At 68.9% G+C, this 56504-nt stretch carries 58 protein-coding genes (2 of these 58 only partly in view); 21 read left to right on the forward strand and 37 right to left on the reverse strand.

Features of this window, described 5'->3' with window-relative positions; all coding sequences use genetic code 11:
* Positions 1–690: the start of an acyl-CoA dehydrogenase family protein gene (locus tag ACZYVJ_RS12175; protein WP_463832967.1), read on the reverse strand. Its footprint begins 1446 nt before the window's first position; the window shows 690 of its 2136 coding nt (coding positions 1–690); the start codon lies at positions 688–690; the stop codon falls past the left edge of the window.
* Positions 691–1032: 342 nt separating this feature from the next.
* Between ACZYVJ_RS12175 and kstR the strand changes: the two genes are divergently transcribed.
* Complete coding sequence (gene kstR / locus ACZYVJ_RS12180; protein WP_221045813.1) at positions 1033–1632, forward strand: cholesterol catabolism transcriptional regulator KstR; 600 nt, start codon at positions 1033–1035, stop codon at positions 1630–1632.
* A 12-nt stretch (positions 1633–1644) separates the two neighbouring features.
* On the opposite strand, the gene ACZYVJ_RS12185 is transcribed toward kstR, so the two are convergent.
* Complete coding sequence (locus ACZYVJ_RS12185; protein ID WP_463831218.1) at positions 1645–2724, reverse strand: LacI family DNA-binding transcriptional regulator; 1080 nt, start codon at positions 2722–2724, stop codon at positions 1645–1647.
* Between the two features lie 127 nt (positions 2725–2851).
* Here ACZYVJ_RS12185 and ACZYVJ_RS12190 point away from each other — a divergent pair, with 127 nt between their 5' ends.
* From ACZYVJ_RS12190 to ACZYVJ_RS12220, 7 genes are read left to right on the forward strand one after another with little or no spacing between them, the layout of a single operon-like run.
* On the forward strand, positions 2852–3787 hold the full coding sequence (locus ACZYVJ_RS12190) for a metal ABC transporter solute-binding protein, Zn/Mn family (protein WP_463831219.1): 936 nt from the start codon (positions 2852–2854) through the stop codon (positions 3785–3787).
* Complete coding sequence (locus ACZYVJ_RS12195) at positions 3784–4599, forward strand: metal ABC transporter ATP-binding protein (RefSeq protein WP_463831220.1); 816 nt, start codon at positions 3784–3786, stop codon at positions 4597–4599. The genes ACZYVJ_RS12190 and ACZYVJ_RS12195 overlap by 4 nt, the downstream gene beginning before the upstream one ends.
* Positions 4599–5459, forward strand: coding sequence for a metal ABC transporter permease (locus ACZYVJ_RS12200; RefSeq protein ID WP_463831221.1), 861 nt, complete (start codon positions 4599–4601; stop codon positions 5457–5459). The genes ACZYVJ_RS12195 and ACZYVJ_RS12200 overlap by 1 nt, the downstream gene beginning before the upstream one ends.
* 36 nt (positions 5460–5495) lie before the next feature.
* On the forward strand, positions 5496–6206 hold the full coding sequence (locus ACZYVJ_RS12205) for a sensor domain-containing protein (RefSeq protein WP_463831222.1): 711 nt from the start codon (positions 5496–5498) through the stop codon (positions 6204–6206).
* 59 nt (positions 6207–6265) lie between these two features.
* Complete coding sequence (locus ACZYVJ_RS12210) at positions 6266–7024, forward strand: LamB/YcsF family protein (protein ID WP_463831223.1); 759 nt, start codon at positions 6266–6268, stop codon at positions 7022–7024.
* Positions 7024–7941 (forward strand): MBL fold metallo-hydrolase, encoded by a 918-nt coding sequence (locus ACZYVJ_RS12215; protein ID WP_463831224.1) that lies wholly within the window; start codon positions 7024–7026, stop codon positions 7939–7941. The genes ACZYVJ_RS12210 and ACZYVJ_RS12215 overlap by 1 nt, the downstream gene beginning before the upstream one ends.
* A gap of 13 nt (positions 7942–7954) precedes the next feature.
* Entirely contained in the window at positions 7955–9196 is a 1242-nt protein-coding gene (locus tag ACZYVJ_RS12220) for an SLC13 family permease (RefSeq protein WP_463831225.1), read from the forward strand.
* Here ACZYVJ_RS12220 and ACZYVJ_RS12225 read toward each other — a convergent pair.
* On the reverse strand, positions 9193–11835 hold the full coding sequence (locus tag ACZYVJ_RS12225; protein ID WP_463831226.1) for a LuxR C-terminal-related transcriptional regulator: 2643 nt from the start codon (positions 11833–11835) through the stop codon (positions 9193–9195). The two genes, ACZYVJ_RS12220 and ACZYVJ_RS12225, sit on opposite strands and share 4 nt — an antisense overlap.
* A 170-nt stretch (positions 11836–12005) precedes the next feature.
* Between ACZYVJ_RS12225 and ACZYVJ_RS12230 the strand changes: the two genes are divergently transcribed.
* Entirely contained in the window at positions 12006–13415 is a 1410-nt protein-coding gene (locus ACZYVJ_RS12230; protein WP_463831227.1) for an FAD-dependent oxidoreductase, read from the forward strand.
* Here ACZYVJ_RS12230 and ACZYVJ_RS12235 read toward each other — a convergent pair.
* From ACZYVJ_RS12235 to carD, 6 genes are read right to left on the reverse strand one after another with little or no spacing between them, the layout of a single operon-like run.
* Positions 13412–14413: a glycerophosphodiester phosphodiesterase gene (locus tag ACZYVJ_RS12235; protein WP_463831228.1), complete on the reverse strand. Its 1002-nt coding sequence runs from the start codon at positions 14411–14413 to the stop codon at positions 13412–13414. The two genes, ACZYVJ_RS12230 and ACZYVJ_RS12235, sit on opposite strands and share 4 nt — an antisense overlap.
* Positions 14410–15345, reverse strand: coding sequence for a 23S rRNA (guanosine(2251)-2'-O)-methyltransferase RlmB (gene rlmB / locus ACZYVJ_RS12240; protein ID WP_463831229.1), 936 nt, complete (start codon positions 15343–15345; stop codon positions 14410–14412). Before rlmB ends, ACZYVJ_RS12235 begins: the two co-directional genes overlap by 4 nt.
* Positions 15346–16764: a cysteine--tRNA ligase gene (gene cysS, locus ACZYVJ_RS12245; protein ID WP_463831230.1), complete on the reverse strand. Its 1419-nt coding sequence runs from the start codon at positions 16762–16764 to the stop codon at positions 15346–15348.
* A 49-nt stretch (positions 16765–16813) separates the two neighbouring features.
* Positions 16814–17302: a 2-C-methyl-D-erythritol 2,4-cyclodiphosphate synthase gene (ispF, locus tag ACZYVJ_RS12250; protein ID WP_463831231.1), complete on the reverse strand. Its 489-nt coding sequence runs from the start codon at positions 17300–17302 to the stop codon at positions 16814–16816.
* Entirely contained in the window at positions 17299–18015 is a 717-nt protein-coding gene (gene ispD, locus ACZYVJ_RS12255) for a 2-C-methyl-D-erythritol 4-phosphate cytidylyltransferase (RefSeq protein WP_463831232.1), read from the reverse strand. Before ispD ends, ispF begins: the two co-directional genes overlap by 4 nt.
* A gap of 16 nt (positions 18016–18031) precedes the next feature.
* Positions 18032–18520: an RNA polymerase-binding transcription factor CarD gene (gene carD, locus ACZYVJ_RS12260; RefSeq protein ID WP_003419482.1), complete on the reverse strand. Its 489-nt coding sequence runs from the start codon at positions 18518–18520 to the stop codon at positions 18032–18034.
* 278 nt (positions 18521–18798) lie between these two features.
* Between carD and ACZYVJ_RS12265 the strand changes: the two genes are divergently transcribed.
* Genes ACZYVJ_RS12265 through disA form a run of 3 tightly spaced genes read left to right on the forward strand, consistent with a single transcriptional unit; the run spans position 18799 to position 21925 of the window.
* Positions 18799–19359, forward strand: coding sequence for a copper chaperone PCu(A)C domain-containing protein (locus tag ACZYVJ_RS12265; protein WP_463831233.1), 561 nt, complete (start codon positions 18799–18801; stop codon positions 19357–19359).
* 49 nt (positions 19360–19408) lie between these two features.
* Positions 19409–20824: a DNA repair protein RadA gene (radA, locus tag ACZYVJ_RS12270; RefSeq protein ID WP_463831234.1), complete on the forward strand. Its 1416-nt coding sequence runs from the start codon at positions 19409–19411 to the stop codon at positions 20822–20824.
* Positions 20825–20851: 27 nt separating this feature from the next.
* On the forward strand, positions 20852–21925 hold the full coding sequence (gene disA, locus ACZYVJ_RS12275) for a DNA integrity scanning diadenylate cyclase DisA (RefSeq protein WP_463831235.1): 1074 nt from the start codon (positions 20852–20854) through the stop codon (positions 21923–21925).
* Between the two features lie 15 nt (positions 21926–21940).
* Here the strand turns inward: disA and ACZYVJ_RS12280 are convergent, their stop codons facing one another.
* Both ACZYVJ_RS12280 and ACZYVJ_RS12285 read right to left on the reverse strand, forming a co-directional pair.
* Positions 21941–22750: a hypothetical protein gene (locus ACZYVJ_RS12280; protein ID WP_463831236.1), complete on the reverse strand. Its 810-nt coding sequence runs from the start codon at positions 22748–22750 to the stop codon at positions 21941–21943.
* 123 nt (positions 22751–22873) lie between these two features.
* Positions 22874–23491, reverse strand: a complete 618-nt coding sequence (locus ACZYVJ_RS12285) for a carbonic anhydrase (RefSeq protein ID WP_065027970.1) — start codon at positions 23489–23491, stop codon at positions 22874–22876.
* On the opposite strand from ACZYVJ_RS12285, the gene ACZYVJ_RS12290 reads away from it, so the two are divergent.
* Positions 23490–24401 carry an HhH-GPD family protein gene (locus ACZYVJ_RS12290; protein WP_463831237.1) on the forward strand — a complete coding sequence of 304 codons (912 nt, stop codon included), beginning with the start codon at positions 23490–23492 and terminating at the stop codon, positions 24399–24401. The two genes, ACZYVJ_RS12285 and ACZYVJ_RS12290, sit on opposite strands and share 2 nt — an antisense overlap.
* Here ACZYVJ_RS12290 and ACZYVJ_RS12295 read toward each other — a convergent pair.
* Entirely contained in the window at positions 24384–25139 is a 756-nt protein-coding gene (locus ACZYVJ_RS12295) for an alpha/beta fold hydrolase (RefSeq protein ID WP_463831238.1), read from the reverse strand. The genes ACZYVJ_RS12290 and ACZYVJ_RS12295 overlap by 18 nt on opposite strands.
* A gap of 63 nt (positions 25140–25202) precedes the next feature.
* Between ACZYVJ_RS12295 and mhuD the strand changes: the two genes are divergently transcribed.
* Entirely contained in the window at positions 25203–25523 is a 321-nt protein-coding gene (mhuD, locus tag ACZYVJ_RS12300; protein ID WP_007772332.1) for a mycobilin-forming heme oxygenase MhuD, read from the forward strand.
* Complete coding sequence (locus ACZYVJ_RS12305) at positions 25498–26862, forward strand: serine hydrolase (RefSeq protein ID WP_463831239.1); 1365 nt, start codon at positions 25498–25500, stop codon at positions 26860–26862. Before mhuD ends, ACZYVJ_RS12305 begins: the two co-directional genes overlap by 26 nt.
* A gap of 3 nt (positions 26863–26865) precedes the next feature.
* Here ACZYVJ_RS12305 and ACZYVJ_RS12310 read toward each other — a convergent pair whose 3' ends face one another.
* The 18 genes from ACZYVJ_RS12310 to ACZYVJ_RS12395 form a co-directional block, all read right to left on the reverse strand.
* The gene (locus tag ACZYVJ_RS12310) at positions 26866–27414 is read right to left on the reverse strand and encodes a histidine phosphatase family protein (RefSeq protein WP_463831240.1); all 549 of its coding nucleotides are present in this window, start codon (positions 27412–27414) and stop codon (positions 26866–26868) included.
* Positions 27411–28202 (reverse strand): CbtA family protein, encoded by a 792-nt coding sequence (locus ACZYVJ_RS12315; RefSeq protein WP_463831241.1) that lies wholly within the window; start codon positions 28200–28202, stop codon positions 27411–27413. The genes ACZYVJ_RS12310 and ACZYVJ_RS12315 overlap by 4 nt, the downstream gene beginning before the upstream one ends.
* Positions 28203–28211: 9 nt before the next feature.
* Positions 28212–28427, reverse strand: coding sequence for a CbtB domain-containing protein (locus ACZYVJ_RS12320; protein ID WP_463831242.1), 216 nt, complete (start codon positions 28425–28427; stop codon positions 28212–28214).
* Between the two features lie 191 nt (positions 28428–28618).
* Positions 28619–31165 carry an ATP-dependent protease ATP-binding subunit ClpC gene (gene clpC1, locus ACZYVJ_RS12325; RefSeq protein WP_463831243.1) on the reverse strand — a complete coding sequence of 849 codons (2547 nt, stop codon included), beginning with the start codon at positions 31163–31165 and terminating at the stop codon, positions 28619–28621.
* A 324-nt stretch (positions 31166–31489) separates the two neighbouring features.
* Complete coding sequence (gene lsr2, locus ACZYVJ_RS12330) at positions 31490–31828, reverse strand: histone-like nucleoid-structuring protein Lsr2 (protein WP_007772320.1); 339 nt, start codon at positions 31826–31828, stop codon at positions 31490–31492.
* Positions 31829–31957: 129 nt separating this feature from the next.
* On the reverse strand, positions 31958–33454 hold the full coding sequence (gene lysS / locus ACZYVJ_RS12335) for a lysine--tRNA ligase (protein WP_463831244.1): 1497 nt from the start codon (positions 33452–33454) through the stop codon (positions 31958–31960).
* A 78-nt stretch (positions 33455–33532) separates the two neighbouring features.
* Positions 33533–34348, reverse strand: a complete 816-nt coding sequence (locus tag ACZYVJ_RS12340; protein WP_463831245.1) for a type III pantothenate kinase — start codon at positions 34346–34348, stop codon at positions 33533–33535.
* A gap of 2 nt (positions 34349–34350) precedes the next feature.
* Positions 34351–34770 (reverse strand): aspartate 1-decarboxylase, encoded by a 420-nt coding sequence (gene panD, locus ACZYVJ_RS12345; protein WP_463831246.1) that lies wholly within the window; start codon positions 34768–34770, stop codon positions 34351–34353.
* Positions 34770–35708 (reverse strand): pantoate--beta-alanine ligase, encoded by a 939-nt coding sequence (gene panC, locus ACZYVJ_RS12350; protein ID WP_463831247.1) that lies wholly within the window; start codon positions 35706–35708, stop codon positions 34770–34772. The genes panD and panC overlap by 1 nt, the downstream gene beginning before the upstream one ends.
* Complete coding sequence (locus tag ACZYVJ_RS12355) at positions 35705–36616, reverse strand: Rossmann-like and DUF2520 domain-containing protein (protein WP_463831248.1); 912 nt, start codon at positions 36614–36616, stop codon at positions 35705–35707. The genes panC and ACZYVJ_RS12355 overlap by 4 nt, the downstream gene beginning before the upstream one ends.
* A 115-nt stretch (positions 36617–36731) precedes the next feature.
* The gene (locus ACZYVJ_RS12360) at positions 36732–38186 is read right to left on the reverse strand and encodes a DUF6779 domain-containing protein (RefSeq protein ID WP_463831249.1); all 1455 of its coding nucleotides are present in this window, start codon (positions 38184–38186) and stop codon (positions 36732–36734) included.
* Positions 38187–38309: 123 nt separating this feature from the next.
* Positions 38310–38786: a DUF3180 domain-containing protein gene (locus ACZYVJ_RS12365; protein WP_463831250.1), complete on the reverse strand. Its 477-nt coding sequence runs from the start codon at positions 38784–38786 to the stop codon at positions 38310–38312.
* The gene (gene folK, locus ACZYVJ_RS12370; RefSeq protein ID WP_463831251.1) at positions 38786–39334 is read right to left on the reverse strand and encodes a 2-amino-4-hydroxy-6-hydroxymethyldihydropteridine diphosphokinase; all 549 of its coding nucleotides are present in this window, start codon (positions 39332–39334) and stop codon (positions 38786–38788) included. The genes ACZYVJ_RS12365 and folK overlap by 1 nt, the downstream gene beginning before the upstream one ends.
* Before the next feature lie 76 nt (positions 39335–39410).
* Complete coding sequence (folB, locus tag ACZYVJ_RS12375; RefSeq protein ID WP_463831252.1) at positions 39411–39812, reverse strand: dihydroneopterin aldolase; 402 nt, start codon at positions 39810–39812, stop codon at positions 39411–39413.
* Positions 39805–40656: a dihydropteroate synthase gene (gene folP, locus ACZYVJ_RS12380; RefSeq protein WP_463831253.1), complete on the reverse strand. Its 852-nt coding sequence runs from the start codon at positions 40654–40656 to the stop codon at positions 39805–39807. The genes folB and folP overlap by 8 nt, the downstream gene beginning before the upstream one ends.
* Positions 40653–41267: a GTP cyclohydrolase I FolE gene (folE, locus tag ACZYVJ_RS12385; RefSeq protein WP_463831254.1), complete on the reverse strand. Its 615-nt coding sequence runs from the start codon at positions 41265–41267 to the stop codon at positions 40653–40655. The genes folP and folE overlap by 4 nt, the downstream gene beginning before the upstream one ends.
* Positions 41268–41283: 16 nt before the next feature.
* A complete protein-coding gene (gene ftsH / locus ACZYVJ_RS12390) occupies positions 41284–43710 on the reverse strand; it encodes an ATP-dependent zinc metalloprotease FtsH (protein ID WP_463831255.1) in 2427 nt (808 codons plus the stop codon).
* Positions 43711–43859: 149 nt separating this feature from the next.
* Entirely contained in the window at positions 43860–44273 is a 414-nt protein-coding gene (locus ACZYVJ_RS12395; protein WP_463831256.1) for a VOC family protein, read from the reverse strand.
* Positions 44274–44375: 102 nt separating this feature from the next.
* Here ACZYVJ_RS12395 and ACZYVJ_RS12400 point away from each other — a divergent pair, with 102 nt between their 5' ends.
* Genes ACZYVJ_RS12400 through ACZYVJ_RS12410 form a run of 3 tightly spaced genes read left to right on the forward strand, consistent with a single transcriptional unit; the run spans position 44376 to position 47538 of the window.
* A complete protein-coding gene (locus tag ACZYVJ_RS12400) occupies positions 44376–45341 on the forward strand; it encodes an alpha/beta fold hydrolase (protein WP_463831257.1) in 966 nt (321 codons plus the stop codon).
* The gene (locus tag ACZYVJ_RS12405) at positions 45338–46525 is read left to right on the forward strand and encodes an LLM class flavin-dependent oxidoreductase (protein ID WP_463831258.1); all 1188 of its coding nucleotides are present in this window, start codon (positions 45338–45340) and stop codon (positions 46523–46525) included. Before ACZYVJ_RS12400 ends, ACZYVJ_RS12405 begins: the two co-directional genes overlap by 4 nt.
* Entirely contained in the window at positions 46525–47538 is a 1014-nt protein-coding gene (locus ACZYVJ_RS12410) for a zinc-binding dehydrogenase (RefSeq protein WP_463831259.1), read from the forward strand. The genes ACZYVJ_RS12405 and ACZYVJ_RS12410 overlap by 1 nt, the downstream gene beginning before the upstream one ends.
* A 28-nt stretch (positions 47539–47566) precedes the next feature.
* Here the strand turns inward: ACZYVJ_RS12410 and ACZYVJ_RS12415 are convergent, their stop codons facing one another.
* On the reverse strand, positions 47567–48811 hold the full coding sequence (locus ACZYVJ_RS12415) for a PPE family protein, SVP subgroup (protein WP_463831260.1): 1245 nt from the start codon (positions 48809–48811) through the stop codon (positions 47567–47569).
* An 11-nt stretch (positions 48812–48822) separates the two neighbouring features.
* Positions 48823–49122, reverse strand: coding sequence for a PE family protein (locus tag ACZYVJ_RS12420; RefSeq protein ID WP_463831261.1), 300 nt, complete (start codon positions 49120–49122; stop codon positions 48823–48825).
* Between the two features lie 414 nt (positions 49123–49536).
* Between ACZYVJ_RS12420 and ACZYVJ_RS12425 the strand changes: the two genes are divergently transcribed.
* Positions 49537–50277 carry an SIMPL domain-containing protein gene (locus ACZYVJ_RS12425; RefSeq protein WP_463831262.1) on the forward strand — a complete coding sequence of 247 codons (741 nt, stop codon included), beginning with the start codon at positions 49537–49539 and terminating at the stop codon, positions 50275–50277.
* A gap of 131 nt (positions 50278–50408) precedes the next feature.
* Here ACZYVJ_RS12425 and hpt read toward each other — a convergent pair whose 3' ends face one another.
* Genes hpt through dacB form a run of 4 tightly spaced genes read right to left on the reverse strand, consistent with a single transcriptional unit; the run spans position 50409 to position 54462 of the window.
* On the reverse strand, positions 50409–51020 hold the full coding sequence (gene hpt, locus ACZYVJ_RS12430; protein ID WP_463831263.1) for a hypoxanthine phosphoribosyltransferase: 612 nt from the start codon (positions 51018–51020) through the stop codon (positions 50409–50411).
* A gap of 45 nt (positions 51021–51065) precedes the next feature.
* Entirely contained in the window at positions 51066–52040 is a 975-nt protein-coding gene (gene tilS / locus ACZYVJ_RS12435; protein ID WP_463831264.1) for a tRNA lysidine(34) synthetase TilS, read from the reverse strand.
* Entirely contained in the window at positions 52019–53080 is a 1062-nt protein-coding gene (locus ACZYVJ_RS12440) for a zinc-dependent metalloprotease (RefSeq protein WP_463831265.1), read from the reverse strand. Before ACZYVJ_RS12440 ends, tilS begins: the two co-directional genes overlap by 22 nt.
* Complete coding sequence (gene dacB / locus ACZYVJ_RS12445; protein ID WP_463831266.1) at positions 53077–54462, reverse strand: D-alanyl-D-alanine carboxypeptidase/D-alanyl-D-alanine endopeptidase; 1386 nt, start codon at positions 54460–54462, stop codon at positions 53077–53079. Before dacB ends, ACZYVJ_RS12440 begins: the two co-directional genes overlap by 4 nt.
* Positions 54463–54567: 105 nt before the next feature.
* Here dacB and ACZYVJ_RS12450 point away from each other — a divergent pair, with 105 nt between their 5' ends.
* The gene (locus ACZYVJ_RS12450; protein ID WP_463831267.1) at positions 54568–55056 is read left to right on the forward strand and encodes an inorganic diphosphatase; all 489 of its coding nucleotides are present in this window, start codon (positions 54568–54570) and stop codon (positions 55054–55056) included.
* Positions 55057–55132: 76 nt separating this feature from the next.
* Positions 55133–55825 carry a hypothetical protein gene (locus ACZYVJ_RS12455; protein WP_463831268.1) on the forward strand — a complete coding sequence of 231 codons (693 nt, stop codon included), beginning with the start codon at positions 55133–55135 and terminating at the stop codon, positions 55823–55825.
* Here the strand turns inward: ACZYVJ_RS12455 and ACZYVJ_RS12460 are convergent.
* A protein-coding gene (locus tag ACZYVJ_RS12460; protein ID WP_463831269.1) for a DUF475 domain-containing protein crosses the window boundary here: on the reverse strand, positions 55822–56504 show its 3' portion. Its footprint extends 400 nt past the window's final position; only the last 683 of its 1083 coding nucleotides appear in the window; its start codon lies beyond the right edge, outside the window; the stop codon is at positions 55822–55824. The two genes, ACZYVJ_RS12455 and ACZYVJ_RS12460, sit on opposite strands and share 4 nt — an antisense overlap.

Genomic DNA, 56504 nt, shown 5'->3' on the forward strand with positions numbered 1-56504 from the left:
GACGGCGGTCTCCAGCGACCAGCGGGTGATGCCGGCCGCCTCGGCCGCCAGCACCGTCGCTGCCAGCTCCTCGACGCGCACGCGGGTGTCCGATACAACGGTGGCCGGGGCCGCATTCAGCACCACCCGGGCCAACGGCCGGGAGAAGTCGCTGGCTTGTAGGGGCTCGACCTGCACGCCCTCACCGCCGGTGTCGATCAGCAGCCACTTCCCGCCGGCCGGCGCCAACAGCACGGCGCCCTCGGCCACACCCAGCGCGAACGGCAGGTCGCCCGACGCCTTCGACGTCGCGCCGTCGAACTCGAGGTCGCCTTCCAGCGCCAGCCCGGCAAAGCGTTCCCCGGAGGCGAGGGCGCCCAACAACTCCGTATCCGAGCCCGCCTCGGAGAGAAGCACAGTGGCCAGCGCCGTGGTGGCCACCGGCCCGGGAACCAGCGCTTTCGCCGCTTCCTCGACCATCGCGCACAGGTCTTCGATGCTGCCGCCCGCGCCGCCCAACTCCTCGGGGATCGCGACGCCGAAGATCCCCAGCTCGGCCAGCCGGGAGAACACCGGCCGCCAGGCGTCGGACTTACCCTGCTCCACGTCGCGGATCGCCGCGGTGCCACCCGGCCCCGACGTCGAATTGCGGGCCCAGTCGCGCACCAGGGCGCGCGCGGCAAACTGCTCGTCGGTGACGGTCGCTACCACCCTGCGGACCTCCGCGTCCTTGACTCGACGTGACAAGGGGATTGAACCCCTGTCCTGATTGTGCGATCTGCCCGCCAAGCGGGTACCTCTCCATCACGTGTTGGCACGCAACCCGCTCTTCGGAGACTAGAACGTGTTCTAATAGTGCCAGCGATCGACCGTCAAGTCGAACGCCATTACAGCAGCACAGCGCTTGTCCGCGGCGGTATGGAGGTGGGAAATTCACACGCAGAATGCGTATCGTTTGCAATCGAACCGCCGGGAACAGGAGCAAACCGTCACATGCCAGCCAACGCAAACCCGAGCCGCGTGTCTGACGCGCAGCCGCGTGAGGTCATAAACGTGGCGGTACTGGCGGAATCCGAACTGGGGTCTGAGGCGCAGCGGGAACGCCGCAAGCGCATCCTGGACGCCACCATGGCCATCGCCTCCAAGGGCGGCTACGAGGCAGTTCAGATGCGTGCGGTGGCCGATCGCGCCGATGTCGCGGTGGGGACGCTGTACCGGTATTTCCCGTCCAAGGTGCACCTGCTGGTGTCGGCGCTGGGCCGCGAGTTCAGCCGCATCGACGCCAAGACGGACCGCACGGCGATGACCGGTGGCACGCCCTTCCAGCGGCTCAACTTCATGGTGGGCAAGCTCAACCGCGCGATGCAGCGCAATCCCTTGCTGACCGAGGCGATGACGCGCGCCTACGTGTTCGCCGACGCGTCGGCGGCCAGCGAGGTCGACCAGGTCGAGAAGCTCATCGATTCGATGTTCGCGCGCGCGATGGCCGACGGCGAACCGACCGAGGACCAGTACCACATCGCCCGGGTGATCTCGGACGTGTGGCTGTCGAACCTGCTGGCGTGGCTGACCCGGCGGGCGTCGGCCACCGACGTCAGCAAGCGGCTGGACCTGGCCGTGCGGCTGCTGATCGGCGACACCGAACAGGCCTAGTCTCCAACCGGCTCACGCCGGCGGACCGGCGGTGCGGCCCCGGACGAGCTCGGTGTCCAGCAGTTCCACGGCCGGCAGACCCGACCGTGGCGGCTTCAACAACAGCTCCCCGGCCCGGCGGCCCTTCTGCAGGCTGGATTGCGACACCGTGGTCAGGCCGCGGTTGATGGCCTCGGGCACTCCGTCGAATCCGGTGACGGTCATCTGGCCGGGCACGTAAATGCCGTGCGCGCGCAGGTAATCCATGGCGGACAGGGCCAGGATGTCCGCGGTGCACATGAGCGCGGTGATCCGCGGATTGGCCTCCAGGGCCACCTTGGCGGCGGCGCCGCCGGATTCGGGCAGGTGCTCGTAGCTTTCCACCACGGTCAGGGAATCGGGGTCGACCCCGGCGGCCGTCATCGCCTCCCACACGCCGGTGATGCGCTCGCGCTGCACGTCGAACGCGGGTGAGCGCAGCCGGTCGGCGTCCACCAGGCCCTGGCGCCGGTCCCTGCCCAGCCGCATGGTCAACAGCCCGATCTCACGGTGTCCCAGGCCCAGCACATAGTCGGCGAGCTCGCGCATCGCGGCGCGGTCATCGATGCCCACCCGTGAGACGCCGGCGAGCCCCTTCGGTTGGTCGACCACCACGACCGGCAGCCGACGCTGCAGCACCACCTGCAGGTAGGGATCGTCGTCGCACACCGAATAGACCACGAAGCCGTCCACGCCGGCCGAAAGCACCGCGGCCGTCCCGTCTTTGAGGCTGCGGCTGGGCCCGACGGCCACCAGCAGCAGCCCCTGCCCCAGCGCCTCGCACGACTGCGCCACCCCGGTGACGAAGTCCCGCGCGGCGGGGTCACTGAAGAAGTACGTCAGGGGTTCGGCCATCACCAGGGCGACCGCGCCGGCCTTGCGGGTGCGCAATGATCGCGCCACCGGGTCGGGGCCGGCGTACCCGAGCCGCTTGGCCGTCGCGAGCACGCGCTCACGCAGGTCCCGCGAGAGCTGATCGGGCCGGTTGAAGGCATTCGAGATCGTCGTGCGCGAAACGTTGAGCTCGTCCGCCAATGACGCCAGAGTCGCACGCCGGCGCGGTGTGGGACTCACGTTCGGTGAGGCTACAGCGGATCGGGGCCCGCGCCTACGAGCTTCAGCTTGCGGCTTTGTAATGGAAACGGTTTTCATTAGTATTGTGGATCGGCTGACTGGCCGGCGGGAGGAATCGGACGTGCGCATGGCACTGACGCGGCAGCGAACGGCGACGGCCAGAACCGCCGACGCGACGCGATGGCTGGCGGCCGCCCTGGTATTGGCCGGCGGCACGGTGCTCACCGGCTGCGGCGGCACCGCGCACTCGCGGACCATCTCCGTCGTCGCCTCCACCGACGTGTGGGGCAGCGTCGCGCGCGCCGTCGCGGGTTCGCATGTCGCCGTCAAATCCATTCTCAGCGGCGCGGACGTCGACCCGCACTCCTACGAGGTCAGCCCCGCCGACGCCGCCGCGATCGCCGACGCCCCGTTGGTGGTCTTCAACGGCGGCGGTTACGACGGCTGGGTCGACGATGTGCTGGCCCGCCACCCCGGCGCCAAGCCGGTCGATGCCTACTCGTTCCTGGACGGCGACCAACCCCGCAACGAGCACGTCTTCTACGACCTGACCGTCGCGAAGTCGGTTGCGGCCACCATTGCCGACCGCCTCGCGACGATCGACCCGGGCAACGCCGCCGACTACCGGGCCAACGCCGCCGCGTTCGGGCGCGACGCCGACTCCATCGCCGGCGTCGAACACGCGATCGCGACCACCCACCCCAACACCTCGGTGATCGCGACCGAACCGGTCGCGTTCTACCTGCTGAAGGCTTCGGGATTGGTGAACCGGACGCCGCCCACGTTCGAGGCTGCCATCGAGAACGAGACCGATCCCGCACCGGCCGACATGGCGGCGGTCCTCGAACTGGTCAACCGGCATCAGGTGTCGGCGGTGCTGATCAACCCGCAGACCTCCACGACCGCGATCAACGGCCTACGGGATGCCGCGCGGCACGCGGGTGTCCCGGTCACCGACGTGTCCGAAACGCTGACCGACGGCACGGATTACCTGACCTGGCAACGCAATACGGTCAACCAGCTGCAGTCCGCGCTGCAGTCGAGCCGGCCCACGCCGTCATGAGCCTGGAACCGGCCATCGAAAACCCCGCCGAGACCGTTTCGCTGCGCGGCGCTCGGCTGTCCTTCGGCGACCGCGTGCTGTGGGATCACCTGGACCTGTCGGTGTCGCGGGGCGAATTCATCGCGGTGCTGGGTCCGAACGGCAGCGGCAAGACGTCGCTGCTCAAGGTCCTGCTCGGGCAGCTGGCACTGAGCGCCGGCGCCGGGCTGGTGGACGGCAAGCCGATTACCAGGGGCAGCGGACGCATCGGCTATGTGCCCCAACACCGCCCGATGGACGCCGACGTGATGCTGCGCGGTCGCGACCTGGTTCAGCTGGGCATCGACGGGCCGCGCTGGGGCGCTCTCCCGCTGCGGTCCGCCGATCGGGAGCGGCGGCGCGCGGCCGTGCGCCAAGCGCTGCGCCAGGTCAACGGCGAACACCTGGCCGACGTCCGGGTCGGGACGATGTCGGGCGGCGAGCTGCAGCGGGTGCGCATCGCCCAGGCGCTGGTCAGCGACCCGCTGCTGTTGCTGTGCGACGAGCCGCTGCTGACGCTGGACCCCGCCAACGCCAGGCTGGTGTCGGCGCTGATCGAGCGGCGCCGCCAGGACGCCGCGACCACGGTCATCGTCGTCACCCACGAGATCAATCCGATCCTGCCGTACGTGGACCGGCTGCTGTACCTGGTCGACGGCCGGTTCGAGATCGGCACTGTCGAGCAGGTGATGACCAGCCAGACGCTCTCGGCGCTGTACCAAGCCGACATTCAGGTGCTGAAGGTCAAGGACGGCTACGTGGTGGCCGGCGCGCGGGACGGCGGGTACTGCTGATGGAGCATCGGCTCGCCGGCCTGCTGGACCATCTGTTCTCCTTCGACATCACCGCCCACCTGCTCGGCCACGACTTCGTGCAGCAGGCGCTGGTGGCCGCCGCCCTGCTGGGACTGGTAGCCGGGCTGATCGGGCCGTTCATCGTGATGCGGCAGATGTCGTTCGCCGTGCACGGGTCCAGCGAATTGTCGCTGACCGGAGCCGCTTTCGCGCTGCTGGTCGGCTTCGGCGTGGGGGTGGGCGCGCTGATCGGCAGCGCCCTGGCCGCGGCGCTGTTCGGCGTGCTCGGGCGGCGCGACCGGGAGCGTGACTCGGTGATCGGCGTGGTGCTGGCGTTCGGGTTGGGCCTGGCGGTGTTGTTCATCCATCTCTACCCGGGCCGCACCTCGACCAGCTTCGCTCTGCTGACCGGCCAGATCGTCGGGGTCGGCTACACGGGCCTGACCATGCTGGCGCTGGTCTGCCTGCTCGTGATCGCCGTGCTGGCGACGTGTTACCGGCCGCTGCTGTTCGCCACCGTCGATCCCGATGTCGCCGCGGCGCGCGGTGTGCCGGTCCACGCGTTGGGCATCGTGTTCGCGGCCCTGGTCGGTGTGGTGGCGGCCCAGGCGGTGCAGATCGTCGGCGCGCTGCTGGTGATGTCGTTGCTCATCACGCCGGCGGCCGCGGCGGCCCGGGTGGTCGCCTCGCCGGCGGTGGCAATGGTGACCTCCGTGGTGTTCGCCGAGGTGTCCGCCGTCGGCGGCCTGGTGCTGTCGCTGGCGCCCGGCGTGCCGGTGTCGGTCTTCGTCGCGAGCATCTCGTTCCTGATCTATCTGATCTGCTGGATGATCGGGCGCCGGCGAGAGTCCGCCGCATAAGCTGGTCGCACACATTGGCCCCACGTCGGAAGGGCAGTGGTGCGCGGGCGGATCGCGTTCCTGGTGCTGGCGGCGGTGTGCGTGCTGACGGCCGGCTGCACCACCGTGGTAGGCGGCAGCGCGTCACCCGCGGACAACTCCGGCCCACTGTCCCAGACCCCGCAGCCCGCCGAGGCCCTCGACGGGCTGCTGCTGGACAAGGACCAGATCAACTCCTTGCTCAGCGCGGGGATGCGGCTGCGCTACGGCGTGCAGGAGATGTGGGACTGGAGCTCGACTTTCAGCGACAAGAGCTGCCTGGCAATGGACGGCCCGGCCCAGGCAGCCGTCTACGCGGACACCGGCTGGACCGCGATGCGCGGCCAGCGGCTCGACGACAACTTCGATGATCCGGCGGTCCGCAACGACTCCGCCATCCAGGCCGTGATCGCCTACCCATCCGCGCGGAAGGCCAACACGTTCTACGACGCCTCGGTGCGGCGGTGGTTCGCCTGCGCCAATCGCAGGTTCTCCGAACATCCCACGGGCAAGCCCGAAATCGTGTGGGCGGTGGGCGAGGCCCACAAGGTCGGCGGGACGCTCAGCACGTCCGAGGTTGAGGACAGCAGCGACGGCTGGACGTGCCAGCGGGCACTGACCGTGCGCAACAACGTCGTCATCGACGTCGCCACCTGCGGCTCCTTCCTGCCCGGCGGGTCCGCGGTCGACCTCGCCGAGCAGATCGCGGCCAAGGTCCCCAGGCAGTAGCAGCGGCTGCGGAACCTCCTCGCCTAGGCCGGCGCGCGGGCCCCCCATAAGCTGGGCGGGTGGCCGGTATCGACCTGAACGCCGACCTGGGCGAGGGCTTCGGCGTCTGGCGCCTGGGTGACGACGACGCCATGCTCGGCATCGTCACCAGCGCCAACGTCGCCTGCGGTTTTCATGCCGGCGATCCCGCGGGCCTGGCGCGGGTGTGCCGGTCGGCGGCCGGGCGCGGGGTCCGCGTCGGGGCGCAGGTGAGCTATCGCGACCTGGCCGGGTTCGGCAGGCGCTTCATCGACGTCGCCACCGAGGACCTGATCGCCGACGTGGTGTATCAGATCGGCGCGCTGCAGGCGATAGCGCACGCGGCCGGCTCGTCGGTGGCCTACGTCAAACCGCATGGGGCGCTGTACAACACGATCGTGACCCACACGGAGCAGGCCGCCGCCGTGGCCGAGGCGGTGCGCCTGGTGGACGCCGGGCTGCCGGTGTTGGGCATGGCGGGCTCGGCGTTTTTCGACGAAGCCGCCAGCCGCGGATTACGCACGGTCGCAGAGGCTTTCGCCGATCGGGCGTATCGTCCCGACGGACGGCTGGTGTCCCGCCGTGAGCAGGGAGCGGTGCTGCACGACCCGGCGGAGATCGGCGACCGGGTGGCCACCATGGTCAGCTCGGGGTGGGTCACCGCGACCGACGGGACGCAGATCGCTTTGCAGGCGGAATCCGTTTGCGTGCATAGTGATTCGCCGGGCGCCGTGCAGATCGCCTCCGCGGTTCGCGACCGCCTCGGGGCGTCCGGCATCGAGATCAGGGCCTTCTGCTGATGCGGCTGAAACTCGGGCGACCCGATATCGCGCGGTACGCGGACCGGTTCGACGCGCCCGCCGCCGAACCCGGCGCGCCGTCGGTGACCTGGATGGGGGTGGCGACCCTGCTGATCGACGACGGCTCGTCGGCGTTGATGACCGACGGCTATTTCTCCCGGCCGAGCCTGGCCAGGATCGCGGCCGGCAAGGTGTCGCCCTCGCCGGCGCGCGTCGACGGATGCCTTGCCCGGGCCAAGGTGTCGCGCCTGGCGGCGGTCATTCCGGTGCACACCCACATCGACCACGTGCTGGATTCCGCCCTGGTCGCCGATCGCACCGGCGCGCAGCTGGTCGGCGGGCGGTCCGCGGCCAATGTCGGGCGCGGGTACGGGCTGCCCGAGGACCGGATCGTCGTCGCGGTCGACGGCGTACCCATTCGGTTGGGTGCCTACGACGTCACCCTGATCGAATCGCACCACTGCCCGCCCGACCGGTTTCCCGGCGTCATCGACGAACCGGTGATCCCGCCGGTGAAGGCGTCGGCGTACCGCTGCGGGGAATCCTGGTCGACGCTGGTGCACCACCGGCCCACGGACCGGCGGCTGCTGATCCAGGGCAGCGCCGGCTTCGTCAAGGGCGCCCTGGCCGGCCACCGAGCCGATGCCGTGTACCTGTCCGTCGGGCAGCTGGGGTTGCAGCCGCGGTCATACCTGGTCGACTACTGGACCGAGACCGTGCGCGCGGTGGGGGCGCGCCGGGTGATCCTCATTCACTGGGACGACTTCTTCCGCCCCCTGACAAAACCGTTGCGCGCCTTGCCCTATGCGGGCGACGACTTAGACTTTTCCGTCAACATCCTCGATCAGCTCGCCGCCGACGACGGCGTCGCGCTGCACCTGCCACGGGTGTGGCAACGCGAAAACCCCTGGCAGTGAAGCGGTTCTGACGTTGGCCCTGACGCTTGCGCTGTTGCTGCTTGCTGTTGTCCTGGCGTTCGCCGTCGCGCGCCCTGGCGGCTGGCCCGAGGCTTTGGCGGCGGTCCCGGCGGCCCTGATCCTGATCGCGGTCGGCGCGATCTCGGTTCACCAGGCGGCCAAACAGATCGCCGACCTGTCCGGGGTGGTGGCGTTCCTGGGTGCGGTGCTGGTGCTGGCCAAGCTGTGCGACGACGAGGGTCTGTTCGAGGCCGCCGGCGCGGCGATCACGCGGGGACGGGTCGGGTCGGGCGGCCTGCTGCGGCGGGTGTTCGTCATCGCCTCGGTGATCACCGCGGTGCTGAGCCTGGACGCCGCCGTGGTGTTGCTGACGCCGGTGGTGCTGGCCGCCGTGCGGCGACAGCGCACCCGGGTGCGGCCGTACGCCTATGCCACAGCGCATCTGGCCAACGGAGCCTCGCTGTTGCTGCCGGTGTCGAACCTGACCAACCTGCTGGCCTTCCACACCGCCAACATCTCGTTCACCAAATTCACGCTGGTGATGGCGGCGCCGTGGGTGGGCGCGGTGGTCGTCCTCTACCTGATCTTCCGGTGGTTCTTCGCCAAGGATCTGCGGGTGCAGCCGGACCCGGAGCACCTGGGCGCGCCGCCGCACCCGCCGGTGTTCGTGTTGGTGGTCGTCGCGCTGACGTTGGCAGGGTTCGCGGTCGCTCAGTCCGTGGGGATAGCCCCCGCCTGGGTGGCGCTGTGCGGCGCCGTGGTCCTGGCGGTGCGCAGCCTGCTCCACCGGCACACCTCGGTGTCCGACATCGTGCGCTCGGTGAATGTGTCGTTTTTGGTGTTCGTGCTGGCGCTGGGCGTCGTGGTGCAGGCGGTCATGCTCAACGGGATGGACCGGGCGATGTCGGCGGTGCTGCCGTCGGGTTCGGGCCTGCCGGCGTTGCTCGCCATCGCCGCGATAGCCGCCGTGCTGGCCAACGTCGTCAACAACCTGCCCGCCACGCTGGTGCTGCTGCCGCTGGTTGCGACGAGCGGGCCGGTGGCGGTTTTGGCCGTGCTGATCGGGGTGAACATCGGCCCCAACCTGACCTACGTCGGTTCGCTGTCGAACCTGTTGTGGCGGCGCGTGTTACGGCAGCACGACGTCGACGCCGGCGTCGGCGAGTACACCCGCCTCGGCGTGTGCACGGTGCCCGCATCGCTGGCGGTGGCGGTGCTGGCGCTGTGGGCCTCGGCGCGGCTGCTTGGTCTCTAGAGCGCGGGCGAGCCGCAGGGGCCCGATCGGATGATCGACGCCAGTTCCTCGCGCGACTGGGCCCCCACCCGCTGGCAGGCCCGGTACACATGGCCCTCCACGGTGCGCACCGACATCACCAGCTTGTCCGCGATCTCGCGATTGGACAGACCGGCCACCACGAGTTCGACGACGGCGCGCTGCCGGCCGGACAACTTCAGGCCCGTCGGAGTGTGCAATGCCGGCGTGTGCAAGCCACCGCACTCATCGGCCAGTTCCCTGGCCAACGCCGCGGCGTACATTCCGCGGCGATGGTGTTGGTGTTCGTCGAACACCACCGAAGCCTGCGCCGCCGCATCGGCGGCTGCGACCCGATCGCCGATACGGCGGTACGCCGCCGATGCGGCCAGCAGACCCTCGCCATCGCGGGCCGACAGCGCCTCCGCATGCGCTGCCACGGCGTCGGCCAGCGGCAGCGACAACACGCCGGCCAGCTCCCGCGCCCGCGCCGCCTGCGCGGCGTCGCCCCATTGCGCAGCCGCCTGGATGCAGGCCAGCTCGTGAGTGGGCTGGCCGCGGTCGCGGGCCAGGCGCGCCGCCTCCGTTGCGCTTGCCACGGCCTCCTCCAGCCGGCCGCTCGCCGCCATCGCCCATCCGTCGGCCAGGGACAGGCCGGTGTGCATGAACAGAAAATCGGCGGGCACGCATGACCGCGCCGCGGTGACCGCGTCGTTCGCATCGCCTGCCTGACCGAGCTTGGCGTGCGCCTCGGCCAGCGCGAAGTAGCTCGCTGGTCGCAAACCGGTTGTCACATAGTGTGTTTGTACCCCGGCCACCGCCTCGTGCACCAGCCGGGCCGCCTCGGCGACGGCGCCGCGAGCCAGCTCGGCGGTGCCGGACAGTAGGGCCAAGTTGGCGTACGCCAGGCCGGGGATGTCGCGGGACGATTCGGCCAGTTGTCTTGCCGTGCTGATAAATTCGTCGATGCGACCGGTCAGGCGGCAGGCGCGTCCGTAGACGGCGCCGAACCAGAACCGCATATGCGATGCCTGAAACGACGTCGTCGCACGCCGCAGTGTCTGCTCGGCCACGTCGGCGAGCTCATCGACCTGGCCCAGCGCCCCCATCGCCATGATCAACGCGAGCGAGGCCATCATCGTATGGAAGCCGGGCAGGTCAGGGAAACCCAAGGCGGCCCGGGCATTTGCGGCCGCGGTTTGGCAGCGCGCCGCCACCGCATCCAGGCACGCCTGCACCGCCAACCGCTCCGCTCGCTGGGCGGGGGTCTCGGAATCGAGCGCGGCAAGCCCGTCGAGGATCTCCCCCGCTCCAGTGGGGTCGAAGAGATTCCACATCAGGTTGGCCGCCCGCACGGTCGCCCAGTGATGGGCGTCGGGCAGGTCGCCGTCGGCCATCGCGCGCAACGCCGACTCGGCCGGCTCGCCGCGTCCCAGCAGCGCGAGGTTCATGGCCCGCACCCCCGCCGCCCCGGGCGCGCCGGCTTCCGTTGCGGCGGTGGCGAACCGGTCGGCCAGATCCAGATCCAGCAGCGTCATCGCATGCCGTGCCGATTCCAGGTACAGCCCGGGGTCTGGATCGAGATCCGACTCGAGGCGCAGCAACGCGCGGCGCACCGTGGCCTGCATATCGGCGTCGCCGTCGTCACCCAGCCGCGCCGCCAGCCTGCCGCGGATCTCCGACAGATACAGCTGGCCGGCGCTCGCGCGGCGCAGCTCACCGAACAGCGGGTGGGCGAGTCTGGCCGTCAAACCGGCGCCGGTGCGTTCGATGCTGACCAGGCCCATCCCCTCGGCTGCCGCCAGGTCGCTTCGCCGCACCAAATCGCACAGCACCTCGACGCCCAGCGGCTCACATTGCGACAACGTGTCGATCACCACCGCCACTTCCGGGCTGAGCCGCCCCATCTGACGGCCCACCGTGTCGGACAGGCTCGCCGAGACCGCAACGTCGCCGTCCCAGATCCATACCCCGGCCGTCTTACGCATCCGCCCGGCGGCCACCTGATCCGCCAGCAGCTGCCGCAGGAATAACGCGTTGCCGCCGGTCAGCTTCTGGAACCGCGCCGCGCTGCGCGCATCGACCGGACCGTCCAGGTTGCTCTCGATGACCTCGCGTGTCGCCGCGGCCGAAAATGGGTTGAGATCAAGCCTTTCCAACAGCCCGTCTTTCCACAGCGCCGTCACCGCATCCGGTTCGTCGCTGCCGACACGTACGGTGACCACCAGCCGGACCCCACCCGACTGCGCCAATTGGTGGACGACCAGCGCGGACAATCCGTCCAACAGGTGCGCGTCGTCGACCCCGATCAGCACGCGGCGTTGACGCTGTTGTGCGACAAACGAATTGATCACCCGTCGCACATCGGTCAACGGGTCCGACTGCACCTGATTCATAGCCTCGGTCATCGACCCGATGAACGCGCCCAGCGGCAGCGCCTGCGCCGAGTCGGTGCCGACGATCCACCTGGTCCGCTCCCCCGACGCCTCGGCGCGCCGCAGCACTTCGTGGGCGAGCCGGGTCTTACCCACTCCGGGGGGTCCGGCGATCACCACGCCCCTGTGGTTGCCGCCCGCGCTCAGGGCGCGGCGGATGATTCCCAATTCGCTGGCGCGCCCGGCCAGCGACTCGGTGCCGATCATTCGGCGACTATAACGGCGCGCGAGCACCACCCGGGCCGATTTGCCCGGCGTTCGCTGGCCTCGCGAGTCGCCGCCCCGCGGCAATGGCGTAGTCGGCTACGCTGTCGGCCCCCGTTTCGGGCCATGAACATGGTTTTTGTCGGATACGCACTCAGCACAGGCGGTGGGCTATGGCAAGGATCGGCAATCACGCGGTGGTATTGGGAGCGAGCATGGCCGGTCTGCTGGCCGCGCGATCGCTCAGCGAGTTCTTCGGCACGGTCACGGTGGTGGAGCGCGATCCGCTGCCCGACATCCCCCCCGACACGGCCTCCGCTCGCCGCGGTGTGCCGCAGGGCCGCCACCTGCACGGCCTGCTGCCCCGCGGCGCCCTGGTCCTCGAGGAACTGTTCCCCGGCGTCCTGGATGCGATGGTCATCGACGGCGCGCACCACCTGGATGGCCGTGATCTCTCGCAGCTGTACTACCGCTTGGGCGACCACCTGATGGTGCGTTCGGGGGCCGCCCCTTCGTTCGCCGCCTATCTGGCCACCCGGCCGTTCCTCGAGGAGCATGTCCGAGCGCGACTGCGCCGGATCCCCACCATCACGCTGCTCGACGAGCACGACATCGTGGACCTGACCACGACATCAGACCGCCGCCGTGTGACCGGCGCGCGGGTGGTCGACCGGCGCACCCGCGAAGACGTCACGCTGAGCGCGGACTTGGTGCTCGATGCCACCGGGCGCGGCGCGCGCACCCCTGCGTGGTTGACCGCCCTGGGCTACCAGCGCCCGGCAGAGGTCCATGTGCCGGTGCAGCTGACCTACGTGAGCCAACGCCTGCGGATGGCGCCGGACGCGCTGCACGAGTTCGGTTTCATCGTCGGAGCGGTGCCGGGCCGCCCGCGCGGGCTGGGGATGTTGCGCTCGGAGAATGACACCTGGATGTTCACCGTGTACGGCATAGCGGGCCACGGGCCGCAGCCGGACCTGGCGTCGATGTGCGAGTTCGTCGAGGACTGCGCACCGGCCCAGCTGCTGGCCGCGGTCCGATCCGCCGAACCCATCGACGAGCCCACCCGGCACGGTCAGCCGTCCAGCCAGTGGCGCCGCTACGACAAGATGCAACGCTTCCCGGAAGGCCTGCTGGTAATGGGCGACGCGATCTGCAGCTTCAACCCGATCTACGGTCAGGGCATGACGGTCGCCGCGCTGGAGGCGGTGGCGCTGCGCGACTGCCTGGCTGAGGGCACACAGGATTTGGCGCGGCGATTCTTCCGGGCCGCCGCGGTGCCGATCCGCCAGGCGTGGGAGCTGTCGGCCAACCCGGACCTGTGCCTGCCCGAGATCGAGGGCACGCCACCGCTGCTCACCCGGCTGCTCAACGGGTACATCGATCGCATACTCACCGCGAGCGAATACGACACCGTCGTGGTCGATCGGTTCGTCAAGGTCACCGCGCTTATCGATCCCGCTTCCCGACTGCTGCGCCCGGGCATGATGTGGCGGGCCGCGTGCGCCAACCTTCGCCGACCACGACGCGGCGACGAGCAGCCGGCTCGCGACAACGGCGACCTGGCCGGCAGCGTCGCCCGCTAGCCCCGCCGGTAGGCCGGCGGCAACGGCATCGCCAGTTCGGCGAGCACGCCGCGCAGCAGGGTCGGATAGTCCGTGATGATGCCGTCGACCCCGTATCCGATCTGCTGACGCATGGCGGCGGCGTCGTCCACCGTCCATGGAATCACCTTGAGCCCCAACGCATGTGCGCGGTCGACGTACTCCCGGCCGGTGACCAGTTGATAATCCGGTGAGACGATGCCGGCGCCCACCAGCCGCGCGCCGATCAGCGGATCGCCGATGAGCGTGGGGTTTGCGCCGGCCAGCCAGGGCGAGTCCGGCGCCCAGGTGTGCCCGTCGTACAGGGCCACCAAGGGAATGGACGGATCGGCGCGCCGCACCAGTGGCAGGGTGCGCCAGTCGAAGCTCTGAATCTCCACCCGGTCGACCTTGCCCGCGGACCTGACCGCGGCCAGGATCACGTCGACGAACTCCTGCGGCTCGGCCGATGTGCCGGGGAGGTCGGCCTCCACCTTGGTTTCGATGTTGTAGCGGATCCGATCGGCGCGGTAGGAGTCGGCGAGCGCAAAAACCTGCGGCAGCGTCGCTATCTTGTTGCCCCGCACCACCTCGGCCCTGGGATACGCCTCGAGCGGGCGGCCGCAGTCCAGGGTGCCGACCTGCGCCAGGGTGAGCTCGTGCACCAGCTTCCCGACGTACGGGTACTGCGGGTCGCCGGCGAACGCGGGCGCGCTGTCGGCACACTTCTCGGCCTGGATCGTCGGGTCGTGCCACACCAGCGGTTGGCCGTCCCTGGTCAGGACGACGTCGAGTTCCAAAGTGCTGACGCCCAATTCGAGCGCCTTGGCGAACCCGCGCAGCGACTCCTCGGTGGTCTCGCCCCGCCCCCCGCGGTGGGCCTGCAGGTCGAAGTCGGTCGCTTGGGCCCAGGCGACGTCAGCCGGCCACAGCGCGACGGTCAGCAGCAGCACCGCCAGCGCCGCACGAAGGCGCGCGGGCCGGCCGGGCACCGGGGTCAATTCCTACGCTGGCGCGTGATTTCGGCGAGTACCACCCCGGCGGCCACCGACGCGTTCAGCGATTCGGTGTTTCCGGCCATCGGGATGGACACGACTTCGTCGCAGTTCTGCCGCACCAACCGCGACAGTCCCTTGCCTTCCGAGCCCACAACGACCACCAGCGGATCGGTGCCGTCGATGTCGTCGAGCATGGTGTCGCCGCCGGCGTCCAGTCCGATCACCCGCAGGCCGCGGCCGGCCCAATCCGTCAGTGTCCTGTTCAGATTGGTGGCGCGTGCCACCGGGATGCGTGCCGCGGCCCCGGCGCTGGTGCGCCAGGCCACCGCCGTCACCGAGGCGGACCGGCGCTGCGGGATCAACACCCCGTGGCCGCCGAATGCCGCCACCGAACGGACGATGGCGCCCAGGTTGCGGGGGTCGGAGATGTTGTCCAGCGCGACCAACAGCGCCGGCGGCGAGGCGAGTGCGGCGGCAACCAGATCATCGGGGTGGGCGTAGTTGTAGGGCGGCACCTGCAACGCGATCCCCTGATGCAGGTGGTTGCTGGTCATCCGGTCCAGATCGGTACGCGGTACCTCGAGGATGGAGATGCCCAAATCGGCTGCGCGGGTGACGGACTCGGTGAGCCGTTCGTCGGCTTCGGTGCCCAGCGCCACGTAGAGCGCCGTGGCGGGCACCCCGGCCCGCAGGCATTCGACCACCGGGTTACGGCCCAGCACCGTCTCGGCTGCTTCGTCGGTTCGGCCCCGCGCCGGCCGACGACTCTGGGCCTTGGCGCGCTTGGCGGCCGGATGGTTCGGGCGCATATGCGCGGGCGGGGTGGGGCCACGCCCTTCCAGGCCGCGGCGGCGCTGGCCTCCCGAACCTACGGTCGGGCCCTTCTTGGTGCCCTCTTTGCGGATCGCCCCACGGCGACGCGAGTTGCCGGCCATCTACTTGTCGCGCTTTTCTTCGTGAGCCGAAAGCTCCCACTGCGGCCCGTCGGCGGTATCGGTGACCTCGATGCCGGCGTACTTCAGCCGGTCGCGGATCTCGTCGGCGAGCGCCCAGTTGCGTTGCTCGCGCGCCTTCTGCCGGTTCTCCAGCTCCGCCTGGACCAGCACGTCGACGGCGGCCAGCGCCGCCGACGTTTCGTCGCGGGTTTCCCAGCGTTCGTCCAGCGGGTCGCAACCCAGGATGCCCATCATCGCGCGGATCGCGCCGGCATGTTGCAGCGCGCCCTGGTGATCGCCGGAGTCCAGCGCCCGGTTGCCTTCGGCGCGGGCCTGGTGCACCTCGGCCAGCGCGGCGGGCACCGCAAGGTCGTCGTTGAGCGCGTCGGCGAATTTCTGCGTCCACTGCCCGGGCTCGACGCCACCGACCCGCACCCGCACGCGGTGCAGGAATTCCTCAACGCCGACATAGGCTTTCACCGCGTCCTGCAGTGCGGTGTCGGAGAATTCCAGCATCGAACGGTAGTGCGCGCTGCCCAGGTAGTAGCGCAGCTCCGCCGGTCGCACCCGCTGCAACATCGCCGGAATGGCCAACACGTTGCCCAGCGACTTGCTCATCTTCTCGCCGCCCATGGTGACCCAGCCGTTGTGCAGCCAGTAGCGGGCGAAGCCGTCGCCGGCGGCGCGGCTCTGCGCAATCTCGTTCTCGTGGTGCGGGAAGACCAAGTCCATTCCGCCGCAATGGATGTCGAATTCCGATCCCAGATACGTGCGGGCCATGGCGGAGCATTCCAGGTGCCAGCCCGGGCGTCCACGGCCCCATGGCGTGGGCCAGGACGGCTCGCCGGGCTTGGCGGCCTTCCACATAGTGAAGTCCCGCTGATCGCGTTTGCAGGTGGCCACGCCCTCGCCCTGGTGGACGTCGTCGATCCTGTGCCCGGACAGCTGCCCGTACTCCGGGTAACTGAGCACGTTGAAGTACACGTCACCGCCGGCGGCGTAGGCGTGATCGGTTTCGATCAGCTTTCCCATTAATTCGACCATCTGGGTGATGTGCCCGGTGGCCCGCGGCTCGGCCGACGGCGGCAGCACGTCCAGTGCGTCGTAGGCGGCGCTGAAGGCACGCTCGTAGGTGGCCGCCCATTCCCACCACGGCCTGCCCGCCGCGGCGGCCTTGTTGAGGATCTTGTCGTCGATGTCGGTGACGTTGCGGATGAACGCGACGTCACTGCCGCGCGCAATCAACCATCGGCGCAGGATGTCGAAGGCCACGCCGCTGCGGACATGGCCGATGTGCGGCAGGCCCTGGACGGTGGCGCCACACAGGTAGATGGAGACGTGACCTTCGCGCAGCGGAACGAAATCACGCACGGCACCAGCCGCCGTGTCGTGTAGCCGCAAGCGGGCGTGATCGGTCACGACGTGCCAGCTTACCGGGTAGTTCCCCGGCGCCCGGCGCTGCGCGGGCTTACCCGGTGGGGACCACCAGCGCGGTGGCGACGGCAGCGAGGCCCTCACCGCGTCCGGTCAGCCCCAACCCGTCGGTCGTCGTCGCCGACACCGAGACCGGCGCGCCCAGCGATTCAGACAGCACCCGCTGCGCCTCGTCGCGACGCGGACCGACTTTCGGGCGGTTGCCGATGACCTGCACGGCGGCGTTGCCGATCCGGAAGCCTTGGTGCAACACCAGATCCGCGACATGGCGCAGCATGTCGGCGCCACTGACGCCCTTCCAGCGCGGATCGTCGACCCCGAATACCGCCCCCACGTCGCCCAGCCCGGCCGCCGAGAGCACCGCGTCGCACAGCGCGTGCGCCCCGACGTCGCCGTCGGAATGACCCGCGCAGCCGTCGGCGTCGTCGAAAAGCAGACCCAGCAACCGGCATGGCCGCCCGGGTTCGATCGGGTGCACGTCGACACCCAGTCCGACCCTGGGCAGCGGAGGCACCGCGTTCATCGGCGTACCACGGTCTCGGCCAGCAACAGATCGAGCTGAGTGGTGATCTTGAATGCCAGCGGGTCGCCGTCGACCACCTGGACCCGGCCGCCGACGTTCTCGACCAGCGATGCGTCGTCGGTGAAACCGGGCCCGCCGGCCCCGGCCCGGTACGCGCGTAACAACAGGTCGGTGGCGAAGCCCTGCGGCGTCTGCACGGCGCGCAGCCCGGCGCGCTCGGGCGTCCCGAGGACCACCCCGTTGGCGTCCACGGCCTTGATGGTGTCATGCAGGCGCAGCGCGGGCACCACGGCGTCGTGACCGGCCCGCAGCGCCTCCACCACGCGGGTGATCAGCGCCGGGGGGGTCAGCGCCCGTGCGGCGTCGTGTACCAACACGAACTGCGGCAACGCCGCCGACAAGGAAGGCAGGGCCGCCAGGGCCAGGTTTACGGATTCGGTGCGGTCGGGCCCGCCGGCGACGACGGTGGCGTGCCCGCTGCCGACGTAACCGCCGAGCACCTGGCTGGCCTCTCCGATCCGGTCGGCGGGAACGGCGACCACGACGTGATCGACGACCCCCGGATCGAGCAAACCGGCGACGGCGCGCTGCAGCAGCGTGCGGCCGTCGACCAAACAGAATGCCTTGGGAATTCCTGCGGCCAGCCGTTCGCCCGATCCTGCGGCGGGGACGACTGCGACTACTTTGCCTGAGGTGCCCGTCTCCGGGGCCACCGAGGTGTCAGGCCCTTCAGGAAGCGGCGGCCAGAACCTCGTCGAGGATGGTCTCCGCCTTGGCGTCGTCGGTGCTCTCGGCCAACGCCAATTCACCGACCAGAATTTGACGGGCCTTGGCCAGCATCCGCTTCTCGCCGGCCGACAGACCGCGCTCCTGATCGCGACGCCACAGGTCGCGGACTACCTCGGCGACCTTGTTGACATCGCCCGAAGCAAGCTTTTCGAGGTTGGCCTTGTAGCGGCGCGACCAGTTCGTCGGCTCTTCGGTGTGCGGCGCGCGCAGCACCTGGAAAACCTTGTCCAAACCTTCTTGCCCGACGACGTCGCGGACACCCACGTACTCAGCGTTCTCGGCGGGAACTCGAACTGTCAGGTCTCCCTGCGCCACCTTCAGGACGAGATATTCTTTTTGTTCCCCTTTGATCGTCCGGGTTTCGATCGCCTCGACTAACGCAGCACCGTGATGCGGGTAAACAACGGTGTCGCCGACCTTGAAGATCATCTGATTCGAGCCCCTTTCGTTACTTCATCCTAACACGGCCGCCTAGCTACGCGCGAAGCAACGATGCAGGTCAGGGGCACAACACGCGCAGACTAGGGGTTGACATGGGGACCAAGTCGTGCAGTGCAGCACATTACCAACGCAACGAAAGCCGCCCTGCGGCGGCCCATTCGGGCGCTCCTGCGCTGGTCTGGCGCCCCGCGCTATCGCGCGCGGGACGTTCCTACTACTGTGCATAGTTGCATCAGTCGGACCGGCTCAGCAGGAGGCCTGAGAGAGTGAACCGCTTCAAGATCCGCCTCGGCCTTCCCGCGCTCGCCATCGCCGGAGTGATGGCCGTGCTGGCCGCCCTGCTGAGCGGTTGCGGAGCCGGTCAGGTGTCGCAGATGGCGGTCCAGGAGCCCGCGATCAACGGCAACAAGGTCACGTTCAACCACGTGGCGTTACGCGACATCCGGATCCAGGCCAACCAAACCGGCGACTACCTGCAGCCGGGCCGCACCGTGGACCTGGTGCTGGTGGCCGTGAACCTGTCGCCGAATACCGCCGATCGGCTGGTCGGCATCACCACCGACATCGGCACGGTGACGGTCACCGGCGACCCGCGGCTGCCCGCCGGCGGTTCCCTGTTCGTCGGAACGCCGGAAGGCGAGAAGGTGGCTCCCGGCCCGGTCGGTTCCAACACCGCGGCGGCCAAGGCGACCATTAATTTGGTCAAGCCGATCTCCAACGGCCTCACCTACAACTTCACCTTCACCTTCGAGAAGGGCGGGCAGGCCACCGTCGCCGTGCCGATTTCGGCCGGGTTGACACCGCCGCAGCAAAACCAAGCGGGGTAACCGCCTGTCGTGACGCGGGCTTGTCGTAGCGGCTCGATACCGTCATGGCGTGGCAACTGCGCGCTCCCAATACCGGTGTTCGGAATGCCGGCATATCACCGCTAAGTGGGTCGGCCGCTGCATGGAGTGCGGCACCTGGGGCACCGTTGACGAGGTTCCGGTTCTCAGTGCGGTCGCCGGCCGGCGCAGCGGCCTGGCCACGGCGTCACCGGCCGTGCCCATCACTTCCATCGAGCCCAACGCCAGCCGGCACCGCACGACGGGGGTAGACGAACTCGACCGCGTACTCGGCGGCGGTGTGGTGCCCGGCTCGGTCACACTGCTGGCCGGCGATCCGGGGGTGGGCAAGTCGACGCTGTTGCTCGAGGTCGCGCATCGCTGGGCGCAAGCCGGCCGCCGCGCGCTGTACATCTCCGGTGAGGAATCCGCGGGCCAGATCCGGCTGCGCGCCGACCGCATCGGCTGCGGCAGCGACGAGCTCTATCTGGCCGCCGAATCCGACCTGCACACCGTGCTCGAGCACATCGCCACGGTCCGGCCCGCGCTGGTGATCGTGGACTCGGTGCAGACCATGTCCACCACCGAGGCCGACGGCGTGGCCGGTGGCGTCACGCAGGTGCGCGCGGTGACCTCGGCGCTGACCGCCGCGGCCAAGACCAACGCGGTCGCGCTGATCCTGGTCGGCCACGTCACCAAGGACGGCGCCATCGCCGGGCCGCGTTCCCTCGAGCATCTGGTGGACGTGGTGCTGCACTTCGAGGGCGACCGCAACGGCTCGCTGCGCATGGTCCGGGGGATCAAGAACCGGTTCGGGGCCGCCGACGAGGTCGGGTGTTTCCTGTTGCACGACAACGGGATCGAGGGTGTCGCCGACCCGTCGAACCTGTTCCTGGATCAGCGTCCGGCCCCGGTCCCCGGCACCGCGATCACCGTGACGCTGGACGGGAAGCGGCCGCTGATCGGCGAGGTGCAAGCGCTGCTGGCCACGCCGGTCGGCGGCTCGCCGCGGCGCGCCGTCAGCGGCATCGACCACTCCCGGGCCGCGATGATCACCGCGGTGCTGGAGAAGCACGCCAAGTTGCCCGTCGGCGCGAACGACATCTACCTGTCCACGGTCGGCGGCATGCGGCTGACGGATCCGTCGTCGGACCTGGCGGTCGCGGTCGCGCTGGCGTCGGCGCTGGCCGACCTCCCGCTGCCCACCACGGCGGTGATGATCGGCGAGGTGGGACTGGCCGGGGACCTCCGGCGGGTCAGCGGCATGGAGCGGCGCCTGTCCGAGGCCGCGCGCCAGGGTTTCAGCATCGCGCTCATCCCGGACGGGGACGATCCCCGGCGCGAGATCGTGCCGAACGGGATGCGGGCGCTGCGTGCACCCACCATCGTCAGGGCGCTGGAACACATGATCGACATCGCCGACCACCGCGGCGGCGCGCCCGCAAACCCGCGACGGCTGGACGCATGACGCGTTGGGCCTGAAGAATGACACCCTGTGACCCGTCCGACCCTGCGTGAAACCGTGGCCCGCCTGGCTCCGGGCACCGGGCTGCGTGACGGCCTGGAACGCATCCTGCGTGGCCGCACCGGCGCGCTGATCGTGCTCGGCAACGACGAGGCCGTCGAGGCCATCTGCGACGGCGGCTTCGCTCTGGACGTGCGCTACGCGCCGACCCGGCTGCGCGAGCTGGCGAAGATGGACGGCGCCGTCGTGCTGTCCACCGACGGCAGCCGCATCGTGCGGGCCAACGTGCAGCTGGTCCCGGACCCGTCGATAGCCACCGACGAGTCGGGAACCCGGCACCGCTCCGCGGAGCGGGCCGCGATCCAGACCGGCTACCCGGTGATCTCGGTCAGCCACTCGATGAACATCGTGACCGTCTACGTGGGCGGCGAGCGCCACGTGGTCGCCGACTCGGCGACCATCCTGTCGCGGGCCAATCAAGGAATCGCCACCCTGGAGCGGTACAAGATCCGGCTCGACGAGGTCAGCAGGCAGCTGTCGCGCGCGGAGATCGAGGACTTCGTGACGCTGCGCGACGTCATGACCGTGGTGCAGCGGCTGGAGCTGGTGCGGCGGATCGGCCAGGTGATCGACAACGACGTCGTCGAACTCGGCACCGACGGGCGCCAACTGCGGCTGCAGCTCGACGAGCTGCTGGGCGGCAACGACAACGCACGCGAACTGATCGTGCGTGACTATCACGCCAGCCCGGAGCCGTTGTCGGAGGTGCAGATGACGGCCACGCTGGACGAGCTGGACGCGCTCTCGGATACCGAGCTGCTCGACTTCACCATTCTGGCAAAGGTTTTCGGGTATCCGACGACCACCGAGGCGCAGGATTCGGCGGTCAGCCCGCGCGGCTACCGGGCGCTGGCCGGCATTCCGCGGCTGCAGTTCGCCCACGCCGACCTGCTGGTGCGCTCGTTCGGGACGCTGCAGAACGTGCTCGCGGCCAGCGCCAGCGACCTGCAATCGGTCGACGGCATCGGCGCGATGTGGGCCCGCCATGTGCGGGAGGGACTGTCGCAGCTGGCGGAGTCGACGATCACCGACTCACTGAGTTGAGGTGCGTTGGCGGCCTCAGCCGGCCGGCGGAGGGGCCATCGGCGGCGCCTCCGGCTGGGGCACGGCGCCAGGCTGACCCGGCCCGGGCACCGGGCCCGGTGCCGGCGGTGGCTGGTTCATGATGAACGGAACCGGCATCGAGCGCAGATTGCCCAGCTGCACGACGAGGTTGTAGGTGCCGGGCCCGATCGCCGGCCGCGGCAGCGGGCAGTGCGGCGCCGAGCCCATGCCCGTCCACGTCACGGCGGTGGTCACCTGCTCGCCTGGCGTGAAGGTTTTGATCAGCGTCTCGTTGGACGGGGCGCAGTCCAGGTTGGACCACAGCCGCTTGTTGTCCAGGGAGTAGACGTAGGCCGCCAGCACCGCGGCGCCGACGTCGCGCTTGCAGGCCACCAGGCCGATGTTGGTGACGACCATGGTGAACTTCGGCTGGTCACCGATGAAGTACTGGGGGGCGTTGGTCAGACCCTTGACCGCCAGCGTCGAATCGGGGCAGTCGTCGCCCTCCTTCAGCACCGGCGGCGGCTGGACCGCGGCGGTGGGTGTGGGGGTTTCGGGGTTTTGCCCCTGCGCCGGCGGCGCCACCGGAGCGGGGCCCTCGGGTCCCGGCGGTGGGGGCGCTTGGGGCGCAGCCGATCCCGGCTTGTTCTGAGCGGCACTGGCTTTGTCGGCATTGGCGGGCTTGGCTCCCGCGTTATGCCCCATGAAGGCGATGACGATGGCGGCCACGATCCCGATCACGACGACCGCGATACCAATGGCCAGGCCTCTGCGCCGCCAATAGATCTCGGTGGGTAGCGGGCCACGCGGTTCCAGATCGAGCACGTTCGCAGCGTAGGCCCAGGTCACATCGATTCGGCTGACCCGACTCGGCGTGTCGCCAGGTTTGCTGGGCAAACGGCGTGTAGTGGCGGTGCGGAACCGGGCCCGCGGCCACCCTATTCGGGGCTATTCACCTATGTCGCCGGCGTGGTCGCACAACTCCGCCCGCCCGTCCGCAAGGTGGTAGGTGACCCCCGCCACCGCGACCGTGCCCGCGGCCACCCGCTCGGCGATGATCGCCGAGCGAGACGTCAGTTGTGCAACGGTTTCGCAGACGTGTCGCTTCTCGAACTCGTCCACGCGGCTCAGGCCCTCGCGCCGGCCCATCAGGATCGACGGGGCCACGCGCTCCACCACATCGCGCACGAAACCGCCGGGTATCGTGCCGTCGTCGATCGCGGCCAGAGCCGCCTTGACGGCGCCGCAGCTGTCGTGACCCAGCACGACGATGAGCGGAACGTTGAGGACCGCCACGGCGAATTCGATCGAGCCCAACACCGCCGAATCGATGGCCTGCCCGGCGGTGCGCACCACGAACATGTCACCCAGGCCCTGATCGAAGATGAGCTCGGCGGCCACTCGGCTGTCGGCGCAGCCGAACACGACTGCGGTGGGGCTCTGACCCGCGGCCAGGCTCGCCCGATGCTCAACACTTTGGCTGGGATGCTGCGGCTTACCCGCGACGAATCGCTCGTTACCCTCTTTGAGTGACTTCCACGCGGTTACCGGACTGGTGTTAGGCATGGCTGACATCATGCCGCATCCGCCGGTTGCGGGCCCAGATTTCATATCAGCCACCAATCTTGTTCACTGGTACGAAACTTCGCGCCGAGACCTGCCGTGGCGCGAGCCCGGGGTGAGCGCCTGGCAGATCCTGGTCAGCGAATTCATGCTGCAGCAGACGCCGGTGTCGCGGGTGCTGCCGATCTGGACGGATTGGGTGCGGCGCTGGCCCACCCCGTCGGCGACGGCCGCGGCCAGCGCCGCCGATGTGCTGCGCGCCTGGGGCAAGCTCGGCTATCCGCGCCGGGCCAAGCGGTTACACGAGTGCGCCATCGTGATCGCGCGCGATCACGGCGACGTCGTGCCCGATGACGTCGACACCCTGCTGACACTGCCCGGTGTCGGCAGCTACACCGCCCGGGCCATCGCCTGCTTCGCCTACGGACAGTCGGTACCGGTGGTGGACACCAACGTGCGCCGGGTGGTCGCGCGCGTGGTGCACGGTCTGGCCGACGCGGGCGCGCCGTCGGCGACGCGCGACCACGCCGACGTGTCGGCGCTGCTGCCCGCCGACGGAACGGCGCCGAAGTTTTCCGCCGCGCTGATGGAACTGGGCGCGACGGTCTGCACGGCGCGCGCGCCCCGCTGCGGGCTGTGCCCGCTGGACCGGTGCGCCTGGCGGGACGCCGGCCATCCGCCCGCGCAGGGCCCGCCCCGCCGCGTTCAGACCTACGCCGGAACCGACCGCCAGGTCCGCGGGCGGCTGATGGATGTGTTGCGCGCCAACGACTCTCCGGTGCCGCGCGCCGAGCTGGATGTGGCCTGGCTGACCGATGCCGCGCAGCGCGACCGCGCGCTGTATTCGCTACTGGCCGACGGCTTGGTGACGCAGACGCGCGATGGCCGGTTCGCGCTAGCCGGCGAGGAATGACTCGACGGCCTGGCGGTACAGCTGCGGCGCCTCGTCGTGAATCAAGTGACCAGCTTGCGGAACCTTCAAATACGTTGCTTTACCTAGTATTTCGGCCATCTGTTGCATCTGCCCCGGCGGGGTGACCGAATTGCCGGCCTCGATGAGCAGCGCGGGCGCTCGCACCGCGCGCCACTGCGTCCAGTAGTCCCTGGTGCCCCACTCGGCGGCGATCTCGATCCAGCGCGCGGTGTGACCGTGCAGCCGCCAACCGGTTTCGGTGCGGTCGAAGGCCTCCAGGAAATACTGGCCGGCGACGGGCCCGAATTCGGCGAAAACCTGCTCGGCGGAATCGAATTCGACGGGAAGGGAATGCAGCCACGGTTCCCAGGGGCCGGTGGTGCGGCCGCGGAAGTCCGGGGCCATGTCCTCGAGCACCAGGGCGGAAACCAGTTCGGGGCGCTCGGCCGCCAAACACCACGAGTGCAGGGCCCCCATCGAATGCCCGACCATCCGGGCCGGCGCCGCCAGCGAGCCCACCGCGTCGGCCAGATCGGCGACGAACCGTTCGGTGCTGATCGGGTGGGGATCGTCGACGTCGCGACCCCGGTGCCACGGGGCGTCGTAGGTGTACACGGTGCCCAGCCGGGTCAGCCAGGGCAGCTGTCGCGGCCAGGTGGTCCCCCGCCCCATCAGGCCGTGCACCAGCACCAGCGGCTCACCGTCTCCCCCGTGGCAAGTCAACAGTTGGCTGGGCACAGCACCATCTTGCGTGCAGCGCCCTCGACTCCAGCACGGGGATGGGCGGGGTAGCCTAGCGGCATGTCGCCAGTGGTGAAGATCAACGCAATCGAAGTACCCGCCGACGCCGGCCCGGAGCTGGAGAAGCGGTTCGCCCACCGGGCGCACGCCGTCGACAACCAGCCTGGCTTCCTCGGCTTTCAGCTGCTCCGCCCGATCAAGGGCGAGAACCGCTACTTCGTAGTGACCCAGTGGGAGTCCGAAGAGGCGTTCCAGGCATGGGCGCAGGGGCCCGCGATCGAGGCGCACTCCGGTGAGCGGGCGAAGCCGGTGGCGACCGGAGCCTCGCTGCTGGAATTCGAGGTTGTGATGGACGTTGCCGGCAACAAGCAGGCTGGCTAGCGGGCTGTCGGCCCGGCGACGCGCATTGACGCTGAGCGCGGCCGCCGCCCTGGTCGTGACATTGGCGCCCGGCTGCGCCCCCAACCCCTCGCCGCAGGCGAACGCGGCGAATCCGGGACGGCAGATCGACACCCGGACCCCGCCCGGGATCCGGGCGCAGCAGACGTTGGACATGCTCAACTCGGACTGGCCCATCGGCCCGGTCGGGGTCGGCACCCTGGCCGCACCCGACAAGGTCGAGTCGGTGGAAACCACCATGGAGGCGCTGTGGTGGGACCGTCCGTTCACGCTCAACGGCGTCGACCTCGGCGCGAACGTGGCGACCCTGCATCTCACCTCGTCCTACGGTGCCAGGCAAGACATCCGGATTCACACCGACGACGGCGGCTCGGTGGATCGATTCGATCTCGACACCCAGGCGCCCACGATCAACTCGTGGCACGACATCGACGCGGTGTTGGGCAAGACGGGTGCGCGCTATTCCTATCAGGTCGCCAAGGTCGACGACGGCCATTGCGACCCGGTGGCGGGCACCAACACGCACGAATCTTTGCCGCTGGCATCCATTTTCAAGCTGTACGTGTTGCACGCGCTGGCGGGCGCGATCAAGAACGGGACGGTGTCCTGGGATGACCAGCTGACCGTCACCGACAAGAGCCGGGCCGTCGGCTCGTCGGGGTTGGCTTTGCCTACCGGAGCGCATGTTTCGGTACGGACCGCCGCCGAGAAGATGATCGCGACCAGTGACAACATGGCGACCGACCTGCTGATCGGCAAGATGGGCACGCAAGCCATCTCCGAAGCGCTGGCCACCGCGGGTCATCACGACCCGGCCAGCATGACCCCGTTCCCCACCATGTACGAGTTGTTCTCGGTCGGCTGGGGCAGGCCCGACCTGCGCGACCAATGGGAACATGGGTCACCGCAAGTCCGCGCGCAGTTGCTGGAGCAGGCGAATTCGACGCCCTATGACCCGGATCCGATGCGGGCACACTCGCCGGCATCGTCCTACGGCGCGGAATGGTACGGCAACGCCGAGGACATCTGCCGGGTCCACGCCGCGCTGCAGGCCGACGCGGTCGGCAAGGCCGCACCGGTGCGCGAGATCCTCTCCGCGGTCGCGGGCATCCAGCTGGACCGCAACGTGTGGCCGTATATCGGCGCGAAAGCCGGTGGCCTGCCCGGTGATCTGACCTTCAGCTGGTATGCCGTCGACAAGACGCGGCAGCCGTGGGTGGTCAGCTTCCAGCTGAATTGGCCGCGCGATCACGGGCCGACGGTGACCAGCTGGATGCTGAAGATCGCCAAGCAGGCCTTCGCGCTGATCGCACCGCGCTGACGCTCACAACCGCAGCGTCCACCGGCCGTCCCGGAAGTGCAGGACGACGCGGGTGACCGGCTCGACATCGATCCGCCAAAACGACGCCGGGGCGAGGTCCAGCGCCGCCACGATCGCCGCGCGGATCACCGCCGGGTGTGTCACCGCCACCGTGCGTAATGGGTTGGCGGTCAATGACTCCAGCCACCGCGAAGCCCGCGAGATCAGGTCGGCGATCGACTCACCACCGTGTGGCGCGGCGCCCGGTTGACCTAGCCACTCCTGGATTTCCGCGAGCGGCAGCGCCGCAGGCGCGTCGCCGCGCCACCGTCCGCAGTCGAGGTCGGCCAGCCGCGGGTCGACTTCGGCTTGCAGCCCAAGCAGTTTCGCGGTCTGCCTGGCGCGCTGCTCGGGCCCGCACAGCTGGCGCTGCGCGGCCCCGGCGACGCCGGCCATCGCCTCGACCTGGCGACGGCCGATCGCGTTCAGCGGTTCGTCGGCGGGAAAACGCCCATCCGCCATGGCATCGGTCATGCCATGCGAGAACAGGGTCAGCCGGGCGACCTCGGTCACGCCGCGATGCTCGCCGCCCGTCCGCCCCGCGCCGGCACCCCAAGCAGCCGACCGCTGATCGTGGCGAACACCAGACCGATGCCCGCCCACAGCACGAATTGGGTGGCCAGCGACAGCAACCTGAACTCGTAGAGGTCGTTGGCGGGAAACCCCGGATAGATGATCGTCCCCGCGGCGTCACGCAGCGGTTCGGGAGTCTCGTCCACGCTCGGCAGCAGCACCGCCACCACGACGATCGCCACCAGATACGCGCCCGCCGCCAGCAGCCTCGCGTTCCACGCGCCGAACCGGGCGGCGAGGCGCCGCGCCAACCAGAGCGCGCCGATCGCCAGCGCCACCGACACCAGCACCATCACCAGGTACCAGCCGGTGCGCGCCCCGATCGTGTCGGCCTGGCCGACCGCAGGTGGGTTCGGCGGATACTTCACGAACGGCACCACGTACACCGCCCCGAATGCCCCCGCCGCCAACAGCAGCGAAAGCGCTTGCGGCTGACCGGTTTCCATCCGCGCATAGACGACGCTGAACAGTACGGCGAACAGCGCACCCATGGCGAGGCCGAAGATCAGCACACCGAATCCCAGCCCGGGACCGGACTGCACGCCGCGGGTGAACAACTCGGCGCCGTGCTCGTGCACGCCGTGCGCGTTCTCGGCGTCGGTGCGGCCGTCTTCAAAAGCGATTGCGCGGCCAATGACGGGCTCGGCGCACAGGCGGGCGAAGACGAACGCCAGCACCGCGCCGACAGCACCCGCCAGAAGACCGCCCCCGATCAGGCGTTTCTCCACGAGATCGGGTCAGTGGCAGGGGAAGCCGAGAAGGTGCCGTGCGTCGTGCACGAACTCGTGCACGTGCGAGTCGCTGCCGAACAGCGAGACCGCACCCTGGTCGATGCCGACGAAGTACAGCGCCAGCAACGCGAGGAAGACGGTCGCGGCGAACCAGAGCGCGGTGCGTGCCGCGGACAGGTCGACGGGTCGGGTGCGGCTGCCGGTTAGCTGCGGGTGGGACACAATCGACTCCTTCTGGGGATAACGCGTCCCCGCTGGGTATGACGAGTCTCGGGTCTGACTTTGGACAGTGGCGCGACCGTTCTGGACTTTCACCAGATTCCGTTACACGTCGATGACAACGGTCAGTGTAGGGCGCAGCGAAAACGGGCGGTAGTCCGACTGAGACTAACCGCCCGTTTTCTGTTGGCCTGCTACTGCGCGTCCGGTCCCGGATCGGCGGCGCTGTGCGCTCCGGCTTTAGCCAGGTCCGGCTCAGCCGGCGGCTTGCGGGTTCCGGTGAAGGTGAACTTCGCGTTCTCGCCGGCGCTTTCGCCATCCCAGTCGTCCACGTCGACGGTGACGACCTGGCCCGGGCCGATCTCCTCGAAGAGGATCTTCTCGGAGAGCTGGTCCTCGATCTCGCGCTGGATGGTGCGCCGCAGCGGACGGGCACCCAGCACCGGGTCGAAGCCGCGCTTGGCCAGCAACGCCTTGGCCTTGTCGGTCAACTCCATCGACATGTCCTTGGCCTTGAGCTGCTTGCCGACGCGTTCGATCATCAGGTCGACCATCTGGATGATCTCGTCGCGGGTCAACTGGTGGAAGACGATGATGTCGTCGATGCGGTTGAGGAACTCCGGGCGGAAGTGCTTCTTCAGCTCGTCGTTGACCTTCTGCTTCATCCGCTCGTAGTTGTTGTCGCCGCCGCCCTGGGTGAAGCCCAGGCCCACCGGCTTGGAGATGTCCGACGTGCCGAGGTTCGAGGTGAAGATCAGCACGGTGTTCTTGAAGTCGACCGTGCGGCCCTGACCGTCGGTGAGCCGGCCGTCCTCGAGCACCTGCAACAGGCTGTTGTAGATCTCCTGGTGGGCCTTCTCGATCTCGTCGAACAGCACCACCGAGAACGGCTTGCGCCGCACCTTCTCGGTGAGCTGGCCGCCCTCCTCGTAGCCGACGTATCCGGGCGGGGCACCGAACAACCGCGACGCGGTGAACCGGTCGTGGAACTCACCCATGTCGATCTGGATGAGCGCGTCGTCGTCGCCGAACAGGAAGTTGGCCAGCGCCTTGGACAGCTCGGTCTTACCGACACCCGACGGGCCGGCGAAGATGAACGAACCCGACGGGCGCTTGGGGTCTTTCAGCCCCGCGCGGGTGCGGCGGATCGCCTTGGAGACAGCCTTGACGGCATCGACCTGGCCGATGATCCGCTTGTGCAGCTCGTCCTCCATGCGCAGCAACCGGGTGGTCTCGGCCTCGGTGAGCTTGAACACCGGGATACCGGTCCAATTGCCCAGCACCTCGGCGATCTCGTTGTCGTCCACTTCGGCGACAACGTCCATGTCGCCTGAGCGCCACTGCTTTTCACGCTCGGCCCGCTGCGCGACCAGTTGCTTCTCCCGGTCCCGTAGGCTCGCGGCCTTCTCGAAGTCCTGAGCGTCGATCGCCGATTCCTTCTCCCGGCGCGCATCGGCGATCTTCTCGTCGAACTCACGCAGGTCTGGCGGCGCGGTCATGCGGCGGATCCGCATCCGGGCACCGGCCTCGTCGATCAGGTCGATCGCCTTGTCGGGCAGGAACCGGTCGTTGATGTAGCGGTCGGCCAGGGTGGCCGCGGCCACGATCGCAGAGTCGCTGATCGACACCCGGTGGTGGGCCTCGTACCGGTCCCGCAATCCCTTGAGGATCTCGATGGTGTGGGCCACCGTCGGCTCACCCACCTGCACCGGCTGGAAGCGGCGCTCCAGCGCGGCGTCCTTCTCGATGTATTTGCGGTACTCGTCAAGGGTGGTCGCGCCGATGGTCTGCAGCTCGCCGCGGGCCAGCTTGGGCTTCAAGATGCTCGCGGCGTCGATCGCACCCTCGGCCGCGCCCGCACCCACCAGGGTGTGCAGCTCGTCGATGAACAGGATGATGTCGCCGCGGGTGTTGATCTCCTTGAGCACCTTCTTCAGGCGCTCCTCGAAATCACCGCGGTAACGGCTGCCCGCCACCAGCGAACCCAGGTCCAGCGTGTAGAGCTGCTTGTCCTTCAGCGTCTCGGGAACCTGGCCGTGCACGATCGCCTGCGCCAGGCCCTCGACGACGGCGGTCTTACCGACACCGGGCTCGCCGATCAGCACCGGGTTGTTCTTGGTGCGCCGGCTCAACACCTGCATCACCCGCTCGATTTCCTTCTCGCGGCCGATGACGGGGTCCAGCTTGCCTTCCATCGCGGCCGCCGTCAGGTTGCGGCCGAACTGGTCGAGCACCAGCGAGGTGGACGGGCTGCCGGATTCGCCGCCGCGGCCACCGGTGCCGGCCTCCGCGGCCTCCTTGCCCTGGTAGCCACTCAGCAACTGGATCACCTGCTGGCGCACCCGGGTCAGTTCGGCGCCCAGCTTCACCAGCACCTGCGCGGCAACGCCCTCACCCTCGCGGATCAGGCCCAGCAAAATGTGCTCGGTACCGATGTAGTTGTGGCCGAGCTGCAGCGCCTCGCGCAGGCTCAGCTCGAGGACCTTCTTGGCACGGGGCGTGAACGGAATGTGACCCGACGGGGCCTGCTGGCCCTGGCCGATGATCTCCTCGACCTGGCTGCGAACGCCCTCAAGCGAGATGCCCAACGACTCCAGCGACTTCGCCGCGACGCCTTCACCCTCGTGAATCAAACCCAGCAGGATGTGCTCGGTGCCGATGTAGTTGTGGTTGAGCATCCGGGCCTCTTCTTGCGCCAGGACGACCACCCGCCGTGCTCGGTCGGTGAATCTTTCAAACATCGGGTTACCTGCTCTCCCTTACATCGGTACAAACCTGTTGGCGGCCCAGTGCCGGTTCCTGTGGCCGGAATCGCGTACCTGCCTCCACTCTAATGGTCGGCTTGCCAGCGGGCCTAACCTTGCCGTGCGTTCTTCGCTGCGGACCGTGCCCGGTCTTTCCGGGGCCAATCTCATCTGCGACTGCCAGCGCCGTTGCGCGCCGTAACTGAAGAAACGTCGCGGACTTCCAATTCGTTTCCGCAAGCCGCCAGACGATTATTTCGCGCCCAGCGAAACGACAAACCGGCGCCCAGGCCTGGGGCCCGGACGCCGGTTTGAAAAGTGCTAGGTGGCGGCGTGGAATGCGTCGATCACGTCGGCCGGGATGCGGCCCCGCGTCGACACGTTGTGCCCGTTACGGCGGGCCCATTCGCGGATGGCCGCGCTCTGCTCACGGTCGATCGCGCCGCGGCCACGGCCCGTGCCGGAACGCCCACGGCGGCGGCCGCCGACACGGCGACCGGCTTCCACCCATTGCTTCAGATCGCCGCGCAGTTTCGCGGCATTCTTGGACGAAAGATCAATCTCGTAGGTCACCCCGTCAAGCCCGAATTCCACCGTTTCGTCGGCCGCGCCGGCACCGTCGAAATCATCGACCAAGGTGACGGTCACTTTTTTTGCCATTGGCTTACCCTCGCATTTCGTCCTGAGCGGTTACTGAGCAGATTGGATCGGACCTCCCCGGTCACCAATCTGCCATAACAGCGAAGCATACTCAATCTGTACGGAAGCCGCACAGTTGCAAACTTTCAACTACGAGTGCGGACGAACAATCGGGAACAAAACTGTCTCTCGAATTGACAGACCGGTCAATGTCATCAACAACCTGTCGATACCCATTCCCGTTCCCGTACATGGCGGCATCCCATACTCGAGTGCTGCAAGGAAATCCTCGTCGAGCACCATGGCTTCGTCGTCGCCCGCCGCGGCGGCACGCGCTTGCGCGGCGAACCTCTCTCGCTGTACCACTGGATCATTCAATTCCGAATACCCGGTGGCGAGTTCGACACCACGCACATACAGGTCCCACTTCTCGGTGACACCCGCGATGCTGCGGTGCTGACGCGTCAAAGGCGTTGTCTCGACCGGGAAATCCCTCACGAACACCGGCGCGACGAGCGCGTTGCCCACCGTGTGCTCCCACAGTTCCTCGACGATTTTTCCATGTCCATAGCCCCGGTTGGCGGGAATCTCGACGCCGAGCCGATCGGCGATTGCGAGCAGTTGTTCGACAGACGTCTCAGGCGTGATCTCATCACCGAGTGCCGACGACAGTGACGGGTACATTTGTATCGAAGCCCATTCCCCGTCTATGTCGTAGACGCTGCCGTCGGGCAGCGGAAGTTGTCGGGTTCCGATCGCCTCGTCGGCCACCTCTTGAATAAGCTCACGCGTCACTACTGCCGAATCGTCATAGGTTCCGTACGCCTGGTAGGTCTCCAGCATGGAAAATTCCGGAGAATGGGTGGAATCCGCACCTTCGTTTCGGAACACTCGATTTAGTTCGAAAACCCGGTCAAAACCGCCGACGACGCACCGCTTGAGGAACAGTTCCGGTGCGATCCTCAAGTAGAGATCGATGTCCAGTGCATTGGAATGTGTGATGAACGGCCGCGCGGCCGCGCCACCGGCGAGCGTCTGCAACATTGGGGTTTCGACTTCGAGAAACCCGCGCCGTTCCAGTGCGTTGCGTATGGCGCGGGTGACGGCGATCCGCTGCCGCGCCACGGTGCGCGCCTGTGGACGCACGATCAGGTCGACGTAGCGCTGGCGCACCCGCGCCTCTTCGCTCATGTCCTTGTGCGCGACGGGCAGCGGACGCAGCGACTTGGACGCCATCTGCCAGGAGTCGGCCAGCACGGACAATTCGCCGCGCCGTGAGCTGATCACGTTGCCGTGCACGTAGACGATGTCACCCAGGTCTACGTCGGCCTTCCACGCATCGAGGGATTGCTGGCCGACCTTGTCGAGGCTGATCATCACCTGCAGCGTGGTGCCGTCGCCCTCCTGAAGGGTGGCGAAGCAGAGTTTGCCGGAGTTGCGGGCAAAGATCACCCGGCCGGCGACGCCGACGAAGTCGTCGGTCGCGGTGTCTACCGGCAGATCGGGATGGGCGGCACGGACCTGGGCCAGCGTGTGGGTGCGTTCGACGGCGACCGGGTAGGGGTCGTGCCCCTCGGCGAGCAGCCGAGCGCGTTTATCGCGGCGAATTCGGTACTGCTCGGGAATATCCAGATCGTCGGCACTCACGACGTGCCAGCTTAAAGGACCGGGCTTTGAGGCAGCGCCGACGGCTTTGCCTGCGCGCTGCGGCGCACAGCCGGTGTGTCAGCGCGCCGTCTTCAGCCGGCCGCGCTGGGCGTCGCGGTTGCGTTCGAAGATCAGCCGCAGCCCGTGCAGGGTCAGGTGCTGGTCGTAGTGGCTGACGGTCTGCAGCTCTGGCAGCAGTAGCGGCGCGGTGTGGCCGGTGGCGATGATCGCGACGTCGTCGCCGGCAAACCCAGCCACGTCCTCGCGGATGCGCCCCACCAAGCCGTCGACCAGCCCGGCGAAACCGAACACCGCACCCGCCTGCATGCACTCGACGGTGTTCTTGCCGACCACCGAACGCGGGCGGGTCAGCTCCACCCGGCGCAGCGCGGCCGAGCGCGCCGCCGCGGCGTCGGAGGACACCTGCAATCCGGGCGCGATCGCACCGCCGAGGAATTCACCCTTGGCCGACACGACGTCCACGCAGATCGAGGATCCGAAGTCGATGACGATGGCGGGGCTGTTGAACCGATGGAAAGCCGCCAGGCAGTTGACGATTCGGTCGGCACCGACTTCCTTGGGGTTGTCGACGAGCAGCGGGATTCCGGTGCGCACCCCGGGCTCGATCAGCACGTGCGGCACCGAGGGCCAGTACTGGTCCAGCATCACCCGCACCTCGTGCAGCACCGAGGGCACGGTGGACAGCGCCGCGGCGCCGGTGAGCCGTTCGGAGTCGTCGCCGATGAGGCCGTCGATGGTCAGCGCCAATTCGTCGGCGGTGATCTCCGCTTCGGTGCGAATCCGCCATTGCTGCACGACGTTTGCGTGCTCCTTGGATCCCGATATCAGCCCGACGACGGTGTGGGTGTTACGGACGTCGATCGCGAGCAGCACGGCTACCGCGCAACGATCCGGGGATCCAGTAGTTCGGCCGCGTCGGCGGGCACGAATGCCGGATCGTGGCCGAAGTCGATCGGCTTGTTGTCGGCGTCGACGAAGACGATCCGCGGCTGGTACGCCCGCGCCTCCGCCTCTTCCATGGTCCCGTAGGCGATCAGAATCACCAGGTCGCCCGGGTGGACGAGATGTGCTGCCGCACCGTTGATTCCGATCACACCGCTGCCGCGCTCGCCGGTGATCGCGTAGGTGACCAGCCGGGCGCCGTTGTCGATGTCGACGATGGTGACCTGTTCGCCCTCGAGCAGGTCCGCGGCATCCATCAGATCGGCGTCGATGGTCACCGAGCCGACGTAGTGCAGGTCGGCCTGCGTGACGGTGGCGCGGTGGATCTTCGACCTGAGCATCGTCCGTAACATCAATTCCTCCAAGGTGATTGGGCGTATTCGTGGTGTCCGTCCGGCCCAGCGGTGCCGGCGGGTGTTTCGATCTGCATTTCGATGTTGTCCAGCAGCCTGGTGGCGCCCAGCCGGGCCGCAACCAGCAGCCGGGCCGAACCGTTGGCGGGCGCCGGGCCGAGCCCGGCGTCGCGCAATTCGAGGTAGTCGACGGTGAGGTCGGGCGCGGCGTCGAGCACCGTGCGCGCCGCGGCCAGCGCGGCCGCGCCGCCGTGGTGGGCGGCGTGCGCTCCCGCCGTCAGCGCAGCCGAAAGTGTCACGGCCAGCTCGCGTTGCGTGGCGTCCAGGTAGCGGTTGCGCGACGACATCGCCAAGCCGTCGGATTCCCGGACCGTCGGCACCCCGACCACCTGTGCGTCGATGTTGAGGTCGGCGACCATCTGGCGCACCATCACCAGCTGCTGATAATCCTTCTCGCCGAAGAAGATCCGGTCCGGTCGCACGATCTGCAGCAGCTTGCACACGACGGTGAGCATGCCGGCGAAATGGGTCGGCCGGACGGCGCCCTCCAGCTCGGCGGCCAGCGGACCCGGCTGCACGGTGGTGCGCAGACCGTGCGGATACATCGCGGCGGCCGTTGGGGTGAAGGCGATTTCGACGCCTTCGGAGCGCAGCAGTGCGACGTCGTCATCCAGGGTCCGCGGGTAGGCGTCGAGGTCCTCACCGGCGCCGAACTGCAGCGGGTTGACGAAGATCGACACCACCACCACCGCGCCGGGCACCCGCTTGGCCGCGCGCACCAGCGCCAGGTGCCCGTCGTGCAGTGCGCCCATGGTGGGCACCAACATCACCCGGCGCCCGGTGTGGCGCAGGGCGCGGCTGACGTCGGCGACATCGCGCGGGGCGGAGTAGACGTTGAGGTCGCCCGCTGTGAAGGCCGGTGGCTTGCCGGGTCTCATGGCGCCAGGACCTCCACGACCTCCTGGGGGGCGTGCGCGCGCTGGGCGGTCCGCAAGGCGTTCACCCGGTACGCCTGCGCCAATTCCGGCCCGACCTGAGCCAGCGCGGCCAGATGCCCCGCGACCGCGGCCGCATCGCCGCGCGCGACCGGACCGGTGAGCGCGGCCTGCCCGCGCTGCAGGGTGTTCTCCAGCGCGGCCCTGGCCAGCGGGCCGATGATCCGTTCGGCGATGCCGCCCGGCTGGTCGTCGACGGACTGTTGGCCGAGCAGTTCGCTGCCGCGCAGCGCGGCGCGCAGCGCGTCCAGCGCGTCGGCGAGCACGGTCACCAGGTGGTTGCCGGCGTGGGCCAGTGCGGCGTGGTACAGCGTGCGGGCGTCCTCGGCGACGCAGAACGGTTCGCCGCCCATCTCCAGGACCAGCGATTGCCCGATCGCGTACCCGATTTCGTCGGCGGCGGTCACGCCGAAGCAGGAGTCCGCCAGGCGGCTGATGTCCTCGTCCGACCCGGTGAACGTCATCGCCGGGTGGATCGCCAGCGGGATGCAGCCGTCCCGGGCCAGCGGCTCGAGAATGCCGATCCCGTTGGCGCCGGACGTGTGGACCACGATGGTTCCGGGCCGCACCGCCGACGTCGCGGCCAAACCGGACACCAGCCCGGCGAGTTCGCTGTCGGGGACCGCGAGCAGCAGCAACTCGGCACCGGCGGCCACGTCCGGCGGCGTCGCCACCGGGGTGTCGGGCAGCCGGCGTTGCGCGCGCTGCCGCGACGCATGGGAGATGGCGCTACACGCCACCACGACATGGTCCGCGCGCTCCAGCGCGACACCGAGCGCGGTGCCGACCCGGCCGGCCGAGATGATTCCCACCTTGAGCCGAGCGGGGCGCAGACCGTCGAACTGCACCATCGCAGACGACCTCACAGATATCTTGTTTCGTTCCGGTCCCACTTCGTGGGTACCGTTCGGTCACTAAGACTGTAGTCGATTACCAGGCATCACCCAATGTGAGGAAGCTCCCAGCTCAGCCCTCGCGGCGACGGCGCCGGCCGCCCTCGGAGGGCTGAACCTGCAGGCGGGCCAGCAGGTCGGCCACCGACTGGCCGCCCGTGGCGCTGCCGTCGCCCGTGCCGTCGCCGTCCTCTTGCGGGTCACCGCCGTGCCGGGGCGCCTGCTCCGGGGTGGGCGGCGGCGCCAGGCGTGGTGGCGGGGGCGCGCCGGCGGCCGGTCCCGGGTGCGTCGGGGGAGCCGGCGGCGGGGGTGGCGGCGTCGCGGCGGCCGGCGGGGGCGGTCCGGCCGGCGGCTCGTTGGTGGGCGAGAAGTTGCGCACCCCGTAGTCGCGGTACTCCGCAGAGTGGCGCGAGCGCGCCCGGCTACCGGAGTCGCCGTACGGCGGTGGTGGCACCGGCTCGGCGGGCGGGCCATCCCAGGCCTCGTCAACGCCCGAATGCCGGGCACGCCGCCGTCCACCGGCCGATTCCGGCTGGGTATCGCCACCGGCCCAATTGCTGCCCGGGGCGCCGGGCGGCAACCACTGGCCCTCCGCGGCGGACGGCTGCCAACCCTGACCCGGCCACTCCGCCTGGGGCTGTCGCTGCGCTTCCGGCGCCGGCTCCGGTTCGGGCCGCGGTGCGGGCTCCGGCTGCGGTTCCGGCTGGAACTGGGCCGCGGGCGCGGGCGGCGGTTGGTGACGCGGCTCGAAGCGCGGCTCCGCCGGTCCCGCATACGGGGACTCCTCTGCGTACGCGGGCTCTTCGGCGTATGCCGGGTCCTGGGCGTACGCCGGGTCGTGGGCGTACTGGTTACGGACCCGCTCCCGCCGAGGCGGTGGCTGCTGTCGCGGCGGAATCAGCGGTTCCTCGGGCACGTCGATGATGGCGTCGTCGGCGCGGCCGGCGTTGTCCTGCGGCACCGACGTCACCCGGTCGCTGGACACCCAATCGACCGGGGTGTCGCGGGGGTTCTCGCCGTTGCGATCCCACTCGCTGTACGCGCGCTCCGGTTGCGGCTCGGCCTCTGGCGTGCCGCCGAGGGCCGGGCGGTGCGCGAGGTCGGTGTCGAACAGGATTTCCAGGCTGGTCCGTAAGGAGGAGAGTTCCGCGCGCAACTCGGCCAGATCGTCGGCGGCCTGGGCGCGCAGCTCGGAGGCCAGCTCGCGGCGCAGCTGGGACTCGACGGTCAGCTCGTATTCACGCCGAGCCGAGATCTCGCGGTCCAGCTGCAGGTCGTAGACCAGCTTGAGGTCACGGACCCGGGACTGATCGGCGTCGCTTTGGCGCCGGTAGAGCACGGAAACGAAGGCGCCGGCGACTGCGGCCCACAGCGCCAGGATTACAGCGAGCTTGAGGAGTTCCACCCGATTGGTGAAAACCAATGCGGAACTGGCCCCCATCGCGAGGACCAGCAACGCGGTCAAGAGCACCCACCCCGGCCTGCGGCCGCCGCGCCGCACCCGGGCGCCGCGGGACAGAACGGTCATGGCCTGAGAGTACCTGCGCGAGGTCATTCAGCGTGTCGCGCGGGTCCGGCGATTCTCGCGCGGGTTATCCGCGGGGCCGCCGGAGTTACTCGACCGCCGCCCGCCGGCAATCGTGGCACAGGGCTAGGTTTCCGCGCCCTCGCCGTGCTCAGTCGGATCCGGCGGTGACTTGCAGCAATGTTGCAGCCACAGCGCGGCAATCAGCAGCGCCAGCGCACTGACGGCCGCGACCACGGTCCCCGAGGTGTCCTCGGCGGCGGCCCGCAACCAGGACTTGCGCGGCAGAAAATACACCAGGATGCCGACCCACCAGCCCAGCATCACCGCACCCACCCAGGCCGAGGCCTTGGCGACCATCAGGCTGCGCGCCACCGCAAGCGGGTGCAGCCAACCCGGGCCGGACCCGATTTCGCCCTCGCTGATCCTGGCCCGCACGTAGCGCGCCCACAGCGCCTCGACGACGGCCACCGCCAGCAGCGACAGGCCGGTCCACACCGTGATCGGCGGAAACCACCGGTAGAGGCCCTTGACCAGCAGATACCCCACAATGGCCGCGCCGACCACCGCGGCGGTCAGGTCACGCTTGCGGGTGGGCCCCATCAGGCCGCCGGCCCCTGATCGCCCGGCGGCTTCCCGTTCGGCCGAAGCGTCAGGCTGGTGGGGCGCACGCCGTCCCGGTCGGCCGCTTCCAGCTGGGCCAGCAGGCCGGCGGCCGGCTGCGGCCCGTCGGCCAGCGTCAACTGCGCGTCCGGGTCGACATCCAGCCATGGGATGAGCACGAACGCCCGCAGGTGGGCCAGCGGATGCGGCAAGGTCAGGTTGTTCTCCCGGGAGATCACCTCGGTGGGGCCGTAGCAGGCGATCAGGTCGACGTCGAGGGTGCGCGGGCCCCAGCGCTCGCCGCGCACGCGGCCCGCCGCTCGCTCGAATTCCTGCGCACGGCGCAGCCAGCCCTGTCCGTCGCAGGCCGGGTCGTCGGCGATCAGAACCGCGTTGAGAAACGGCGCCTGGTCCACCCGGCCCCAGGGGTCGGTCTCGTACACCGGCGACACGGCGAGCACCTTCTCCCCGAGCCCGTCGACGACCGACTGCAACCGCGCCAGCCGGTCACCCAGGTTGGAGCCGATGGACAGCACCACTCTGGTCATCGGCGCCACTCTCCCCCGCAAGCGGGCGGTACCCTCACGATCCCGGCCGAGCCGGCGTCGTCGTTGTCGTCGCGCGTCATATCGACCCACCCGCCGGGACCACCGAACCGCGGCCGCCGCGGCGCGACCGTCGCACCACCACCGCGACGTCGGCGAACCGCTGCAGGATCGGGGCCTGCGGCTTGTGCACCACCACCTCGACGGCGTGCACGCGTTCGTCGTCCATCACCTCATCGGCGATCTGGGCTCCGACGGTTTCGATCAGATTGCGCGCCGGCCCGGCCACCACGTCGGCGGCCAACTGGGCCAGCGCGCCGTAGTCGTAGGTGTCGGCGAGTTCGTCGCTGGCGCCGGCGCCGGCGAGGTCGATCCACACGGTGATGTCGACGACGAAGTCCTGACCGTTGGCTCGCTCGTGGTCGAAAACCCCGTGTTGTCCGCGAACCTTCAATCCGCGCAACTCGATTCGATCAGCCATCGTCTCCAGCCAGTTCCGTGTGCGACCCGTCGGTCCAGGCCGCTACGACCTTGAGGGCATCGACCGTGGCCCGCACATCGTGCACACGCACCCCCCAGGCCCCGTGCAGTGCGGCCAGCGCGGACACCACCGCGGTGGCCGTCTCACGCCCATCGGGCGGTCGCGGCGAACCATCGGCCCCGGCTAACAACGTACCGAGGAACCGCTTGCGCGATGCACCCAGGAGCACCGGGATGCCGGTGGCGACCAACTGCGGCAGAGCATGCAGCAGCGCCCAATTGTGTTGTCCCGTCTTGGCGAATCCCAGTCCGGGATCGATCATCAGCCGGGCGGGGTCGACACCGGCGGACACCGCGGCGTCGACACTGGCCAGCAGCTCGTCGCGCACCTCGGCGACCACGTCGCGGTAGTGCGGCGCCGTGTGCGGCCGCTCGGCCGACACCGAACGCCAATGCATCAGCACCCAGGGCACTTTCGCGTCGGCGAGCAGCGGCGCCATCGCGGGATCGGCGCGGCCGCCGGACACGTCGTTGACGATCCGCGCCCCGGCGCACAGCGCCGCCCGCGCGACGTCGGCGTGCATGGTGTCGATGCTGACGGTGATTCCTTGTGCCGCAAGCTCTTTGACGACGGGGACGACCCGGGATGTCTCGACGCGAGGATCGATCCGCGTGGCGCCGGGCCGGGTCGACTCTCCCCCGACGTCGACGATGTCGGCGCCCTCGGCGACCAGGGCCAAACCCTGGGCCACGGCCTTGTCCGGATCGAGATAGCGGCCGCCGTCGGAGAACGAATCGTCAGTGACGTTCAGAACCCCCATCACCTGCACAGGCGCCAGACTCACTTACGCAGGATCAGGTCGAGCGCCTCGGCTCGAGAAGCTGCGTTGGTTTTGAACAGACCGCGCACCGCGGAGGTGGTGGTGACCGCTCCCGGCTTGCGGACGCCGCGCATCGCCATACACAGGTGCTCGGCCTCGACCACGACGATCACGCCGCGCGGATTGAGCTTTTTCACCAGGGCGTCGGCGATCTGGCTGGTGAGCCGCTCCTGCACCTGGGGCCGTTTGGAGTACAGGTCGACCAGCCGCGCGATCTTCGACAGGCCGGTGACCCGGCCCTCGTTGCCCGGGATGTAGCCGACGTGGGCCACGCCGTGGAACGCCACCAGGTGGTGCTCACACGTGGAGTACAGCGGGATCTCCTTGACCAGCACCAGTTCGTCATGGTCCTCGTCGAACATGGTGTTCAGCACGCTGTCTGGATCGGTGTAGAGCCCGGCGAACATCTCGCGGTAGGCGCGGGCTACGCGCGCCGGAGTTTCCCGCAGGCCGTCCCGGTCGGGGTCTTCGCCGATCGCGTGCAGCAACTCGCGGACCGCGGCTTCGGCGCGCTCCTGATCGAACTCCCGCGTCGTGGGCACCGTGGTATTCGGCCCCAAACCGCGTAAGGCCATCGAATCCTCCGTTTGCTCAGCCGTGAGCCGGCGGGTTGGACCGGCTTACGTCGTCATCCTGCCGGTCGGGCGAGCCGCCCTCCGGGGCGGGTTGGCCGGGCGGCGGATACGGCGGATACGGCGGATAGGCGGGACGCGCCTGACCGGAGTGACCCGCGCCGCCCTGCTGACCGGGATAACTTTGCTGACCGCCGGGGTGGCCCTGCTGGCCGGGGTAGCCCTGCGGGCCCGGGTAACCGCGTGCCGGCTGCTGCCAGTAGGGCGGCTGCGCGGGCGGATGCCAGTTGTTCGGCTGCTGTTGCTGCGGCGGCCATCCCGGCGCGCGCCAGCCGGCCGGCGCGCCGTAGTCGGGTTGGGTGGGCCCCTGCTGCTCCCCCTGACGATTACCGCTGTCTTGAGCTCCATGAAACCCGTTGCCGCTGTTGGCATTTCGGTCCGCCGCCACCCGGGCGGCGGCAGCTGCCTCGCTGGCCCGCGCGATGGCCGCCTTGAAGGCCGGCTCTGGGGTCGGCGGCGGCCAGGGCTCGCCACGCTCGATGGCCAGCTCGCCCGGCGTCTTGATCGGCGGTTTGTCCGACGGAATGCGGCCGCCGAAATCGTCGAACATGGTTAGCCTGGGCCGCTTTTCGACTCCGGAGAAAATGCCCTCCAGCTCGGCCCGGTGCAAAGTTTCCTTTTCCAGCAGTTCGCCCGCCAGAATGTCGAGAATGTCGCGGTATTCGGTGAGGATCTCCCACGCCTCGGTGTGGGCGGCCTCGATCAGCTTGCGGATCTCGTCATCGATATCGCGGGCAACCTCGTGCGAGTAGTCCGCCTGCGTCCCCATGGTGCGGCCCAGGAACGGGTCGCCGTGCTCCGAACCGTATTTGACGGCACCGAGTTTGGAGCTCATCCCGAATTCGGTCACCATCGCGCGCGCGATCTTGGTGGCCTGCTCGATGTCGGACACCGCGCCGGTCGTCGGCTCGCGGAAGACCAGTTCCTCGGCGGCACGCCCGCCCATCGCGAACACCAACTGCGCGATCATCTCCGAGCGGGTCCGCAGGCCCTTGTCTTCCTCCGGCACCGCCACCGCATGCCCGCCGGTGCGTCCACGCGCCAGGATCGTCACCTTGTAGATGGGCTCGATGTCGGGCATCGCCCAGGCCGCCAGTGTGTGGCCGCCCTCGTGATACGCGGTGATCTTCTTTTCCTGCTCGCTGATGATCCGGCCCTTGCGGCGCGGGCCGCCGATCACCCGGTCCACCGCTTCCTCCAGCGCGGCGCTGGTGATGACGGTGCCGTTCTCGCGGGCGGTCAGCAGCGCGGCCTCGTTGATGACGTTGGCCAGGTCGGCGCCGGTCATGCCGACGGTGCGCTTGGCCAGCCCGGCGAGGTCGGCGTCCGGGCCGATCGGCTTGCCCTTGGAGTGCACCTCCAGCACCGCTTTGCGACCCGCCAGGTCCGGGTTGGACACCGGGATCTGCCGGTCGAAGCGGCCGGGACGCAGCAGCGCCGGGTCCAGGATGTCCGGCCGGTTGGTGGCCGCGATCAGGATGACGCCGGCCCGCGGGTCGAATCCGTCCATCTCGACCAGCAACTGGTTCAGCGTCTGCTCGCGCTCGTCGTGCCCGCCGCCCAGGCCCGCGCCGCGCTGGCGGCCCACGGCGTCGATCTCGTCGACGAAGATGATGCAGGGGTTGTTCTGCTTGGCCTGATCGAACAGGTCGCGGACGCGGGAAGCACCGACGCCGACGAACATCTCGACGAAGTCGGAGCCCGAAATCGTGAAGAACGGGACACCGGCCTCCCCGGCGACCGCGCGGGCCAGCAGCGTCTTACCGGTTCCCGGCGGGCCGTAGAGCAGCACACCCTTGGGGATCTTGGCGCCCAGCGCCTGGTAGCGGCCGGGGTTCTGCAGGAAGTCCTTGATCTCGTAGAGCTCCTCGACCGCCTCGTCGACGCCGGCGACGTCGGCGAACGTGGTCTTGGGCATGTCCTTGGAGAGCTGTTTGGCGCGCGACTTGCCGAAGCCGAAGCCCATCCGGGCGCCGCCCTGCATGCGGGAGAACATCACGAACAGCCCCACCAGCAGCAATAGCGGCAGGACGTAGACCAGCAGCTCGCCCAGGATGCTGCCCTGGTTGACGACCGTGCTGACCTTCGCGTTCTTGGCGCTCAGCGCGTTGAACAGGTCGACCGCGTAGCCGCTGGGAAACTTGGTGATGACCTTGTCGGAATTATCGGTGTCACCATTGCCCTTCTTCAGGGTCAATCGCAGTTGCTGTTCGCGGTCGTCGATTTGCGCGCTTTTGACGTTGTCGCCGTTGATCTGGGACATCGCCACAGACGTGTCGACGGGCTTATAGCCGCGGGTGTCGTCGCTGAAGTAGAAGAACGACCAACCGAGCAGCACCACGACAGCAATTGCCGTGATGGTGCGAATCACGTTTTTCCGGTTCATCAATCATCGGCCTTAGCGGCCAGGTCCTTCCCCGATATACACGCAGCTGAAAAAGTCCAGGCTACCGCTAGCGGCGATCGCCAGCTCCGGCAGCGCCGGGGCACAACGGCTCGCCACCGTCTCTTCAGTTAACGACCGGCAGTTCCCGGCTACTCGTAGTACCGGGCCTCGACCACGTTTCCGTCGGGATCGGCGAAGTAATACCCCTGCGGCGCCCACCCGCGTGCGCCGAAGCTCCGGTTCAACCGGGCGCTGGTATCCACGCCTTCGTCCTGCAGCCGCCGGTCCAACGCGTCATATTCGGCCTTCGACAGCGCCAGGCACACGTGATTGACGGGGTGGCCGGCGCTGCCCTCGATGCGAGTCAAAGTCTCCGTCGCCGAAACGCCATCGGTGGGCATCAAGTCGATGATGGAGTCCGCACAAATCCGCACGCTCGGGAACGGCGCATCTCCGGCTTCGAATTCGGCGAAGCGGACCGGTTCCAGCCCGACCACGCGGGTGTAGAAGTCCATCGACACCCGCGGGTTCTTCGTCCAGAGCACCACGTGGTCCAAGCGCATCGAATCGAGTATTCCCGCCGTGCGCCCTTTTGATCGCCCGCCAGGGCGAGCCAGACGGATTCGGGCCTTCTCAGCCCGCAACCGTTGTGCTTTGGTGGGACGGTGCCCCCAACCGAACGGTTAGTAGAGACCAATGGTGCGCGGCTACGGGTGATCGAAGCGGGCGACCGCGGCGCACCGGTGGTGCTCCTGGCGCACGGCTTTCCCGAACTCGCCTACTCCTGGCGTCACCAGATACCCGTCCTCGCCGACGCCGGCTACCACGTGCTGGCGCCCGATCAGCGCGGCTACGGCGGTTCGGATCGTCCGGACGCCGTCGACGCCTACGACATTCATCAGCTGACCGCCGACCTGGTCGGACTGCTCGACGATGTCGGCGCGCAGCGCGCCGTGTGGGTCGGGCACGACTGGGGCGCCGCCGTGGTGTGGAACGCCCCACTGCTGCATCCGGACCGGGTCGCGGCCGTCGCGGCGATGAGCGTGCCGGTGACGCCGCGCCCGCACGTCGCGCCGACGAAGGCCTGGCGCAAGATGTTCGGCGAGAATTTCTTCTACATCCTGTACTTCCAGGAGCCCGGCGTCGCCGACGCCGAATTGAACGCCGATCCTGCTCGGGTGATCCGACGCATGATCGGTAGCTTGCGGACACCCGATGACAAAGCCGCCGCGCTACGGCTCGTGGCCCCCGGTCCGGAAGGTTTCATCGAGCGGCTGGCCGAACCCGAGCGGCTGCCGGACTGGATAAGCCAGGACGAGCTCGACCACTACGTCGCCGAGTTCACCCGCACCGGCTTCACCGGCGGCCTCAACTGGTATCGCAACTTCGACCGCAACTGGGAGACCACCGCCGAGCTCGACGGTGTGAAGATCTCGGTCCCGTGCTTGTTCATCGGCGGCACGGCCGATCCCGTCCTGTCGTTCACCCGCACCGACCGCGCCGCCGACGCGATCTCCGGCCCGTACCGGCAGGTGATGATCGACGGCGCCGGGCATTGGCTGCAGCAGGAGCGCCCCGACGAGGTGAATGCGACCTTACTGGAATTCCTCAACGGATTGGAGCTGCAATGAGCGCGCCCCTGCGTTTCGGTGTCTTTATCACCCCGTTTCACCCCATCGGCCAATCCCCAACCGTGGCACTGGAATACGACATGGAACGCGTCGTCGCCCTGGACCGGCTCGGCTTCGACGAGGCGTGGTTCGGCGAACACCACTCCGGCGGCTACGAGCTGATCGCCTGCCCGGAAGTCTTCATCGCGGCGGCTGCGGAGCGGACCAAGCACATCCGGCTGGGCACCGGCGTGGTGTCGCTGCCCTACCACCATCCGCTGATGGTGGCCGACCGCTGGGTGCTGCTCGATCATCTGACCCGAGGCCGGGTGATGTTCGGTGCCGGGCCCGGCGCGCTGCCGTCGGACGCCTACATGATGGGCATCGACCCCATCGAGCAGCGCCGGATGATGCAGGAATCGCTCGAGGCGATCCTGGCGCTGTTCCGCGCCGCACCCACCGAGCGCATAGACCGGCACTCCGACTGGTTCACCCTTCGTGACGCGCAGTTGCACATCCGGCCCTATACCTGGCCCTACCCCGAAATCTCCACGGCGGCAATGATTTCTCCGTCCGGACCGCGGCTGGCCGGCGCGCTCGGCACGTCGCTGCTTTCGCTGTCGATGTCGGTGCCCGGCGGCTACGCGGCGCTGGAAACCACCTGGGACGTGGTCCGCGAACAGGCGGCGAAGGCGGGGCGGGATGAGCCGGACCGGGGCGACTGGCGCGTGCTGAGCATCATGCACATCGCGGATAGCCGCGAACAGGCCATCGACGACTGCACCTACGGGCTGCAGGATTTCGCGAATTACTTCGGTGCCGCCGGGTTCGTGCCGCTGGCCAACAGCGTGGAAGGCACCCAGACGCCGCACGAGTTCGTCGCCGACTATGCGGCCAAGGGAAACTGCTGCATCGGCACGCCGGAGGACGCCATCGCCCACATCGAGGACCTGCTCGACCGCTCCGGCGGCTTCGGCACCCTGCTGATGCTCGGCCACGACTGGGCCTCCCCGCAGGCCACGTATCACAGCTATGACCTGATGGCGCGCAAGGTGATTCCCCACTTCAAACGGCAGCTCGAAGCGTCCCGCTCGTCGCACGACTGGGCCAGGGGCAAGCGCGACCAGCTGATCGGCCGGGCCGGCGAGGCCGTCGTCAAGGCCATCACCGAGCACGTCGACGAGCAGAAAGACGCGGTGCACTGATGCGCGCGGCAGTGTTGCGGGACGGCCGCATGGTCTACCGGGACGACGTTCCCGACCCGATACCCGAAGCAGGACAGGTGCTGGTGGGCGTGCGCGCGTGCGGAATCTGCGGCTCCGACCTGCATTTCGCCGCCCACGGCGCACAGGTGCTGGAAATGAGCGACCGGGTGGCCGGCGGGTCGGGCGCCATGCACGTCGACCTGGACCACGACATCTTCATGGGTCACGAGTTCAGCGCCGAGGTACTCGAGGCGGGCCCCGGCACCGAAACCCATCCGCCGGGCACCCTGGTCACATCGTTGCCGGTCCTGTTGTCCGCCAAGGGCGTCGAGCCGATCGTCTACAGCAACAGCACGGTCGGCGGCTACGCCGAACGGATGCTGCTGTCGGCGCCGCTGCTGCTGCCCATCCCCAACGGCCTGGACTTCAAACACGCCTCCCTGACCGAGCCGATGGCGGTGGGGCTGCACGCGGTCAACAAGTCCAGCATCGGGCCCGGCGAGACGGCCCTGGTGCTCGGTTGCGGTCCGATCGGCATTGCAATCATCGCCGCCCTGCGTGCCAAGGGCGTGGAAGTCATTGTGGCGTCGGACTTCTCACCCAAGCGGCGGGAGCTGGCCACCGCGATGGGAGCCCACCAGACGCTGGATCCGGCACAGGGTTCACCGTTCGACGCCGTCAAGCCCGCGGTTGTTTTCGAGGCGGTCGGCGTGCCGGGCATCATCGACGACGTACTCCTTCGAGCGCGGCCCGGCACCCGCCTGGTCGTCGCCGGCGTGTGCATGCAGCCCGACACCGTGCACCCGTTCTTCGCGATCGCCAAGGAGATCAACGTGCAATTCGTGCTCGCCTACACGCCCGAGGAGTTCGGCGATTCGCTGCGCGCCCTGGCCGAGGGTGACATCGACGTCAGCCCGCTGATCACCGGCGAGGTCGGCCTCGACGGTGTCGGTGCGGCGTTCGACGACCTCGCCGACCCCGAGCGGCACTGCAAGATCCTCGTCACGCCCTGACGGTTGTCGCCAAGGCACGGTCTTCGAATCAGCCTCCCGCCGGGGGCTGTGCGATGACGGTGGGCTTGAACCCGTATCGGGGAGTCACAAAGTGGGCAGCGGCGCTGCGTCCAGCCCCGCCGGTGGGCATCATCGGCACCCCACCCACCGCGTGGGTGGCACGTTCAACCGCACCCGCACCATTGGCGGCGTTGAGTGCAACGGCGACCGAGGGTGTCGTCGGGGCCGCGCTCGCCCAAGCCGCCGGTACCGATAGTCCACCGACGGACGCCGCCTTGCCCACGGCCCCGCCAATCGCGCCCACCGAGCCCAGGCCGGCGCCCGAAATAGCCGCGGGGCCAATGGATTCTGCGGCCTTGGCGACGCCCTCGGTGGCCGACTTAGCGGCCGGCACCATGCCCTGAGCGATTCCTTGGATGTCTTTGAACGAGGTGGTGAACAGCCGTGTTGGAGAAATCAATCGGATGAACGCGTCGAAAGGTGTGCTGGCGTCCAATGTTTGCGATCCGGTCAGGCCCTCCAGGAGATCGCCCAATGGGCCCCCCACCACTAGGCCATCACCTTCGGGGTTCAGGCTGATACCTCCCAGGGAGAGCACGGGATTGGCAGACGACGCGGGATTGCTCGTCGACCCGGCCAGCGCCGACAGCGTTTGGGGCACCGCGTCGAGTGCCTGCGCACCGCCATTTCCGCTGGTGCCGGCGGCTTGGGCCACCGCAGCGGCCTGACGGGCGCCGCCGGCCGGGTCGGTGACGGGTTCGGTCGGCTCGAACGGCTGCAACGTCGACGCCGCGGCCGACGTACCGGCATATCCGTACATCGCCGCAGCGTCTTGGGCCCACATCTCGCCGTATTGCGCCTCGGCGATGGCGATGGCCGGGGTGTTCTGACCAAGGAAGTTTGTCGCCAGCAACTCCATCAGCAACGCCCGGTTCGCCGCTATCACCGGCGGCGGCACCGTTTCGGCGAAGGCCAACTCGTAGGCACCCGCCGCCGCCACCGCTTGCCGGGCGGCCTGTTCAAGCTGCCCGCCGGTGCCGCGTAACCACGCCACTTGCGGGACGACCGCGGTCAGCATCGCCGACGCGGCCGGCCCCTGCCATGGCCCGTCGGTGAGGCCCGCGATCACCGACCCATAGGCGGATGCTGCAGAATCCAACGCGGTGGCCAAACCGTCCCAGGCCGCCGCGGCAGCCAGCAGGGGCGCTGAGCCAGGTCCCGAATACATCAGCGCGGAGTTGATCTCCGGCGGCAACTGCGCGAAGTCCAGCATGGTGTCCTCGCCTAACCGACCGCGGCAGTGTTGGCGATCTCGGTGGCTGCGTACGAACCGGCGTTGATGCCAAGCATTGTCGCCAACTGATCACGCACCACCGCGGCCTGCGCACTGATCTCCTGGAACAGCTGGCCGTGCCGGGAGAACTGCTGCGCGGTCAAGATCGAGACCGCATCGGCTGCGGCGGGCACCACCAAGGTCGTGGTGGCCGCTACCGCCGAACTTCCTTCCCGCACCGACGCATTGATTCTGTGCAGCTCACGGGCAGCAGCGTCCAATATTTCCGGCTGCGCCATCAAGAAAGACATTTCTTCTCAAAATCCTTTCGCATCAATAGCTCTCGGCACCAACAGTCGTACCGAGTCGGACGCCTGGACACGTTAGGGCAGGCACGTCCAGAGATGACAGACCGGGAGTCGCCAATTCATCACTGTGACCCGAACTGTTCACTTAGCCGGCTCGAGATGCTGCAACATTTGGATTTTGCATGAAAAATGCTGCAATCCAATATGATTGGAGTCATATATGTTCTTATATGAGTTTGCTGCGGCGGTGGTTCGGCTTTGCTAACCGCAGCTGTGGTGTCAATTTCGCTGTCGCACCGAATGATTCGATGTAATAGCCGACCCCGCCGGTCGCACCGTCACGACACGGGGTGCGCCGCCGCACGCTGAGGCGAAATCGCTCCCACGGACGGCGGCCCAGCAGCTAGGGTGCCAGGCATGCCGGTCGCAACGAACGCTTCGAAGTTCATCCGCCGATCGATCGCCGTGGCCGCCTCCGGCCTGACGGTCGCAGCGATCTCGGCGTGCGACAAACACAACCCGCCGCAGCCCGGGGCCAGCCCCCGTCAGGTCACGGTCGTGGGCACCGGCCAGGTGCAGGGCGTCCCGGACACCCTGACCGCCGACGTCGGCATCGAGTTCACCGCATCCGATGTCACCACCGCGATGAACCAGACCAACGACCGGCAACAGGCGGTCATCAATGCACTGACCGGCGCCGGCATCGACCGCAAGGACATCAGCACCACCGAGGTCACCCTGTCGCCGGAATACAACAACCCCGGGCCGAGCGGCACCCCCGCCATTACGGCGTACCGCGCCACCAACGCCATCGCAGTCAAGATCCACCCGACGGATGCCGCCTCGCGCCTGCTGGCCCTGATCGTCGGCACGGGCGGCGACGCCACCCGGATCAAGTCCGTGCGCTATTCCATCGCCGATGATTCCCAGCTGGTGAAGGACGCCCGCTCGCGGGCCTTCAACGACGCCAAGAACCGCGCCGACCAGTACGCCCAGCTGTCCGGGCTCCGGCTGGGCCGGGTGCTGTCCATCTCGGAAGCCACCGGCAACACCCCGCCGCCGGTGGGGGCGCCGCGGGCCATGCCGTCGATGGTTCCGCTGGAGCCCGGCCAGCAGACCGTGAACTTCTCGGTGACCGCGGTGTGGGAGCTGGACTAGCCCGATGACGGCGACCCGCCGCGCCCGGCTTCGCCGCGCTTGCGATCGCCGCTAGCCCGATGGCGGCGACCCGCCGCGCCCGGCTTCGCCGCGCTTGCGATCGCCGCTAGCCCGAGGTGTCGGGCCGGGGTCTACTGCTGGTAGATCCTGGGGTCCAGGGTGCCGATGTAGGACAGGTCGCGGTAGCGCTCGTCGTAATCGAGGCCGTAGCCGACGACGAAGTCGTTGGGGATGTCGAAGCCCACGTAGGCGATGTCGACGTGCGCGCCCTGCGCGTCGGGCTTGCGCAGCAGCGTGCACACCCGCAGCGAACGCGGGTGCCGCGTCTTGAGGTTGCGCAGCAGCCAGGACAGCGTCAGGCCCGAGTCGACGACGTCCTCGACGATCAGCACGTCGCGGCCCTCGATATCGCGGTCCAGGTCCTTGAGAATCCGCACCACGCCCGAGGAGGACGTCGACGATCCGTAGGAGCTGACGGCCATGAATTCGAACTGGGTGGGCAGCGGGATCGCGCGGGCCAGGTCGGTGACAAAGATCACAGCGCCCTTGAGGACGGTGATCAGCAGCAGATCCTGTCCGGTCTCGGTCGCGGCGTCGCGGTAGCTCTCGCCGATTTCGCGGCCGAGTTCGGCGATTCGCGCCTGAATTTGCGCCGACGTCAGCAGGACAGACTTGATATCCCCGGGGTACAGCTCCGCGGGTGGGGCGGGGGTGATCGCCGAGGAGATCTGGGCCACGCCCACAGAGTGCCACGACGGCGGGCGAATAACCAACGGCAGCCCCGATAACTAACGGATCGGTTTGCCGACCGGCTCGCGCCACAGCGTCAGCACGCCGTCGCGGCGTCCCGCGAACAATCGCTCATCGGGCAGCGAGGACCCGACCGCCACGCCGCCCTGCCCGTGCCAGCCGGTAACCAGGGCGTCCACCCCGCGAATCTGCTTGTCGGTCAGGTTCGTTGCGCCGCCGGCCAACAGCCAGGCCCGGATCACCCGGCGCCGCACCGGGGCGTCCAGCGTCGCCAACGCCTGCACTCGCAGGCCGGCGTCCGCCCTGGCCTCGGGCAGCGCCCGGGCCGCCAGCGCGTCGATCAACTCGGAGTCCTCCCGCAACGATGTCGCGGTGCGGGCCAGCGCCTCGGCCACGCCGCCGCCGAGAGCGTCCTCCAGCAGCGGCAGCACCTCGGTGCGCAGCCGGGTCCGGGTGAAGCGGCGATCGGTGTTGTGCGGATCCTGCCACGGGGTCAGCCCCAGCTCCGCGCAGGCGGCGTGCGTGGTGGCGCGCCGGACCTCCAGCAACGGCCGGCACCACGGCGGATCGTAGGGGCGCATCCCGGCGATCGAGCGCACCCCGGACCCGCGACCCAGCCCCAGCAGCACCGTCTCGGCCTGGTCGTCGAGCGTGTGCCCCAACAGCACCGGGCCGCTGTGATAGGCGCTCAACGCGGCGTAGCGGGCCGCGCGCGCCGCCGCCTCGGGACCACCCTGGTTGCCCACCTGCACCCGGATCACCTGAGCCCCAACGCATCCCAACGCGATGGCCTGCGCCCGGGCGGTCTCGGCGACGGCGGCCGAGTCGGATTGCAGGCCGTGGTCGACGACCACCGCCGTGGTGGGCCGCAGCTGGGCCGCGACCGCGGTGAGGGCCAGGGAATCGGGGCCGCCGGACAGCGCCACGCACCACTGTTCGACGGTGGCGAGGTGGGTCTTGACGAACGCCTCGACAGCCGCGCGCAGGCGGCCTACAGCACCCGGTCGATCCACCGCTGGGGTTCTTCGATCTCGGTGGGCAGCGGCAGCGTGTCGGGGCCCGTCCAGATGGCGTTGAACCGGGCCATCCCCACCTGGCCGACGACGTGGTCGACGAACGCCTTGCCGCGGGTGTACTGGCTGAGCTTGGCGTCGAGCCCCAGCAGTGCGCGCAACAACCGCTGCAGCGGGGGCTGCTTGCGGTGGCGGCGCTCGTCGAACCGGCGGCGGATGGTGGCCACCGACGGCACCGCGATCGGGCCGACGGCATCCATGACGTGGTCGGCGTGGCCCTCCAGCAGAGTGCCCAGCACCAGCAGCTGGTCCAGCGCCTGCCGCTGCGGTTCGGACTGCACCGCGCGCACCAGGCCGAGAATGCCCGACGAGTTGGCGTCGGATTCCGGCGTTCCGGCGCCGCGGTTGCGGGCGTAGTCGGCGAGCCGGCCGATCACCTCCCCTAGGTCCTCACCGGCGTCGCGGGTCAGCAGGCCCAGCGCCTGGGACATGTAGTCGGGCAGCCACGGGTTGGCGGTGAACTGCACGCGATGGGTCACCTCGTGCAGGCACACCCACAGCCGGAAATCGGACGGGTCGATACGAAGCTGCCGTTCGACGGCGATGACGTTGGGATACACCAGCAGCAGGCAGCCGGTTCTGGCTCCGTCACTGGCGGCGAACGGGTCGTATTGGCCGAGAATCCCCGAGGACACGTAGGCCAGGACGGCGCCCGTCTGCGCGCCGGTGACGCGGCCGGTGAAAAAACCGCGCGGCTTCTCGGTGCCGTTCATCATCACCCGCATCGACTCGGTGGCCGCGCCGATCCAGTCCGGGCGGTCGACGATGCGCGCGGCAGGCACCGGGCCGTCGGTGACCAGGCCGGTCACGTCTCGCACCAGCGGTTCGGCTTTGGTGGATGCGGTGGCGAGTTCGTCGATCACCTGGCGGCGGGTGTAGTCGCTGGACGGCGGACCCGGCCGGGCCAGCCGCCGCCCGACCGTGGCCGCGAACTGCCAGTCGACGGCGGTACCCAGCGTCAGGTCCGGCGAGGGCGTCATGAGCACCCGCAGGACCACAACCGGGTTGCCAGGGCATCCATCACGTTGCGGCCGTTCGGGCCGGCGTTGTTGGAGACGAACGCGAAGGTGAGCACTCGGCCGCTGCGGTCGGTGAGCACCCCGGCGAGCGCGTTGATGCCGGTCAGCGAGCCGGTTTTGGCCCGCAACCAGCCCGCCGGGCCCTGGGCCGTGGAGGCGTCGGTGAAGCGGTCGGCCAGCGTCCCGCTGCCGGCAGCGATCGGGAGCAGATCCAGCAGCGCCCGCAGCGACGGCTGGTCAGGCCCCGCCGCGGCCTGCAGGACGCCGTCGAGCGTCTTGGCCGTCAGCCGGTCGTCGACGGAGAGCCCACTGGAATCCAGCAGCGCCACGCCCGCGGTGTCGACGTGCGCGGTGGTCAGCCGGTTGGTCACCGCGTCGGCCGCTCCGGCGAAGCTGCGCGGCCGGTTGATGGCGGCTGCCACTTCGCGGGCGATGCTTTCGGCCAGCACGTTGTCGGAGTGGTCCATCATCTCGGACAGCCGCTGGACCAGCGGCGCCGACTGCACCACCGCGAGCTGCCGGGCCCCCGACGGCGCGGTGGCGGTCGTCACCGCGTTAGGGTCCAGGCCCAGCGCCTTGGCCAGCTCGCGGCCGGCGTCCAGCGCCGGGGTCCGGGACCGCCGCGAGTTGACCGTCGACGGCTGAATGCGGCCTGCGTCGATCATCACCGACTCGATCGGCGCGATGTCGCCGTTGTCGACGTCGGCGAGGTCCCAGCCCTGGGCCATCGTCGGCCCGCTGAACGCCGAGGTGTCCACCTGCACAGCGGTCGGCGTCACGCCGCTGCGGCGGATCTGCTCGACGAGGTCGCTGATCCGCGCCGATCCCCGGTACCAGGTGGGAACGTCGGGCGGCGCCGCCGACAGCGCCGGATCGCCCGCCCCCACCAGCACGACGGGCCCTTGGGCGTTCTGGCTGCCGGCGACCACGCGGGTGCTGATCCGGGCCTGGCGGTCCAGCGTCAGCAACGCCGCGGCCGCCGTGAGCACCTTGTTGGTCGACGCCGGCACCAGCGGCAGGTCGTCGGCCACCTGCCACAGCTCTTTTCCAGTGATGGCGTCGGTGACCCGTCCGCCCAACCGGCCCAGGTTGGGGTCGCCCGCGACCGGCGCCAGCATCGCGGCGACGCCGGGTGCGCTGGGTAGCTCGGCGGTATCGCTCACCGGGACCATGCCGGGCTTCACCGTCGGAGCGTGCGGGGGCGGTATCGGGGCATGCGCGCTGTTGGCGCCGTGTCCGGCCGTGGTGAAAAACGTTGCCGCCACCACGACGGCGGCGACAAACGCCAGCACGCCCAACCCGATGAACACTGGGGTGGATTTTTGCCAGCGAGTACGGGCCATCACTCTCCTGACTGTCTGAACCCATTCTGCCGAATCGCCGGAGATGCGCTCGACTAGGGTGTAGCAGAGCAAATTGGCCTGCCTTACAGACAAGGAGTCGACGCGGTGGAATTCGACGTGACCATCGAGATCCAGAAGGGCCAGCGGAACAAGTACGAGGTCGACCACGAGACTGGACGGCTACGTCTGGACCGCTACCTGTACACCGCGATGGCCTACCCGACCGACTACGGCTTCATCGAGGACACCCTCGGCGAGGACGGCGACCCGCTGGACGCGATGGTGCTGCTGCCGCAGTCGGTGTTCCCCGGCGTCATCGTCGAATCCCGTCCCGTGGGCATGTTCCGGATGACCGACGAAAAGGGCGGCGACGACAAGGTGCTGTGCGTGCCGGCCGGCGACCACCGCTGGGACCACATCCAGGACATCGGCGACGTTCCGGAGTTCGAGCTGGACGTGATCAAGCACTTCTTCGTGCACTACAAGGACCTGGAACCGGGCAAGTTCGTCAAGGCCGCGGACTGGGTCGGCCGCGAAGAAGCCGAGGCGGAGATCCAGCGCTCGATCGAACGCTTCAAGACCGAAGGGCACTGAACTACACCGGCGCGTTGATGCTTTCGGCGTAATCGCGCCCGCGACGCTGCGGGATTCTCGGTGGCATCCTGGCGATGTGACCCCGGTGCTGCATTTCGCCGCGAATTTCTGGTGGGTGGTTTTCCCGCTGGGCGGTGTGATCGGCGGCGGGCTTCGGGCCATCGGCGCGGCCAACGAGCGTCGAGCCGAGCGCCGGATGGAGCGCTACCGGTTGAAGCAGCAGGCCAAGATCGCGGTGGCCGAGGCATCCGGTCGGGGGCGGACCCACGAGCAAGCCGACCGCCGGGAACTCGCCAAGCTCGTTGCCGCGCATGATCGTACCGACGCCCGGTGGTTCGACTATGAGGTCGACGTCGCGAAGCTGTTGGACTTCCCGCTGATGACCAACATGCGCGACCCGCTCACCATTGCGTTCCACAAGGCGAAGCGGCGCGCCGACCTGTTGCGGCCGGAACCGCCCGACGCCCTGGTGGGCGACCGGGATGCGCTGGTGGACTACCGCGATGCCGTCCACGAGTACGTCAGTGCGTTCGAGGTCGCTGAGGCCGAGGCGATCCGGCGGCGGCGCAGCGACTTCTCGACCGACGACCAGCAGCGGCTCGCGCGCGCCCAGAACCTGCTGCACCTGGCGAACGACGATGCGGCGACGCGCGAGGAACGCCAGAATGCCTACGCGCGGGCGACCAAGGAGCTCGACGGCCTGATCGCGCTGCCCGCCCCTGTACGGGCCGCCATCGAACAGCGCATCGCCGGGCAGATCGAGGCCTAGCCCCCTGACGTCCCGGCGCGGGCTTCGCGGCGATTGCGCAGGATGCTCCAGCCCAGCGCCGCCGCGATGGACACCACGCCGACCGAGGCGGTGACGGCTTCGGGGGCCTCGAACCGCGGCTCGATGGAGGTGAGCATGATCACGGCCAGCGCCCCGATCGCCCAGTGCGCGCCGTGTTCCAGGTACACGTACCGGCCCAAGGTCTCCTGGCGGACCAGATAGATGGTGATCGACCGGACGAACATCGAGCCGACCAGCCCCAGCCCCAGCGCGATGACGATCGGATCAGAGGTGATGGCGAACGCACCGGTGACGCCGTCGAATGAGAAGGCGGCGTCGAGCACCTCGAGGTACAGGAACAGGGTCAGGCCGGCCCAACGAGTCGCCGCGCCGGCCGTGCCCGCGTCGGTGTCGGATGGCCGAAACGCCCGGCTCAATCCGTTGACCACCAGGTAGGTCACCAGACCCAGCAGCCCGGCGGTCAGCACCGTCGCCGCCTCGTCACCCGAGTGCGTCAGTTGCGTGCCCACCAGCACCAGCGCCAGCCCGGTCACCACCAGCGACACCTGCCCCAGCCGGCCTATGCGCGCGAACGGGATCTCAATCCACTTGAGCCACTTGATGTCTCGGTCATAGAACACGAAATCCAGGAACAGCATCAACAGGAAGATGCCGCCGA

It is taken from the genome of Mycobacterium sp. IDUB_3 (genome assembly GCF_055419585.1).

Excerpts from the sequence above, each read along its gene's own strand:
- ACZYVJ_RS12190 (WP_463831219.1), top strand. The coding sequence starts at position 2,852 with ATGGCACTGACGCGGCAGCGAACGGCGACGGCCAGAACCGCCGACGCG.
- ACZYVJ_RS12195 (WP_463831220.1), top strand. The coding sequence starts at position 3,784 with ATGAGCCTGGAACCGGCCATCGAAAACCCCGCCGAGACCGTTTCGCTG.
- ACZYVJ_RS12200 (WP_463831221.1), top strand. The coding sequence starts at position 4,599 with ATGGAGCATCGGCTCGCCGGCCTGCTGGACCATCTGTTCTCCTTCGAC.
- ACZYVJ_RS12215 (WP_463831224.1), top strand. The coding sequence starts at position 7,024 with ATGCGGCTGAAACTCGGGCGACCCGATATCGCGCGGTACGCGGACCGG.
- ACZYVJ_RS12225 (WP_463831226.1), bottom strand. The coding sequence starts at position 11,835 with ATGATCGGCACCGAGTCGCTGGCCGGGCGCGCCAGCGAATTGGGAATC.
- ACZYVJ_RS12230 (WP_463831227.1), top strand. The coding sequence starts at position 12,006 with ATGGCAAGGATCGGCAATCACGCGGTGGTATTGGGAGCGAGCATGGCC.
- rlmB (WP_463831229.1), bottom strand. The coding sequence starts at position 15,345 with ATGGCCGGCAACTCGCGTCGCCGTGGGGCGATCCGCAAAGAGGGCACC.
- ispF (WP_463831231.1), bottom strand. The coding sequence starts at position 17,302 with ATGAACGCGGTGCCTCCGCTGCCCAGGGTCGGACTGGGTGTCGACGTG.
- carD (WP_003419482.1), bottom strand. The coding sequence starts at position 18,520 with ATGATCTTCAAGGTCGGCGACACCGTTGTTTACCCGCATCACGGTGCT.
- ACZYVJ_RS12290 (WP_463831237.1), top strand. The coding sequence starts at position 23,490 with ATGGCTGACATCATGCCGCATCCGCCGGTTGCGGGCCCAGATTTCATA.
- ACZYVJ_RS12285 (WP_065027970.1), bottom strand. The coding sequence starts at position 23,491 with ATGCCTAACACCAGTCCGGTAACCGCGTGGAAGTCACTCAAAGAGGGT.
- mhuD (WP_007772332.1), top strand. The coding sequence starts at position 25,203 with ATGTCGCCAGTGGTGAAGATCAACGCAATCGAAGTACCCGCCGACGCC.
- clpC1 (WP_463831243.1), bottom strand. The coding sequence starts at position 31,165 with ATGTTTGAAAGATTCACCGACCGAGCACGGCGGGTGGTCGTCCTGGCG.
- lsr2 (WP_007772320.1), bottom strand. The coding sequence starts at position 31,828 with ATGGCAAAAAAAGTGACCGTCACCTTGGTCGATGATTTCGACGGTGCC.
- panD (WP_463831246.1), bottom strand. The coding sequence starts at position 34,770 with ATGTTACGGACGATGCTCAGGTCGAAGATCCACCGCGCCACCGTCACG.
- panC (WP_463831247.1), bottom strand. The coding sequence starts at position 35,708 with ATGAGACCCGGCAAGCCACCGGCCTTCACAGCGGGCGACCTCAACGTC.
- ACZYVJ_RS12355 (WP_463831248.1), bottom strand. The coding sequence starts at position 36,616 with ATGGTGCAGTTCGACGGTCTGCGCCCCGCTCGGCTCAAGGTGGGAATC.
- ACZYVJ_RS12360 (WP_463831249.1), bottom strand. The coding sequence starts at position 38,186 with ATGACCGTTCTGTCCCGCGGCGCCCGGGTGCGGCGCGGCGGCCGCAGG.
- ACZYVJ_RS12365 (WP_463831250.1), bottom strand. The coding sequence starts at position 38,786 with ATGGGGCCCACCCGCAAGCGTGACCTGACCGCCGCGGTGGTCGGCGCG.
- folK (WP_463831251.1), bottom strand. The coding sequence starts at position 39,334 with ATGACCAGAGTGGTGCTGTCCATCGGCTCCAACCTGGGTGACCGGCTG.
- folB (WP_463831252.1), bottom strand. The coding sequence starts at position 39,812 with ATGGCTGATCGAATCGAGTTGCGCGGATTGAAGGTTCGCGGACAACAC.
- folE (WP_463831254.1), bottom strand. The coding sequence starts at position 41,267 with ATGGCCTTACGCGGTTTGGGGCCGAATACCACGGTGCCCACGACGCGG.
- ftsH (WP_463831255.1), bottom strand. The coding sequence starts at position 43,710 with ATGAACCGGAAAAACGTGATTCGCACCATCACGGCAATTGCTGTCGTG.
- ACZYVJ_RS12395 (WP_463831256.1), bottom strand. The coding sequence starts at position 44,273 with ATGCGCTTGGACCACGTGGTGCTCTGGACGAAGAACCCGCGGGTGTCG.
- ACZYVJ_RS12405 (WP_463831258.1), top strand. The coding sequence starts at position 45,338 with ATGAGCGCGCCCCTGCGTTTCGGTGTCTTTATCACCCCGTTTCACCCC.
- ACZYVJ_RS12410 (WP_463831259.1), top strand. The coding sequence starts at position 46,525 with ATGCGCGCGGCAGTGTTGCGGGACGGCCGCATGGTCTACCGGGACGAC.
- ACZYVJ_RS12415 (WP_463831260.1), bottom strand. The coding sequence starts at position 48,811 with ATGCTGGACTTCGCGCAGTTGCCGCCGGAGATCAACTCCGCGCTGATG.
- ACZYVJ_RS12420 (WP_463831261.1), bottom strand. The coding sequence starts at position 49,122 with ATGTCTTTCTTGATGGCGCAGCCGGAAATATTGGACGCTGCTGCCCGT.
- ACZYVJ_RS12425 (WP_463831262.1), top strand. The coding sequence starts at position 49,537 with ATGCCGGTCGCAACGAACGCTTCGAAGTTCATCCGCCGATCGATCGCC.
- ACZYVJ_RS12440 (WP_463831265.1), bottom strand. The coding sequence starts at position 53,080 with ATGACGCCCTCGCCGGACCTGACGCTGGGTACCGCCGTCGACTGGCAG.
- dacB (WP_463831266.1), bottom strand. The coding sequence starts at position 54,462 with ATGGCCCGTACTCGCTGGCAAAAATCCACCCCAGTGTTCATCGGGTTG.